This is a genomic window from Tenacibaculum sp. M1.3A (assembly GCF_057732375.1).
Genome location: NZ_JBYJEF010000009.1, coordinates 57,672 through 115,342 on the forward strand (window position 1 = coordinate 57,672; position 57,671 = coordinate 115,342).

The 57,671-nt window shown below is 29.8% G+C and carries 58 protein-coding genes (2 of these 58 cut by a window edge); 28 read left to right on the plus strand and 30 right to left on the minus strand.

Going from position 1 to position 57,671, the window contains the following annotated elements; genetic code table 11:
• A protein-coding gene (locus AC28QF_RS12660) for a DEAD/DEAH box helicase family protein (RefSeq protein WP_488202175.1) crosses the window boundary here: on the minus strand, positions 1-2,157 show its 5' portion. 480 nt of this gene lie to the left of the window's left edge; 2,157 of the gene's 2,637 nt are visible here — the first part of the coding sequence; it begins with the start codon at positions 2,155-2,157; the stop codon falls past the left edge of the window.
• A 308-nt stretch (positions 2,158-2,465) separates the two neighbouring features.
• Between AC28QF_RS12660 and AC28QF_RS12665 the strand changes: the two genes are divergently transcribed.
• Both AC28QF_RS12665 and AC28QF_RS12670 read left to right on the plus strand, forming a co-directional pair.
• A complete protein-coding gene (locus AC28QF_RS12665; RefSeq protein ID WP_488202176.1) occupies positions 2,466-3,764 on the plus strand; it encodes a dihydrolipoamide acetyltransferase family protein in 1,299 nt (432 codons plus the stop codon).
• Between the two features lie 104 nt (positions 3,765-3,868).
• Positions 3,869-4,606, plus strand: coding sequence for a DUF6263 family protein (locus tag AC28QF_RS12670; protein ID WP_488202177.1), 738 nt, complete (start codon positions 3,869-3,871; stop codon positions 4,604-4,606).
• A gap of 48 nt (positions 4,607-4,654) precedes the next feature.
• On the opposite strand, the gene AC28QF_RS12675 is transcribed toward AC28QF_RS12670, so the two are convergent.
• Genes AC28QF_RS12675 through AC28QF_RS12685 form a run of 3 tightly spaced genes read right to left on the minus strand, consistent with a single transcriptional unit; the run spans position 4,655 to position 7,212 of the window.
• Complete coding sequence (locus tag AC28QF_RS12675; protein WP_488202178.1) at positions 4,655-5,332, minus strand: GNAT family N-acetyltransferase; 678 nt, start codon at positions 5,330-5,332, stop codon at positions 4,655-4,657.
• Positions 5,325-6,215 carry a TIGR01777 family oxidoreductase gene (locus AC28QF_RS12680; protein ID WP_488202179.1) on the minus strand — a complete coding sequence of 297 codons (891 nt, stop codon included), beginning with the start codon at positions 6,213-6,215 and terminating at the stop codon, positions 5,325-5,327. Before AC28QF_RS12680 ends, AC28QF_RS12675 begins: the two co-directional genes overlap by 8 nt.
• 1 nt (position 6,216) lies before the next feature.
• Complete coding sequence (locus tag AC28QF_RS12685) at positions 6,217-7,212, minus strand: alpha/beta hydrolase (protein WP_488202180.1); 996 nt, start codon at positions 7,210-7,212, stop codon at positions 6,217-6,219.
• Between the two features lie 208 nt (positions 7,213-7,420).
• Between AC28QF_RS12685 and AC28QF_RS12690 the strand changes: the two genes are divergently transcribed.
• The 4 genes from AC28QF_RS12690 (at position 7,421) to AC28QF_RS12705 (ending at position 12,375) form a co-directional block, all read left to right on the plus strand.
• Positions 7,421-8,071: a DUF4331 family protein gene (locus tag AC28QF_RS12690; RefSeq protein WP_488202181.1), complete on the plus strand. Its 651-nt coding sequence runs from the start codon at positions 7,421-7,423 to the stop codon at positions 8,069-8,071.
• Between the two features lie 101 nt (positions 8,072-8,172).
• Positions 8,173-8,736 carry a DUF4331 family protein gene (locus tag AC28QF_RS12695; protein ID WP_488202428.1) on the plus strand — a complete coding sequence of 188 codons (564 nt, stop codon included), beginning with the start codon at positions 8,173-8,175 and terminating at the stop codon, positions 8,734-8,736.
• Positions 8,737-8,832: 96 nt separating this feature from the next.
• Complete coding sequence (locus AC28QF_RS12700; protein ID WP_488202183.1) at positions 8,833-10,128, plus strand: tetratricopeptide repeat protein; 1,296 nt, start codon at positions 8,833-8,835, stop codon at positions 10,126-10,128.
• A gap of 18 nt (positions 10,129-10,146) precedes the next feature.
• Positions 10,147-12,375: a TonB-dependent receptor gene (locus AC28QF_RS12705; RefSeq protein ID WP_488202184.1), complete on the plus strand. Its 2,229-nt coding sequence runs from the start codon at positions 10,147-10,149 to the stop codon at positions 12,373-12,375.
• A 433-nt stretch (positions 12,376-12,808) separates the two neighbouring features.
• On the opposite strand, the gene AC28QF_RS12710 is transcribed toward AC28QF_RS12705, so the two are convergent.
• From AC28QF_RS12710 to AC28QF_RS12725, 4 genes are all read right to left on the minus strand, one after another.
• Positions 12,809-13,606, minus strand: a complete 798-nt coding sequence (locus AC28QF_RS12710) for an anti-sigma factor (protein ID WP_488202185.1) — start codon at positions 13,604-13,606, stop codon at positions 12,809-12,811.
• Positions 13,606-14,133: an RNA polymerase sigma factor gene (locus AC28QF_RS12715; RefSeq protein WP_488202186.1), complete on the minus strand. Its 528-nt coding sequence runs from the start codon at positions 14,131-14,133 to the stop codon at positions 13,606-13,608. Before AC28QF_RS12715 ends, AC28QF_RS12710 begins: the two co-directional genes overlap by 1 nt.
• Positions 14,134-14,218: 85 nt before the next feature.
• A complete protein-coding gene (locus AC28QF_RS12720; protein ID WP_488202187.1) occupies positions 14,219-15,544 on the minus strand; it encodes a M28 family peptidase in 1,326 nt (441 codons plus the stop codon).
• Between the two features lie 94 nt (positions 15,545-15,638).
• The gene (locus AC28QF_RS12725; RefSeq protein ID WP_488202188.1) at positions 15,639-15,986 is read right to left on the minus strand and encodes a DUF6249 domain-containing protein; all 348 of its coding nucleotides are present in this window, start codon (positions 15,984-15,986) and stop codon (positions 15,639-15,641) included.
• Between the two features lie 137 nt (positions 15,987-16,123).
• Here AC28QF_RS12725 and AC28QF_RS12730 point away from each other — a divergent pair, with 137 nt between their 5' ends.
• Entirely contained in the window at positions 16,124-16,708 is a 585-nt protein-coding gene (locus AC28QF_RS12730; RefSeq protein WP_488202189.1) for an RNA polymerase sigma factor, read from the plus strand.
• A complete protein-coding gene (locus tag AC28QF_RS12735) occupies positions 16,695-17,102 on the plus strand; it encodes a hypothetical protein (RefSeq protein WP_488202190.1) in 408 nt (135 codons plus the stop codon). The genes AC28QF_RS12730 and AC28QF_RS12735 overlap by 14 nt, the downstream gene beginning before the upstream one ends.
• 44 nt (positions 17,103-17,146) lie before the next feature.
• Here AC28QF_RS12735 and AC28QF_RS12740 read toward each other — a convergent pair whose 3' ends face one another.
• On the minus strand, positions 17,147-18,559 hold the full coding sequence (locus AC28QF_RS12740; RefSeq protein WP_488202191.1) for a T9SS type A sorting domain-containing protein: 1,413 nt from the start codon (positions 18,557-18,559) through the stop codon (positions 17,147-17,149).
• 1,284 nt (positions 18,560-19,843) lie between these two features.
• On the opposite strand from AC28QF_RS12740, the gene AC28QF_RS12745 reads away from it, so the two are divergent.
• Both AC28QF_RS12745 and AC28QF_RS12750 read left to right on the plus strand, forming a co-directional pair.
• Positions 19,844-20,224 (plus strand): hypothetical protein, encoded by a 381-nt coding sequence (locus tag AC28QF_RS12745; protein ID WP_488202192.1) that lies wholly within the window; start codon positions 19,844-19,846, stop codon positions 20,222-20,224.
• Positions 20,225-20,812: 588 nt separating this feature from the next.
• Positions 20,813-21,373 carry a hypothetical protein gene (locus AC28QF_RS12750; protein ID WP_488202193.1) on the plus strand — a complete coding sequence of 187 codons (561 nt, stop codon included), beginning with the start codon at positions 20,813-20,815 and terminating at the stop codon, positions 21,371-21,373.
• Between the two features lie 404 nt (positions 21,374-21,777).
• Here the strand turns inward: AC28QF_RS12750 and AC28QF_RS12755 are convergent, their stop codons facing one another.
• A complete protein-coding gene (locus AC28QF_RS12755) occupies positions 21,778-21,903 on the minus strand; it encodes a hypothetical protein (protein ID WP_488202194.1) in 126 nt (41 codons plus the stop codon).
• A 266-nt stretch (positions 21,904-22,169) separates the two neighbouring features.
• Between AC28QF_RS12755 and AC28QF_RS12760 the strand changes: the two genes are divergently transcribed.
• Positions 22,170-22,331 (plus strand): hypothetical protein, encoded by a 162-nt coding sequence (locus AC28QF_RS12760; RefSeq protein WP_488202195.1) that lies wholly within the window; start codon positions 22,170-22,172, stop codon positions 22,329-22,331.
• Positions 22,332-22,592: 261 nt separating this feature from the next.
• Here AC28QF_RS12760 and AC28QF_RS12765 read toward each other — a convergent pair whose 3' ends face one another.
• The 4 genes from AC28QF_RS12765 to htpG all read right to left on the minus strand — a co-directional run bounded on the left by AC28QF_RS12765 (position 22,593) and on the right by htpG (position 26,022).
• Positions 22,593-22,808, minus strand: a complete 216-nt coding sequence (locus AC28QF_RS12765) for a PLDc N-terminal domain-containing protein (RefSeq protein ID WP_488202196.1) — start codon at positions 22,806-22,808, stop codon at positions 22,593-22,595.
• A 200-nt stretch (positions 22,809-23,008) separates the two neighbouring features.
• Positions 23,009-23,419 (minus strand): GNAT family N-acetyltransferase, encoded by a 411-nt coding sequence (locus AC28QF_RS12770; RefSeq protein ID WP_488202197.1) that lies wholly within the window; start codon positions 23,417-23,419, stop codon positions 23,009-23,011.
• A 124-nt stretch (positions 23,420-23,543) separates the two neighbouring features.
• Positions 23,544-23,900: a VF530 family protein gene (locus tag AC28QF_RS12775; protein WP_488202198.1), complete on the minus strand. Its 357-nt coding sequence runs from the start codon at positions 23,898-23,900 to the stop codon at positions 23,544-23,546.
• Between the two features lie 208 nt (positions 23,901-24,108).
• Entirely contained in the window at positions 24,109-26,022 is a 1,914-nt protein-coding gene (gene htpG / locus AC28QF_RS12780) for a molecular chaperone HtpG (RefSeq protein WP_488202199.1), read from the minus strand.
• A gap of 290 nt (positions 26,023-26,312) precedes the next feature.
• Here htpG and AC28QF_RS12785 point away from each other — a divergent pair, with 290 nt between their 5' ends.
• The gene (locus AC28QF_RS12785) at positions 26,313-27,320 is read left to right on the plus strand and encodes a 3-oxoacyl-ACP synthase III family protein (RefSeq protein WP_218773289.1); all 1,008 of its coding nucleotides are present in this window, start codon (positions 26,313-26,315) and stop codon (positions 27,318-27,320) included.
• 375 nt (positions 27,321-27,695) lie between these two features.
• Complete coding sequence (locus AC28QF_RS12790) at positions 27,696-28,058, plus strand: CoA-binding protein (protein WP_488202200.1); 363 nt, start codon at positions 27,696-27,698, stop codon at positions 28,056-28,058.
• Here AC28QF_RS12790 and AC28QF_RS12795 read toward each other — a convergent pair.
• The 5 genes from AC28QF_RS12795 to pyrR are packed head-to-tail and all read right to left on the minus strand — an operon-like array spanning position 28,055 to position 31,196.
• The gene (locus tag AC28QF_RS12795) at positions 28,055-28,996 is read right to left on the minus strand and encodes a ribonuclease Z (RefSeq protein WP_488202201.1); all 942 of its coding nucleotides are present in this window, start codon (positions 28,994-28,996) and stop codon (positions 28,055-28,057) included. The two genes, AC28QF_RS12790 and AC28QF_RS12795, sit on opposite strands and share 4 nt — an antisense overlap.
• Positions 28,997-29,314: a T9SS type A sorting domain-containing protein gene (locus tag AC28QF_RS12800; RefSeq protein ID WP_488202202.1), complete on the minus strand. Its 318-nt coding sequence runs from the start codon at positions 29,312-29,314 to the stop codon at positions 28,997-28,999.
• Between the two features lie 32 nt (positions 29,315-29,346).
• Complete coding sequence (locus tag AC28QF_RS12805; RefSeq protein ID WP_488202203.1) at positions 29,347-29,679, minus strand: hypothetical protein; 333 nt, start codon at positions 29,677-29,679, stop codon at positions 29,347-29,349.
• A gap of 2 nt (positions 29,680-29,681) precedes the next feature.
• Positions 29,682-30,614 (minus strand): aspartate carbamoyltransferase catalytic subunit, encoded by a 933-nt coding sequence (locus tag AC28QF_RS12810; RefSeq protein WP_483706521.1) that lies wholly within the window; start codon positions 30,612-30,614, stop codon positions 29,682-29,684.
• Between the two features lie 24 nt (positions 30,615-30,638).
• Positions 30,639-31,196 carry a bifunctional pyr operon transcriptional regulator/uracil phosphoribosyltransferase PyrR gene (gene pyrR / locus AC28QF_RS12815; RefSeq protein ID WP_488202204.1) on the minus strand — a complete coding sequence of 186 codons (558 nt, stop codon included), beginning with the start codon at positions 31,194-31,196 and terminating at the stop codon, positions 30,639-30,641.
• A gap of 145 nt (positions 31,197-31,341) precedes the next feature.
• On the opposite strand from pyrR, the gene AC28QF_RS12820 reads away from it, so the two are divergent.
• Positions 31,342-33,234 carry a SulP family inorganic anion transporter gene (locus AC28QF_RS12820; protein WP_488202205.1) on the plus strand — a complete coding sequence of 631 codons (1,893 nt, stop codon included), beginning with the start codon at positions 31,342-31,344 and terminating at the stop codon, positions 33,232-33,234.
• Between the two features lie 36 nt (positions 33,235-33,270).
• On the opposite strand, the gene AC28QF_RS12825 is transcribed toward AC28QF_RS12820, so the two are convergent.
• Positions 33,271-34,212: a LysR family transcriptional regulator gene (locus tag AC28QF_RS12825; protein WP_488202206.1), complete on the minus strand. Its 942-nt coding sequence runs from the start codon at positions 34,210-34,212 to the stop codon at positions 33,271-33,273.
• A gap of 115 nt (positions 34,213-34,327) precedes the next feature.
• On the opposite strand from AC28QF_RS12825, the gene AC28QF_RS12830 reads away from it, so the two are divergent.
• From AC28QF_RS12830 to AC28QF_RS12840, 3 genes are all read left to right on the plus strand, one after another.
• A complete protein-coding gene (locus AC28QF_RS12830) occupies positions 34,328-34,798 on the plus strand; it encodes a Dps family protein (RefSeq protein WP_488202207.1) in 471 nt (156 codons plus the stop codon).
• 188 nt (positions 34,799-34,986) lie between these two features.
• Entirely contained in the window at positions 34,987-36,507 is a 1,521-nt protein-coding gene (locus AC28QF_RS12835; RefSeq protein ID WP_488202208.1) for a PhoX family protein, read from the plus strand.
• 3 nt (positions 36,508-36,510) lie between these two features.
• On the plus strand, positions 36,511-38,295 hold the full coding sequence (locus AC28QF_RS12840; protein WP_488202209.1) for a cytochrome-c peroxidase: 1,785 nt from the start codon (positions 36,511-36,513) through the stop codon (positions 38,293-38,295).
• A 4-nt stretch (positions 38,296-38,299) separates the two neighbouring features.
• Here AC28QF_RS12840 and AC28QF_RS12845 read toward each other — a convergent pair whose 3' ends face one another.
• Positions 38,300-39,070 (minus strand): sulfite exporter TauE/SafE family protein, encoded by a 771-nt coding sequence (locus tag AC28QF_RS12845; protein ID WP_488202210.1) that lies wholly within the window; start codon positions 39,068-39,070, stop codon positions 38,300-38,302.
• Between the two features lie 13 nt (positions 39,071-39,083).
• Positions 39,084-40,001 carry an AraC family transcriptional regulator N-terminal domain-containing protein gene (locus tag AC28QF_RS12850; RefSeq protein WP_488202211.1) on the minus strand — a complete coding sequence of 306 codons (918 nt, stop codon included), beginning with the start codon at positions 39,999-40,001 and terminating at the stop codon, positions 39,084-39,086.
• 334 nt (positions 40,002-40,335) lie between these two features.
• Between AC28QF_RS12850 and AC28QF_RS12855 the strand changes: the two genes are divergently transcribed.
• Positions 40,336-40,908: a Crp/Fnr family transcriptional regulator gene (locus AC28QF_RS12855; protein WP_488202235.1), complete on the plus strand. Its 573-nt coding sequence runs from the start codon at positions 40,336-40,338 to the stop codon at positions 40,906-40,908.
• A gap of 59 nt (positions 40,909-40,967) precedes the next feature.
• Entirely contained in the window at positions 40,968-41,693 is a 726-nt protein-coding gene (locus tag AC28QF_RS12860; RefSeq protein ID WP_488202212.1) for an acyl-CoA desaturase, read from the plus strand.
• Positions 41,694-41,701: 8 nt separating this feature from the next.
• Here AC28QF_RS12860 and AC28QF_RS12865 read toward each other — a convergent pair whose 3' ends face one another.
• Complete coding sequence (locus AC28QF_RS12865; RefSeq protein ID WP_488202213.1) at positions 41,702-42,271, minus strand: VTT domain-containing protein; 570 nt, start codon at positions 42,269-42,271, stop codon at positions 41,702-41,704.
• Positions 42,272-42,429: 158 nt separating this feature from the next.
• Here AC28QF_RS12865 and AC28QF_RS12870 point away from each other — a divergent pair, with 158 nt between their 5' ends.
• The 4 genes from AC28QF_RS12870 (at position 42,430) to AC28QF_RS12885 (ending at position 47,315) form a co-directional block, all read left to right on the plus strand.
• Positions 42,430-44,199, plus strand: a complete 1,770-nt coding sequence (locus AC28QF_RS12870; RefSeq protein WP_488202214.1) for an ABC transporter ATP-binding protein — start codon at positions 42,430-42,432, stop codon at positions 44,197-44,199.
• A gap of 135 nt (positions 44,200-44,334) precedes the next feature.
• Positions 44,335-45,087, plus strand: coding sequence for a DUF6503 family protein (locus AC28QF_RS12875; protein ID WP_488202215.1), 753 nt, complete (start codon positions 44,335-44,337; stop codon positions 45,085-45,087).
• Between the two features lie 111 nt (positions 45,088-45,198).
• Positions 45,199-46,854, plus strand: coding sequence for a sodium:solute symporter family protein (locus tag AC28QF_RS12880; protein ID WP_488202216.1), 1,656 nt, complete (start codon positions 45,199-45,201; stop codon positions 46,852-46,854).
• 2 nt (positions 46,855-46,856) lie between these two features.
• Positions 46,857-47,315 (plus strand): GNAT family N-acetyltransferase, encoded by a 459-nt coding sequence (locus AC28QF_RS12885; RefSeq protein ID WP_488202217.1) that lies wholly within the window; start codon positions 46,857-46,859, stop codon positions 47,313-47,315.
• Here AC28QF_RS12885 and AC28QF_RS12890 read toward each other — a convergent pair.
• Together AC28QF_RS12890 and AC28QF_RS12895 are read right to left on the minus strand one after the other, a co-directional pair.
• Positions 47,307-48,509: a BaiN/RdsA family NAD(P)/FAD-dependent oxidoreductase gene (locus tag AC28QF_RS12890; RefSeq protein ID WP_488202218.1), complete on the minus strand. Its 1,203-nt coding sequence runs from the start codon at positions 48,507-48,509 to the stop codon at positions 47,307-47,309. The two genes, AC28QF_RS12885 and AC28QF_RS12890, sit on opposite strands and share 9 nt — an antisense overlap.
• A 114-nt stretch (positions 48,510-48,623) precedes the next feature.
• Positions 48,624-49,463 carry a DUF2911 domain-containing protein gene (locus tag AC28QF_RS12895; RefSeq protein ID WP_488202219.1) on the minus strand — a complete coding sequence of 280 codons (840 nt, stop codon included), beginning with the start codon at positions 49,461-49,463 and terminating at the stop codon, positions 48,624-48,626.
• Positions 49,464-49,570: 107 nt separating this feature from the next.
• On the opposite strand from AC28QF_RS12895, the gene AC28QF_RS12900 reads away from it, so the two are divergent.
• From AC28QF_RS12900 to AC28QF_RS12910, 3 genes are all read left to right on the plus strand, one after another.
• On the plus strand, positions 49,571-50,236 hold the full coding sequence (locus tag AC28QF_RS12900; protein WP_488202220.1) for an MIP/aquaporin family protein: 666 nt from the start codon (positions 49,571-49,573) through the stop codon (positions 50,234-50,236).
• Positions 50,223-50,984, plus strand: coding sequence for a Rossmann-fold NAD(P)-binding domain-containing protein (locus tag AC28QF_RS12905; RefSeq protein ID WP_488202221.1), 762 nt, complete (start codon positions 50,223-50,225; stop codon positions 50,982-50,984). The genes AC28QF_RS12900 and AC28QF_RS12905 overlap by 14 nt, the downstream gene beginning before the upstream one ends.
• Positions 50,985-51,141: 157 nt before the next feature.
• Entirely contained in the window at positions 51,142-51,858 is a 717-nt protein-coding gene (locus AC28QF_RS12910; protein ID WP_488202222.1) for a hypothetical protein, read from the plus strand.
• A gap of 306 nt (positions 51,859-52,164) precedes the next feature.
• Here the strand turns inward: AC28QF_RS12910 and gldG are convergent, their stop codons facing one another.
• The 5 genes from gldG to AC28QF_RS12935 are packed head-to-tail and all read right to left on the minus strand — an operon-like array spanning position 52,165 to position 56,196.
• Positions 52,165-53,805 carry a gliding motility-associated ABC transporter substrate-binding protein GldG gene (gene gldG, locus AC28QF_RS12915; protein WP_488202223.1) on the minus strand — a complete coding sequence of 547 codons (1,641 nt, stop codon included), beginning with the start codon at positions 53,803-53,805 and terminating at the stop codon, positions 52,165-52,167.
• Entirely contained in the window at positions 53,798-54,508 is a 711-nt protein-coding gene (gene gldF / locus AC28QF_RS12920) for a gliding motility-associated ABC transporter permease subunit GldF (RefSeq protein ID WP_488202224.1), read from the minus strand. Before gldF ends, gldG begins: the two co-directional genes overlap by 8 nt.
• Positions 54,508-55,032: a GNAT family N-acetyltransferase gene (locus tag AC28QF_RS12925; protein ID WP_488202225.1), complete on the minus strand. Its 525-nt coding sequence runs from the start codon at positions 55,030-55,032 to the stop codon at positions 54,508-54,510. Before AC28QF_RS12925 ends, gldF begins: the two co-directional genes overlap by 1 nt.
• The gene (locus AC28QF_RS12930; protein ID WP_218773261.1) at positions 55,032-55,328 is read right to left on the minus strand and encodes a putative quinol monooxygenase; all 297 of its coding nucleotides are present in this window, start codon (positions 55,326-55,328) and stop codon (positions 55,032-55,034) included. The genes AC28QF_RS12925 and AC28QF_RS12930 overlap by 1 nt, the downstream gene beginning before the upstream one ends.
• Positions 55,329-55,332: 4 nt before the next feature.
• The gene (locus AC28QF_RS12935; RefSeq protein ID WP_488202226.1) at positions 55,333-56,196 is read right to left on the minus strand and encodes an SAM hydrolase/SAM-dependent halogenase family protein; all 864 of its coding nucleotides are present in this window, start codon (positions 56,194-56,196) and stop codon (positions 55,333-55,335) included.
• 119 nt (positions 56,197-56,315) lie between these two features.
• Between AC28QF_RS12935 and AC28QF_RS12940 the strand changes: the two genes are divergently transcribed.
• Complete coding sequence (locus tag AC28QF_RS12940) at positions 56,316-57,269, plus strand: PhoH family protein (RefSeq protein ID WP_488202227.1); 954 nt, start codon at positions 56,316-56,318, stop codon at positions 57,267-57,269.
• 67 nt (positions 57,270-57,336) lie between these two features.
• Positions 57,337-57,671, plus strand: the 5' end (the start) of a protein-coding gene (locus tag AC28QF_RS12945) for a bifunctional metallophosphatase/5'-nucleotidase (protein WP_488202228.1). Its footprint extends 1,117 nt past the window's final position; 335 of the gene's 1,452 nt are visible here — the first part of the coding sequence; the start codon lies at positions 57,337-57,339; its stop codon lies off the right edge, out of view.

Here is a 57,671-nt window from a genome sequence, read left to right on the forward strand (position 1 = left end):
ATACATTTTAAAGGTTTTATGCAGTTTATAACCAAACGATAAACCTAGGGTAGTTAGTAAAGAATATAAAAAATAGTAAAAACCTTTATACGCTATTAAATTAAAGTTCTTGAAGATAAATTGAGGAAAAAATAATGCGAGACTAATTAAAAGTTCAAGAATTGAATACTTAACAAAATCGTTTAAATAGGTTTTTTTTTGTTTTAAAAAAGATTGATCTTTTTTATGATACAGCTTTATTTCGTGAGCAACTTCTTTTTTAAAACGGACAGTATTTTTCCATTTTTCTGATATTAAAGTCCTGTTTTTAGAAATAGTTTTAGCGTTATCATTTAGTATGTTTATGTTTTCATCAAGAATAACATTGGGTAAACCTAAACGGTCAATTCCGTTAGAAATAATATTTTCATCATTGTTTGAAATACCTATAAAAGCATCAAAACGTTTTTTAAGTACCTCTAAATCTTTTCCGCCATAAATATCAGAAGTATCAATACATGCCAAATGCCATATAATTCCGGTTTTATTAGGTTCGTTATTATCGATTCTGATAGCTCTACCTCGCATTTGATTAGAAGTAACGAAAGAACCTACTACAGAAGCTAAAATTAAACTATTAATAGCGGGTGCATCCCATCCCTCACCTAATAAAGATTTAGTCCCTACTAAAATTTTAATATGACCTAATTGAAATAATTTTGTAATAGTTGCTACTAACGTGTTTTTAGAAGATGATTTTGATTGTATAATTACAAACTCCGTATCAGAACTTAATGGGGTTTGTGTGTAGTTTGTTATCGAATCAATTAAATCTAATTTAGCAATACAACTACAATGAATAATAACCAAACTGCCAGACAATACAGCTAAGTTTTGTTTATTTCTTGTCGTTGTTCTAATATGATGAAAAATTGGTACGACACCTAATTTTTCAATATTTTTTACTTCGGTAGCGGTAACATCAAGATATTCTTTTCTGATATAATCAGATAATACAACACAACGTAGTTGCTCCTTTAAATTGATTTGTTCTTGTTTTACAATAGCAACGATACTATTTAATTTGCTAGGGCTATTGCTAAGTGATTTATATAAAAAAGTATTTCCAATTAAATTAACTTTTTTATTACTGTATAGAGATAGTTTTCTTAGTTTTTTCTCTAAAGAATTAATGTAAGTTTCATGCACAATTAACTCGTTTCTATCGATAACAAGAATATGCTGAAATAGAATTTCAATCCATTTATGTGTAATTTTAGGGAACTCAACAAACTCATTTTTTTCAAAACCTAATATTGATAATTTCTCTCTTGAAATAACGATGCCAGCTTCATTTAAAAAAATAAGTATTGCAGAAAAAAAAGCAGAAAACTTATAAATTTCGTTTATGTTTTCTTCGGTTTTGGTATAAAACCGATGCTGCTTTATAAAGTTGATAAACTCATTGTCTTTTAATAGATCAGTAATAAAATGAGCTGTTTTCAATCTAAAATCAACAATAGTATTAATCTCTTTATTCTCAGGTTTAGAAAAGTAAATAATATCTTGATGTGGACATAAATTATTTTCTCTTACTAAATCTGGCACCAGAATTTCATCATCAATTTCACCACATAAATTAAAATATTTTTGAATTTCAGAAACCTCACTATCGTATGGTGGCGTTGCGGTAAGCGCAATTACTGTTTGTAAATGTTGCTGTTTTAATTCATACAAACATTTCCACCATTCACTTTTTAAATGATGTGCTTCGTCTAACAGTAATACCTCAATGTTATTTTTTGTAAAGAATAAAAAGTAGCCCTCTTTATTGTTAAACGTCTTGTAAAAAGAATACAAACCTTGGTAAGTAGAGAAGGTAATATCAGCAGGTTTTTTTATATCAAAAGAGAATTGTTTAAAATCACAATCTTCCGTAAAAAATTCTTGCAACCTATTTTCCCATTGGTTACGAATAGTTAAAGTTGGTGCTAATACAATGGTTTTTTTACCTATTCTTTTTAAAATTTCAATACCTAAAATAGTTTTTCCAGAACCAGGCGGAGCAACAATATGAAAATGGTTATCTTCTATGTGCTTAGAAAAGTTAGATAATATTTTTTCTTGATAAGGTCGCCAAGTATGTGAAAAGTTAAGTTGTTTAATTAGGGCTGACAAAAGTTAAGTTGTTGTTTATAATTAAATTATTGATGCAAGTAAAAGTAATAAAATAGGTTTTAATCTATTTCTATTCTTTTACCAATTAAATATAAAAGGTTTTATGAATTTAAATAAATCTTTTTTAATTGATAAATTAATAATTTTTAAAGGGACTATCTATTTTAAAAAATGAAATACTTTGTTAAATTGACTTTTTATTGTGAATAGTTTAAAATAACTGTTATTTTTTGTAAATATTTTAATTCTAAAAACTTAAAAAAATGCTAGCTTTTTAGTAACTTCGCAACCGTTAAAAAACTTATACTATGGCTAGATACGAACTGAAGTTACCTAAAATGGGTGAAAGTGTTGCAGAAGCAACTATAACTTCTTGGGTTAAAGAAATTGGAGAGACTATTGAAATTGATGAAACTGTTGTTGAAGTAGCTACAGACAAAGTAGATAGTGAGGTGCCTAGTGAAGTTGAAGGAACCTTAGTAGAAATATTATTTGATAAGGATGATGTTATTCAAGTAGGCCAAACTATAGCCATTATTGAAACAGAAGGTGGTGATACCCCTTCAAACGATACACCTAAAAAAGCTGAAGCAAAAGAAACTGTGGTAGCAGTAGAGAAAACAATAGAAGATGCAAAAGAAGAAGTATCTGGAGCTATTGATACTTCATCTAGTGATCGTTTTTACTCTCCTTTAGTAAAAAATATAGCAAAAACAGAAGGGATTTCTTTCTCTGAATTAGAAACTATAAAAGGAACAGGAAAAGAAGGAAGAGTTACTAAAACAGATATTTTATCTTATTTAGAAAATAGAGGTAATCAACCTAAAGATGTTGTTTCTCCAGCCAAAGCAGAAAAGCCTAAGGCAAAAACGCAAGCAGCACCAGTTACTTTAAGCGGTCAAGACGAGGTTATCGAAATGACACGTATGGGTAAATTAGTAGCCAAACATATGGTAGATTCTGTTCAAACATCTGCACATGTGCAGTCGTTTATAGAAATAGATGTTACCAATATTGTTAATTGGAGAAATAAAGTAAAGAACGCATATCAACAAAGAGAAGGAGAGAAGTTAACCTTTACGCCAATCTTTATGCAAGCCGTTGCGCAAACAATTAAAAAACACCCGATGATTAACATTGCTGTTGATGGCGATAAGATTATTAAAAGAGGGAATGTTAATTTAGGTATGGCAGCAGCTTTACCTGATGGTAATTTAATTGTACCGGTAATTAAAAATGCAGATCAGTTAAGTTTAGTAGGAATGACTAAACAAGTAAATGATTTAGCAGGTCGTGCTCGTGGAAATAAATTAAAGCCAGACGATATTCAAGGAGGTACTTACACTGTTACAAATGTAGGTAGTTTTGGAAGTATTACAGGAACACCAATTATAAACCAACCGCAAGTAGCTATTTTAGCCTTAGGAGCAATTGTAAAGAAACCAGCTGTTATTGAAACTCCTGACGGTGACTTTATAGGAATTCGTCAAAGAATGATTGTTGCGCATTCTTACGATCATAGAGTTGTAAATGGAGCTTTAGGTGGAATGTTTATTAAAACATTAAAAGAAATATTAGAATCTTGGGATGTAAATCAAGATTTTTAAATAACAACATAATATAGTAAACAAAGGCTTAGGAAAATTTTCTAAGCCTTTTTTGTTTTTGTGTATATTCGCTATCAGAATAATGAAAAAATAAAATTTAAAAGATGAAAAATTTATTAGCTGTATTGTTATTAGGTATAACAATGGTAAGTGTAGGTCAAGAGAAAGTATTACTTCGTTTAAACTATGAAAAAGGCGATATTTATGAAATGAAAATGGAAATAGCTCAAAAGATGGGTGCAGGCTTAATGTCTATGAATACAGAAATGACAATGCATCAAGAAATTAAAGCTGTTTCTGATAACACTTACGAAAGTGATATGAAAATTACTAACATGGTAATGAATGTTACACAAGGAGGTCAATTAATGTCATATGACTCTAGTAAAAAAGAGGAAGAATTAAGTCCTACAGATGAGGTTATGAAAGCTCAAATGGAGCCAATGATGAAGGTGTTAATAACAACGAAAGGAGATAACTTAGGTAAAGTTATCGAAACAAAAGTTGAGCCTAATATCCCTAACGCAAATAATTTAACACAACAATCTAGTAATGTAGTTTATCCTGAAAAAGCAGTTTCAGTTGGTGATACTTGGTCTATGAATAAAGATACAAACGGAATGAAATTGAATTTCATTTATAAGGTAAATTCAATTACTACTAAAAATGTGTTGTTAGATATTTCTGGTAATGTTGAAGGTATTGGAACAGGTAATATTACAGGAACCATGAGTATTGATAAAAAAACAGGTATCGCTTTAACATCTAAAATAGAAATGTTAATGAAAGTTCAAGGGCAGGATTTAACAACAAGTATGAACATGAGTATTACGAAAAAGTAAATACTATTTTCTTCTAAAAAAAAGCCCAGACAGTACTGTCTGAGCTTTTTATTTTTTATGAAAAAGCCACCAATTCATTTCGCGAGTTAATTTATAACCTAACTTTTCATATAGGCTTATAGCGGTGTTTCCTTTTGTGGTATGTAAAATAGGATATTTGTTTGTTTTTAATATTTCTTTAGTAACGTGAGTAGTTAGTTGTTTAGCAAAACCTCTGCCAGTGTAATCAGGATGCGTAACTACAGCACTTACTTCAATAAAATCGTTGGTTTGCATTCTTTGCCCGGCTATTGAAACGAGCTTGTTGTCTTTAAAAATACCAAAGTAATTTCCCATTTCAAAAGTTCTTTTTTTAAAATATCCAGGCATCACTAACCATACTAAATCATAAACTTCATTTACATGTTTAGATGTAAGTGGTATAATTTCCTCAGTAATTGTCACCTCAATTAAATCTTGCAACACCATTTGACAACCCGCTATTTTTTTATCAAAAGAAACAATATTGGTATCGTAAACAGGAATTTCATTTTCTGTAACTAAGAAAAAACTATCTGTAAGCTTAGCATATTCATTTATAGCAGCTGTTATTTTTAAGTGATCGGTAAAAGCGCCAAATGGGCAAATTTCAGGATCGTAAAATAGTACATCCTCATATTTAATGGCTATATTTTTATGAGTTTCATTTAAAGAATACCAAACCGGATTTTTTAGTTTATCAGTCATTATGATAAATGTTTTTTAAAGCTGATTTTAAATCAGTAAATATAAAAGAATAAATAGCAGATGTTTTTACAGAAGATACTCTGCTGCCTTTTAATAATATAGAAGACATTTCCCCTAATACCATTTTTAAAACAAATGATGGAGCATTAAGTGGAAATATAGGTTTAGCAATAGTTTTTGATAATTTTTTAGTAAAACTCTTATTCGTTTCATGTTCAGGAGCCGCAGCATTATATATTCCTGTAAAACGAACATCTTCAATTGATTTTACATACATGTTACATAAATCATTAATATGAATCCAAGGCATGTATTGCTTGCCAGTTCCTAAAGCAGCTAAAAACAAAGGCGTATTTATTTTGGGTAAAGCACCGCCTAAGTTTGTAAGTACAATACCAGTTCGTAAAATAGTAACCGCAGTGTTTAGTTGTTTAAATTGATGAGCGGCATTTTCCCATTCGATACAAATTTTAGAAATAAAATCATTCTCAGGAGCATCGTCTTCCGTAAATATTTTGTTAGAAGTAACAGCGCCATAATAGCCAATTCCTGAAGCAGAAATAAAACCTTTTAAATCAATTTTTAAATCTTTTGTTTTTTTAAAAAGTAAGTTGGCAGATTGTACACGGCTACTAATAAGTTCTTTTTTTCGTTTAGTGGTCCATCTTTTATCAGCAATACCAGCTCCTGCTAAATGAATAATATGTGTAACATCTTTAAAAGCATTATCATCAATATATTCCTTAGCAATGTCCCATTTAAATTCATTTTTTAAAGTCGGACTTCGGGTAAGTACAACAACAATATGGTTTTTTTCTTCTAATTTTTTTTGAAGATGTTTGCCAACTAATCCTGTTCCGCCAGTGATAAGAATTTTACTCATTTTATTTTGTTTTTAATTTTAAAACTGTATCAGCAAAATGATATATTTCTTTTTCTACGGTTTTATATTCTTCAGTGAAAAATTTAGAAGCAATAGAATGATTTTTTGCTTCTGGAATTGCCACTTGATATTTATTTTTATCAATAGTAGAGATTTGATTATACATTTCTTTCATACGTTTTACAGAAACGGTTTTGTCTTGCTCTTCTTCATTTTTATAGTAATAAGCCATAAACAAAGGTTGTTTTATTTTTTCAAAAACGTTCTTTTTCATTGTAGCTCCTATCAATAGTTTCAGCTGAATAATAGCTTCAATTCTATATTTTTTATACCAATATTTTTCAGCGCCATTTGGTGGTTGCCATGTTTGATAATTACCGCCCATTACTAATTTTAAAATTTGTTTTCCCCAGGGCTTTGTAACTAAATTAGAGTTGGTGTCGTAAACATCAATATTAGGCGAGGATAATATTAGTGCTGCAATTTCTGGGTTTTCAGAAGCTAAAAATAAACCAGCAGTAGCACCAGTACTTACACATATTAAAATTACTTTTTCACCTAATTGTTTACCAATAGCAATTGCTTTTTTTGCTGATTTTAAGTATCCTTCGGCAGTAAAATTTAATAGAGGCTCTTTGTCTTTTAAGCCGTGTTTAAATAAACGAGGAGCATATAAATTTGCTCTATATCGTTTTGCAAAATTGGTGTAAATAATTTCAGTTTCTACTGGGCTTGCAGAGAATCCGTGAAGATATACTACTGAGTATTCTGTTTTCTTCGGAATACTATCCGCCCAAATTAACCGAGAATGGTTACCTAATCTAATATTCACATTCTTATTCTCTTCGTAAACGGTATTTTGTATTTCTAACAAACTCGTTTTATTAATAGGTAATCGAGTTGTTAAGGTTGGTTTTTCGGCTTTAGGACCAATAGCATACAACATAAGTAATAGTACTAAAAAAACTCCTAAGTATTTGAGTATTTTCTTTATCATTTATTTAAAATCAACCAAAGTTTATACCGTAAAGTACAAAATATATAATAGCTATTTGTTATTCATATTAAAAAAATAAAGTGTGTAATGTGCAGTATTCATAGGGTTTTATATTTTTTTAAAAAATAAAACAGCAATAAATAAAACCGTAAGAGAGATTTTCTCGTAAGTAAGAGTGAATGAATAATTAACTAATAAATTTATAATCATGAAGAAAATTAAACTAATTATCGGAGCAGGAGCTTTTGCTTTAGTAGGATTAATGCTTTTTGCAGCAGACCATATCGAAGCTCCAGATGTAAAAGGAGGCTCAAGTGATATTACAGATTTTTATGCATTTCAGGCAGAAGACACAAATAATTTGGTCTTTGTAGCAAATATTCAAGGTTTATTAAGTCCGGCTGCAACAGGCGAGGCTAAATTTGATGAGAATGTATTAATAGAGTTCAATATAGATACTGATTTAGATAATATAGAAGATTTGGTAATTCAGGCAATTCCTAGAAATGGAAAGATGTATTTCTTTGGTCCTTATGCACCATCTGTAACTGGTTTAAATAGTTCATTGCCACAAGATGGATCTGAATATGGTGTGTCTATTACATCATACGGGTCTAATACTATCATAGGTGCAAAAGGAGCAATGAAATTTTTTGCAGGCCCTAGAGATGACCCTTTCTTTATGGATTTTGCTAAATACGGTGAAATCATTGCAGGTACAGCAAATGGATTTGATAGCCCTGGCTCTGACACTTTTAAAGGAACAAACGTGTTATCTGTTGTTGTAGAAGTGCCTAAATCGATGATTGGAGGATCAGGAAATATTAATACTTGGGTAGAGACTAAGGCTAAGCAATAATCATTAATCAAATTTTAAATTCTACAATTATGAAACTTAAAAATATAAAAAATATAACAATGTCGGCTGTGTCAATTTTCATTTTAACAAAGTCTTCAAAAATAAAGCCTATAAAAATAGTAACAATATTAATGTTATCATTTTTAACACTAACTAGTTGTAGTGACGATGAAGATAATATGGATTATGATACTCCAATTAGCTTTTCAGGAACTTATGCACAGAAAGACCAAATGGGACGACCAGCTATTAACACAGTATTTGTAGATAGTGATAAAAAAGACATGTTTAATGTAACAATACCTTCTAACCAAGGAGCTGCGTTTGCAACAATGTTTGAAACAAATTTAAAAGCTTTAAGTCCTGCTTATTTTAATGAAGGAGATGAAAACGCACTAGGTTTTGATGCAGCAGCATTTGCAGGAGTATTAGCAACAGATGTTTTAACAGTGTCCTTAGATGGTAAAACAACATTTTATGACGGGCCAAATGTATTAACTGGTAGAGCTTTAGCAGACGATGTAATTACGGTAGAACTTATCTTAATTTTTGGAGGTGAAGCAGGCTTAACAATGTCAGAGAACCCAACCTTGTCTGATGATAATGTAAGTGCTAACGATAAAGATTTTTTAACATCTTTCCCTTATTTAGCTAGTCCTTGGTAATAAGATTAAAAATTAACAAATTCCCCTTAAAAAAGATTGGTTGCTGATTAATTGGCAACCAGTTTTTTGAAAATAGACATTTAATCCTTCTTGATTATGAAAACATTAAAAACAATACTTTCGTTAGCTATTTTAAGCATATTAGTAAGTTGTTCAACCTCTAAAGAAACAAACATAGCAAAAGAGTTAGATTATAATAAATTTTTAAATAATACAGTAAACGTATCTGATTTTTTGGCTCAAAAAGAACTTGATTTTTGGCAAAATAAACTAAACAATCAGCCTTCACAATATCCTTATTTAACGAAAATCGCAAGTGCGAACACAATGCTTTTTTCATCAAAAGGTAATATCTCTTACCTAATAGAAGCAGAAAATAAGTTACTTCAAATAAATATAAAAACTAATTTTAGTAACTCATCGAGTTTACGAGCATTAGCAAGAAATTACATATCACAACACAGGTTTAAAGAGTCGTTAGGATTATTAAAAAAAGTAGCAATAAATGGTGATAATTTAAACAGCACTAATAAAATGCTTTTCGATGTTTACTTAGAATTGGGTGATACAGAAAAAGCATCTAAATATTTGTCTGAAATTGAAGATTATTCAGATTTTGATTATTTAATAAGAGTTTCTAAATGGCATGATCATCAGGGAGATTTAACTGCAGCAATTCGTTTTATGGAAAAAGGAATGAAAAAAGCAGAAGAGTCAAATAATACAGCTCTTAAAATATGGAGTTATACCAATTTAGCTGATTTTTATGGTCATAATGGTCAAATACAAGAGTCATACAATTTATATTTAAAGAGTTTAGAGTTAGATAATAATAATGCGTATGCGAAAAAAGGTATTGCTTGGATTGTGTTTTCTCATGATAGAAACCCCAAAGAAGCATTGCGAATTTTAGATATTATAAGTGATGAACATTTTTCGCCAGATTACTTTTTGTTAAAGGCTGAAATAGCTGAATTTGAAAATGACTCTATATCTAAAAATAATAATATAGATATTTATTTATCGGCTATTAAAAATAGTCAATATGGGGTAATGTATAACCAACATTTGGCGAAACTATACCTTGAAGAATTTAATGATTCTGAAAAAGCATTCCCTTATATAGAAAAAGAAATAAACAGTAGGCCAACTCCGCAATCGTACGATTTATTAGCTTGGTATTACTATAAAAATAAAGAGTATAAAAAGGCATTACAAATAGTAAATGATAGCGTATTAGGAAAAACTTTCGAACCATCAGTTCAGTACCATATTGCAGAAATATATAAGGCAAATGGTATAGATAAAAAAGCGAAAAAAATTAAAAAAGAACTTTTGGAAAGTTCTTTTGAATTAGGACCTTTGATGGAGAAGAAAATTTTAAATATCTAATAAAAAAAACTTGTTATTTTGAAAACTAAACTACTATTATTTCTAACTATTTTAAGCTGTTTTAACATATTCTCACAAGAGTTTATTGGTGAAATAATCAATAAAAAAAGAAACCCTTTAGAGAATGTATATGTATATAATGTAACTAGTAATAGCCATACACATACTGAGTTAAATGGACAATTTGCTATTGATAAAGCTAAAGTAGGTGACTTTGTAGAGTTTCGTCTTTTAGGATATGAGAAAAAAATAATACAATTAACCAATAAAGACTTTAACAAAGCAAATGTTATAATTTTATCGATGAAGAATTTTATGTTAGATGAAATGACATTATCGAGTAAGCAAGATCCTTTGCAAACTTTTGTTAAAATAGATTTAGATAAAAAACCGGTAAGCTCATCACAACAAATTTTACAGAAAATACCAGGTCTTTTTATTGGTCAGCATGCTGGAGGAGGAAAGGCAGAGCAAATATTTTTAAGAGGTTTTGATATTGATCATGGTACCGATTTAGCATTATCTGTAGATGGAATGCCGGTAAATATGGTTTCTCATGCGCATGGACAAGGATATAGCGATTTGCATTTTGTAATACCAGAAACTATAGAAAAAATTAACTTTGGTAAAGGACCTTATTATGCCAGTAAAGGTGATTTTAATACTGCTGGTTATGTAGATTTTAAAACAAAGTCGTATTTGGATGAAAGTCAAATTGAAATAGGAATAGGACAGTTTAATGCCTTTAGAACATTAGGTATGTTTAACCTTTTAGATAAAAATAGTACAGATAACGCTTATGTAGCGATAGAATATTTGGCAACTGATGGTTTTGTAGAATCTTCTCAGAATTTTAGCAGAATAAATCTTTTCTCAAAATATAAAACGTTTTTAAAAGATAATAGTAGTTTGTCATTATCAGCATCGCACTTTACAAGTAAATGGGATGCATCGGGTCAAATTCCTGTAAGAGAAGTTGCTAATGGAAATATTACTCGATTTGGAAGCATTGATGATACGGAAGGAGGAACAACCTCTAGAACAAATATTAACTTAGAACATTCTAAAGTTTTAAAAAATGATGTAAAGGTTACTTCTAACGTTTTCTATTCAAACTATAATTTTAACCTGTTTTCTAACTTTACTTTTTTCTTAGATGATCCTATAAACGGCGATCAAATTAAACAAACTGAAAATAGAGATATTTTTGGATTTAACACACAGTTTAAAAAGAAAACAAAGCTTTCTAACACACCTGTAACTTTAACTTTCGGAACGGGTTTAAAGGCAGATATAATTAATAATTTAGAGCTTTCACACACCTTACAAAGAAAAGAAGTTTTAGATGAGATTCAATTAGGAGCAGTACATCAAACAAATTATTATTCTTTTTTAAATAGTGAATTTGAATTAGGTAAGTTTACAATAGCACCTGCTTTGCGTTTAGATTATTTAAATTTTTCATACAATGATTATTTGTTAGATGAATATAAAACGTTTTCAAAATCAAAAGTAATTGTAAACCCTAAAGTAAATATAACGTATACTCCCAATGCTAAAACTCAGTGGTTTTTAAAATCAGGAGTTGGGTTTCACACAAATGATACTAGAGTAGTAGCTAAACAACCCAATAGAAAAACATTACCAAGAGCATACGGTTTAGATATAGGAAATGTATGGAAACCTACATCAAAAGTAGCAATAAACACCGCTTTATGGTTTTTATTATCTGAAGATGAATTGGTGTATGTTGGTGACTCGGGTGTTATAGAGCCTTCAGGAAAAACAGAACGTTTTGGATTAGATGTAGGTTTTAGATATCAAATAAGTGATTGGTTGTATTTAAATAGTGATGCTACATTAACAAATGCAAAAAGCTTAGGAACACCATCTGGTGAAGATAATATACCGTTGGCACCAATTGTAACAGTTACAGGAGGATTATCAGTAAATAATTTTAATAATTTTTCAGGAGGTATCGATTATAGATATTTAGGAGATAGACCTGCAAATGAAGATAATTCGATAGTAGCAGAAGGTTATTTTGTAGCAGATGCAAATATTAGTTATAAGATGAATGATATAACGCTTGGTTTGGCTATCGAAAATTTATTTAATGTAGCCTGGAACGAGACGCAATTTGCAACAGAATCTAGGTTGCAAAACGAACCTAACTCAGTAGAGGAAATTCATTTTACACCAGGTACACCTTTTTCAGTAAAGGCATCAATAAGATATTCATTTTAAAATATATAATTGTTCGGGGGGACAATTATTAGCTGTTATCATTTTTTTTAGAAGGATTAGTGATAACAAAGCATAGCCGCTTTAAGCGGCTATGTTCATTTTATGAAGTATATAACTAGTGTATTGTTTTAACAATTATTAATCTTTTAAGTAGTTAATACACAAATTAAACTCATAGCCAATAATCTTAAATAAAGATTTTAGACTATAATAAAACGATGTTATATCAGAAGAAATCAACAGAATACTAAAAGGAAAGTATAGTCGTTATGTAATTAAATACAATTAAGTGATTGCAAATATGGAGTTATATACATTGCTGTTTCTACAATAAAGCTATATAAGCAAGGTATTGTTTTAATGCATATAAGTTTATTACAAATAAATATAGCCGCTTTTAAGCGGCTATATTTATGATGTATGTAAAGATTAATTATACAGCTCCTAATGTGTATAATTGCTCTAAATTAGGAGATATACTACCACCTTCAGGTTCTAATGTAATACCAAATGCTTGAGATTCATTAGGGTTGTTTATTGTAAATACTTTGTTTTTACTAGCAGTAAAATTATCTATAGTTCCTAAACTAGTAGGAGATAAAGGATCAAGTTTTAAAGACCATACTTGATATACTTTTCCTTTAGGAGGATCTGGTAATCCTTGTACATCTAAGTAAATATTCTTTGTGTTTTTGTTCCAGTAAACCTTTGCATATGCTTCCGGAAGTACTTTTTGTCCTTGTAAAGGCACAGTAACAATATCTTTATCTCTAATTACTTTTAGTAAGCTTTCGTTTTGTGCTAAATACGTATTCGATTTTTCTAATTGAATTTCAAACTGATCTTTTGCTTGATTAATTGTATCTAACTCGGCCTGTAAATTATTATTTTTATTTATTGATAAAAGTAAAGTACTACCAATAATTAAAGTTGCTGCCCAACCAGCATAAGTAAGCCAATTACTTTTCGAAGTATTTAGCGGAATAACTTTGGTTGTGCTCTCTTTTTCTTGTAACATTTTAATTAAAATGTCTTTAAAAGAGTTCTTACTTTCTTTCGGAGCAACATGGGCTGTAAGAGAAGAAATTGATTTTTCTATTTCTCTTACTTCTTTTAAAATTTCTGGGTGCTCCATTATTAATTTATACACTTGCTCATTTTCTTTTTCAGAAAGTGCGCCAGCAATATAAAGTTCTAGTGTACCAGATTCTATGTGTTTTTTTGCTTCCATTATTTAAGCATTATTCTTAATTCATTAATACAATTTCTGTTTCTCGTTTTAACGGTTCCTAAAGGCATGTTTAAGCTCTCTGAAACTTCTTTTTGCGTAAAACCTTTAAAATAAAGTAATTCAATTACTTTAACACAAGTATCTTTTAACTTGCTAACAAAGTTTTTAATACCAATGGTATCGGTTCTTGAGTCTAAACTATCGTAAGTCTCTAATATATCTACGAAAATTTGAGCGTCAAGGTTTTTAGAACTGTTCTTAAAGTTTTTAGATCGTGTTTTATCAATAGCTGCATTACGAGCAATATTGATAATCCATGTAAAGAAACGTCCTTTTTTTTGTGAATAAGAATCTACATTATTCCAAGCTTTAATAAAAACATCTTGCGTTACTTCTTCAGCAATTTCTCTATCCCTTACAATATTAAAAATAACACCCTCTACACTTTTATTATACATTTGATGCAGTTTCTCGAAAGCCTTTACATCCTTTTCTTTAAATTTTATAACAAGTTCTTCTAATTGCATTTTATATTTTTTTTAAGAGATTTCTAAGGTACTTAAATTTAATTATTATCTATAGCTTATTTAATAACGATATTTTTTTTAAATATTATCGCATAATTTTATTAGGGAAAACAACAACACTTTCATGCCCGTTTTCCCCTACAGATGCAACGCCGAAGAAGAAGTTGTCAATGACAATTCCGTCTAAGGTAAATTCAGTAGTCTCTACATATCTAGCATTATCCCAAGTAGGAGATGTGGTATCTCTCCAATAAATTTTATAACCTTTAGCTCCTTCAACTTTAGTCCATTTTAATTTAGCAGAAGCTTCTACAATTCCGCCTATAGCAACTTCCTTCGGGCTAGGTGGAGCCAATGCCAAATTAGCTATTGTAATTGCGTTTACAGTCGTTAGTTTTTTTGCATAACCAAAGTTTACATGTTTAAAAGTATCACCATATTCGATGCCTTTTTCGGTTCTTATATCTTGATGTTGTTGAGTATAATTTTCATGAGCTTCCATAATTCTGATTCCTGCAAAACCTAAATCATTAAAAGGTCTGTGATGACCGCCACGCCCAAAACGATCTAATCTATAAATCATCATCGGATTCATTTCGGGCATATAGGTTTTTGTTGTTTTATGAATATATCTAGCTAATTGACGTGAAATGCCATCAACCTCACCACCATAAAAACGGCGCATTTTTCGTTGTCTTTCGGTTTCATTAGCAGGTACTGGTTCAGAAAAAATTCTAAAACTACGATTGTCAATCACGCCATCAACTCCGGTAATGTTTCCAATCATATCATTATTTAAAACACCAATAATATCCCAACCTTGCTTTTTAGCATACTTTGCCAATCCTGCACCACCAAAAAGGCCTTGTTCTTCACCAGAAAGACCAACATACACAATGCTACTTTCGAATTTATATTTACTTAAAACCCTAGCAGCTTCAATTGTACCGGCCATGCCAGATGCGTTGTCGTTTGCACCAGGAGCATCGGTTGTAAAATCCATGGTATTACTTGCTCGCGAATCAATATCACCACTCATAATGACATATCTGTTAGGGTATTTTGTTCCTTTTTGTATCGCTACAACATTTACAATCCAAGCATCATGCGGAACTCTTCTGTTGCCTTCTTTGGTAACGAAATCTTTCTGATAGGTTGTGTTTATGCAATTGTTACAATCGGTAGATATTTTATCGAATTCAGATTTTATCCAACGTCTTGCAGCACCAATACCACGAGTGTTAGAAATAGTATCAGAAAAAGTATTTCTTGTACCAAACTCTGTAAGTGTTTTTATATCTGCTTTAATTCTATCCGAAGAAATAGTATTTATAATATCGTAAATTTTAGCATCTGTTTGTGCTAGTAATGTTGAGGTAATTATAAAAAATAATAATGTTAGTTTTTTCATTTTGTATAAAAATTTAGGTTCCTAAATTACAAAAACAAAAAAGAGAATGAAACATTGTTTCATTCTCTTAAAAAAAATAAGATATTATATAAGTTTACTCGTTATCTAATTTTTTAGTAATGCTAAAACCAGCAAATAAACCTACACCTGCCATAAGAAAAATCATTGCAGGATAAACAGCGTCTTCATTAATAGATGTGTATGTATCTATTATTAATCCTAAGAAAATACCTAAGCCAATACCCATTAATAATAAGGCTAAGTTTAAAACGATGATTCTACCTGTTAATGTTGATTTTTTTCGTTCTCCTTGCATAAATATTTTAGCATCTACACCTTTTTCTATTAAAGCCAAACGTTCTTTATTACGTGTTGAATAGAATAAATAAAAGATTCCGAATATTATTGCGAATAAGAACATAAATACAACTGCTACTTCCATATTTTTAATTTTAAATGATTATTTTTAATGTGTTTGCAAGTATGACCGTGTTATTAGAAAAAAGGTTACAGAAAAATAAAAAACTTTTTTTAAAAATTTATGTAACCTTTTAAAAGAATATACTGTCAAAGAATAAAATGACTACTAACAACGACCAAACATATATTGATAAAGTATTAAAGGGTGATACCAATGCATTTTCTACCTTAGTAGATAGGTATAAAAATATGGTGTTTACTTTGGCTTTAAAAATGGTAAAGAATAGGGAAGAGGCCGAAGAGATTTCTCAGGATACGTTTATTAAAGCTTATAAAAATTTAAATAAGTTTAAAGGAGATTCAAAATTTTCTACTTGGCTTTATAAAATTGGTTATCGAACCTCTTTAGATAATTTAAAGAAGAATAAAGGTAAATACAATATTGATACAATAGATGAGGTTATTATTAATAAAATAAAATCTACAGAAGGTATTTTAGAGGGAATTGAACGTAAAGAACGGGCAGAAGTAATAAATAACTGTATGTTAAGTTTACCCGAAGATGAAAGAGCCATTTTATGGATGTTTTATTTTGAAGAATTAAGTTTAAAAGAAATTATTGAAGTAACAGATTTCTCTGAGGCAAACGTAAAAGTAAAGCTACACAGAGCAAGAAAAAGTTTATTAAATATAGTAGAAAAGAAAGTAGAACCCGAATTAATTAATCATTATGGGAGAAAATAAAGACATAAAAAAGCTTGATGTTTTTACTAAAAAGTACATCAAAGAAATAGAAATAGAGAGTCCGTCTGTAAACTTTACAGCTAATTTGATGGATATAATATTGCAAAAAGAAAACGTTGAGGTATATAAAGCCACGCCTTTAATTTCAACTAAAACATGGTTAGTACTTGCGGGAGTTTTAACGGCAAGTATTTTATATGTATCAAGAGGAAGTTCATTAAAATCGATTAAAATACCTGAACTTAATTTCGGTTTTTTATCTGAAGTACAAATGCCAAACTTATTTGAAGGTCTTGTAGTTTCTAATACAATATTATATGCTTGTTTCTTTTTTACGATAATGTTTTTTGGTCAGGTTTATATGCTTAAAAATCATTTTACAAAAGAACTGTAAAAAGATAAAACCTCTCTTATTATAGAGAGGTTTTATCTTTTTAATTATTTTTTAATGAACTTTTTATGTGTTATTTCATTTTCAGATGTTATTATTTTTAGATGATAAATACCTTTTTTTAAATAAGATATATTTATTTTTGATGATTTAGCACTTAAAATTTTATTTCCATTAGTGTTATAAACCTCTATTACTTTAATATCTATATTGTTATTATTTTCAACATTTATATAGTCATTACTTGGGTTTGGATAAACATTGATTTTATTTCCATTTATAGGTGTTACAGGGCGTAAAAATTCTTTATCTGGTAAAGCAGCAGTGAGAGGACAAGTGTAAAAACTATAACGAGCAATGGCATCTTTATTCCATGAACTTGTACCTGTAAAACCATTATCAATTTTAATACATTTTAAATTTGGGCTATTAGTAACGTCAAATGTAGTAATGATTGTATTGTGTCCATTTGCAATATCAACCCTTGTTAAATTATTACAGTTCCAACTGCTTAAATTGTTTAATTTAGTATTATTAATTAAAGATAACTTTTTAATTGGATTGTTAGCAGAGTATAAAAATTCAAGATTAATGTTTTGACTAACATTTAAATTAGTTAAATTATTACCAGCACATGCTAACGTAGTTAGGTTTGTAAAAGCTTCAATACCAGTTAGGTCACTAATGTTTTTATAGCCAACGTTTAAATAAGGAGATGCTAAAAGAGCTTCATTTACTTCAATTTCACCGTCATTGTTAGTGTCAATTATAGGAATATTACTTAGTAAAGCATTTTTGAAATTTGTATCTGGAATATATACAATTGCAGAATTTTTAAATTCATAAACAGGTGCAAATTGAACCGAAGGAAACCCTTTATCAGGAAGCTCAGCAATATTTGGGCATGGATAAGTACTGTAACTAGCCATTTGGTCTTTAATCCAAGAGCTTGTAGGTGTAAAATTATTATCTATTTTAATGCATTTTAAGTTTGGATTGTTAATAATGTTAATGCCATTTACATTACTGTTGTTTCCATTCGCAAGGTTTAATTTTTTTAGGTTATTATTCCATGCATTTAAGCTTTTTAAATTAACATTACTAGTTAAATTTAAGTTCTCAATTTGATTATACATACACATTAGAGTCTCTAAATTAGTGTTTTGACTCACATTAAGCTCGGTTAAATTATTGCCCCCACATGCTAATAATGTAATATTAGTAAAAGCTTGAATACCTGTAAGGTCACTAATGTTTTTAGCAGTTACATCAATCGGATTAGTATAAGATATAGCTTCGGTTACTTGAATTTCACCGTCATTATTAGTGTCTATTCCAGAGTTTGGGCCACTTAATAAAGCATTTTTAAAATTTGCATCAGGTATATTTACATTTTGTGAAAACCCAAAGCTTGTTATTAGAAGTGTTGTTAGCGTTAATAGTAATTTTTTCTTTTTCATTTTTATATAGTTTTATTTATTGAAACAAATTAAAGCTTCTCTAAGTTAAAATCTATAAAATTACTTCCGAATGAACTCTTTCATTTTCCGAATTACAAAAAACCTCTATAGAAACATCTAAAGAGGTTTTAATTATAAAATTGTGACGTCCTAAAATAGTATTACAAACTAAGCAAATGATTTCTTGCCACTACTTTTTCTTTTTAACTTTTTTATTTTATATATCGACAATTAATCTATCTAACTTAAATAAATTATAGGAAGTGCTTGTACTTTAAATATACTGATCTAAAAAAAGATTACTTGAGCTATTGCTTTTTTCTGATAGAAATCATCATATCATACATAATGGCTTTTTATCAACTCTAGAAGTTTAATATTCCCCCTATTTTTCTGCTTTTTCTAACAACTGAACTTGTTGTTTTAACTCTAAAACACGTTGCTCTCTTGTATTTTAAATATAACTTGATGAATTGTAAATTGATAATGAAAGTTACCGTAATTTTTAACCAAGTTCGAACTTTAGGTATTAATTGAACAGTATACTTATCCAACGCTCTGGTTTTAGTTCGAAAACATTGTTTAATCTCTTGTTCAATTTGTAGTTTTAAACTTAAACTGTAATTCTTTTTTATGTAAAATTTTTGTAATTTGATTCCCTTTTTATAATGAATCTAACACTATTTTAGGGTAGAACAAACGCTTAATTAAAAAAAGTTAGTAAAATAACATATGTTTATGAGAGTTGTTATAAATAAATTAACTGTAGGTTTTCAGACCTAAAAACTGAAAAGTTCATTGACATAATTGTGGTAAGTAAAAAGAAGTGTTCATTTTGAATATATCAGTATTAAAATTATACTTACATTTATAAATTAAGAGAATAAAAACTTGAAAAAGAAAAGAAATTAAGAATGAAAAGAATTGAAAATTTTATAAAATTATTTCCCCTATTATTATTGATTTTAATTACTATAAGTTACATTAAATTAATATAGATATACTAAAATATACAGATTTATCTGAAATACCTCTTTTCCTTTTTGATGATACAATTATCATTTCTTTGTTAATACTGACTATAGTCTTTTTAATAAAGATATCCATAATTGAATCTGATAAAAAGCTAAAATCTGAAGCTATTAAATTAGATGACTTAATCAAAGAAGAAAATGATCTTAATAAAAAAAAGAAATTTTAGAATAAAGCATTAATATAATAGATAATGAATTAAAAACAAGGAATAAATTTCCTAAAAATTTTGGTTTTATTATTATATTTTTATTGATTTTACTTATAATAAGAAGTGTTATTTTAAAGGATTATTTAGGGATGATTTTTATTTCGAGTGCCTTATTTCTACATGTATTTTATTTTTTGCTTGAAAAATTTATTTTACCTAAATATTTTGAAACGTTAGACCGTGCTCATAACTTGATTATAATATGCAGTATAATACTAATACCTCTTGTTAATTTAGTTAGTATAAATATCGCTATAAATAAAGGTTATGATTTGAAATATAACGGAAAAGAAATAAAAAAAATGTCATTTAAATATAAAGACAAGTTATTTCTGACTGACTCTGTTTCTGTATTTGTAGGGGCAATAAAAAAAGCAACATTTATTTATGATAGAAATAAAAAAGAAGTTTTTATATTTTGAATCTGAAAAAATAAGTAATCTCAGAGTTAAAATAGATTAGAAAAAAAATCTTTATATTATTTTACTTACCACATATCAACACCTAACCAGTGTTGATTTTTTTATGCCAAAATTTAAGTAAACGAATATTAATAAAACTGTAGAATTAAGGATGTAAAAAAAGCGAGCCGAAGCTCGCTCTTGGATTTAGCATTCTTCAAAAAAACCATTGACACAACAATAAGCAACTGAAGTAATGCAATTAACAGGAAGCATACCACGACATTGATCTCCTTTACTAGGACATATGCTCATAATACCACCATTGATAGATAATTGTTCAGTTTTGTTCAATACTGAACCTAAGCTTGAAATGTTCTTTAACATAATTTGAGTTTTTAAATTTCTTAAAATTATATAATTAAATATTAAAGAGGAGAGAAAAAACCATAATATAATTATGGTAAAACCGTAAAATAAAAATTTAATAAACTGTAGGTTTTCAGATCCTAAAAACTGAAAAGTTCTTTGACAAAATTGTGGTAAGTAAAGTGAAGAAGCAGTTACGATGTTTCAAAAATTATTTAATACATTTACAAAAATGATATTATGAATTTATTATTACTTATGCATCACGGAATAACTAAAATAACTGAAGAACTTTCTTTTTTTTCAGCTGACAGGTTATTAGTTGTGATTGCTATATTAGTTAGTTTATTAGGGTTAGTTATATCTGTGAGATACAATAGAGAAACCCTTGAAATAACGAAGTCTCATAATAAAAAAATAACTCTCCCTTCTTTAACTCTTCATCGAGAATTTTTAAATAATACATTTGTTTTTGAGATTTCAAATTCAGGTTTTGGACCAGCAATTCTTACAAAAGTGGAGTTTTATTATGAAGATGAAATATTCAATAGTTTAGAGGTATTATTTATTAAAATAATACCAAATTATGTTAAGTCAACCATATATGAAAAAAGTTTAGTAACAGTATTCGATAATAGAGAAGTATTAGCTGTTGGAGCTAATCAAAACGTTCAAAAAAGCGCATTTAATAATGAGCCCGCTTTTAATAAATTAAAAGAAGTTCTTCTAAAGATAGAAATTAAAATAGATTATGAAAGTGTATATGGGCAAAAATTAAAACTTAAGTCCTTTATAGGTTAAAGTTCTTATTTATATGTGATGTCAATTATTTTATTCAGTTTGAATTTGATAAGTCAGAAACATATAACAAACCATATATAATTAAAATATTACTTACTACAAAACAACACTTACAAGGTGTTGTTTTTTTTATGTCAAAATTTAAGTAAATGAATATTAATAAAACTGTAGTAAAAAAGAACAGAAGCAACCCTTCAAAGTAATGCTTCTGTTCAAATAAGTAATCAAACTATATAAACGAAAAATCAAATCCTAAACTATACAGTAAATATAATTTAAGAAGCTGTTTGAATTTTTAAAAGCTAGATAAATGGTATTTAAGTGTGGATAAAAAAACAAAGAATAAGGATAAACAAACTGTAGGATGAAGGATATAAAAAAGCGAACCGAAGTCCGCTATTTTGTTACGCACAAACTGAATCCATAGGTAATGCACATAATCTACCCCATTCACCACCGCATCTAAGACATTCCTCTTCAGTTGTTGGCCAAAAGCCTCCATTAATAGATTGTTGTTCAGATTTGTTCAAAGTTGAACCTAAGTTTGAAATGTTCTTTAACATAATTTGAGTTTTAAGTTTCTCAAAACTATATAAAAACAAAAGAGAAGAGCTTAAAAAAACCGTAAAAAAAGTAAGGTAAAACCTTACTTAACTAAAATTAACAAAATAACTGTAGGTTTTGGGTATGAAAAAAGCCCCCGAAGGAGCCGTTAAATACAAAGGGGGATTTCAATGTACATGTCTAAGACACAGTAAATTAAACAAGGTCACAAGCAGATTAAAATAACTGTAGTATGATGGATGCAAAATATTTACAAGGTATATCAGATGAAGCAATCGCACATTCTATGCTAAATCAAAGAAGATACCAACCGCAAATAAAAAGAAAATCTCCCAAAATTGGAAGAAACGAACACTGTGGTTGTGGTTCTGGAATTAAAAAAAAAGTGTTGTAACACTAAGTAAATTTAGGTTTCAAGAAGAAAAGTAACTAATCCAAATAATTATAATTATAAGAATTGTAAACCATGAAAATAAATCAAAAAAACGCTGAAAATAATAAAAAATTTCATCCATGTCAGCGAGACTTGTTTTGTATTTTTTATGAAAGTTTTTAATTCTATTTATCATGAATTTAGATCCTTTTCTGATGAAAAAGAACCCGAATAATAGAAATAATGTATCAATAAATATTTCAGACATAAAAACAAAATTAGTTAAACAGCTTTATTCTTTTTTACAATTAACTTTTTTCCTTTTAGTAAATAAAGAATAGGACCAATAAAAGCAATCATGAGAATGAGAATCCAAGTTGATTTTTCACCTTTAAAATCATTTCTTAAAATCTTAATAATTCCAGTAATAGTAATTATCATAGATGAAAATCCTAAAACTAATAGAGTTAATACGTATATCGGGTTTGCTGGTTCCATGACGTAAAAATAGAAAAAACAAAATTAATTAAAAGTGTAGTTATAGGAACAAAAAAGAGTTCATTTCTGAACTCTTCTTCATAAAAGGTTTTAACCCCTATTAAAAACTTTTATAGTGTTATTTAAAACATTTGAAAGTTAAATGATTAATGTTATTAATAAAGGTAAAACCGTAAAATAAATATTAAATAAACAGTAGTTTAAAATTCTAAATACATAATATGATTCGGGTTTGAGTGTGTTGCTGATATTTGAAAATCAGTTTCTCCTATTATTTTAAAGCCTACTTTTTCATAAAACTGAATCGCTTTTTTGTTTTCTACCCAAACGTTTAACCAAATTCCTGCTTGATTATTTTCCTTGCATAAGGCTACATTAAAATCAAATAATTTTTTACCGAGGCCTAAACCATAAAATTCTTCAAGCAAATACAATCTACTCATATAAGTGATGTTTTTAGTAACAACATCTTTACAGGTTTTATTGAAAATTATTTTAGAATAGCCTGCAGTTTTATTTTCATATTCTAACAAATAATATTCATTTTCTGCAGTCTCTAATTCTTTTATAAAATCACTTTCTTTAAAGTTACTAGCTACATAAGCATCCATATCTTTAGGCGGAGCAGAATGGCCATGGGCAGGTAAAAAAGAAGCGACACTAATTTTAGAAAAAAGTTTAGCTTGTGCGGTGTTTGCTTTTGATATTTTAATGATTTCTATTTTTTAAATTATATTATTGCTGTTGTTCTTCTAACATATCTAAATAAACATCTTCAACATGTTCACGAGCCCAGCGAGTTTTTCTTAAAAAACCTAAACTCGACTTCATGGTAGGATCGTGTTTAAAACAACGGATATTTACACGTTCTGCTAAATAATCCCAACCATAATGATCAACTAAACGTTCTAGAATCTGCGCAAGTTTAACACCATGTAACGGATTGTTGAGTTGCTCTTCAGTAGCCTGTTTTCTGTTTTGTCTGTTTGGGTTTTCTTTATTTAATTGTTCGTTAGTTTTTGGCTTAAAATTCGTTTTTGTATGCTCTCCAGATTGTGTCGTGTTATTAATTGGATTGTTTTCTGTATCCATCACTTGTGTTTTGTCTTAATACTTAACTACAAAAATAGAAACTTGTATTAGTAATTAAACTAGTTTAGTAGAAATTTTAAGAAAATTTACAAAAAAACCTCTTTGAGTAAACAAAGAGGTTATAAAGTTCTCGATACATTTTATTTTCAGCAAAAGCTTCAAAATAAAATAATCGAACTGATATTAAGATTATATGTAACTATAAATCTTATTTAATTAACTCGTAAGAACGTTTAATAAAATTAGTTAACTCTTCACCATGTAATAAGTTTTGAGATAATTTAGCTAAATCAAAAGCTTGCGTAATTAATCCTTTTTTCTTGTCTTCATCTGCATTTAAGATCTCAGAAACTAATGGATGATTTGTATTAACCACTAAGTTATACATTTCAGGTAAATTACCCATTCCCATCATTCCGCCTCCACCACCAGAAGCTTGCATTTCTTTCATACGACGCATAAATTCTGGTACGGTAATTAAGAAAGGAGATGAAGAAGAATCCATAGATTCTAATTGAACAGTATATGTTTGAGATGCAATTACACCTTCAATAACTGGTTTTAACGTTTCTTTTTCTTCATCAGTTAATTTAGAAATAACAGCTTCGTCTTTCTTAATTAAATTATCAATAAAATCAGAATCAACACGTGTAAACTGAACTTTAGATTCACCTGAAGTTTCTAGTTTTTGCATTAAGTGAGATACAATTGGAGAATCTAATACAACAACCTCATATCCTTTTGCAGTAGCATCTTGAATATAGCTGTGTTGTGCCTCTTTGTTAGAAGCATATAAAATTACGTGATTTCCATCTTTATCAGTCTGAGCGTCTTTTGTTTTTTCAATTAACTCATCAAAAGTAAAGTATGTATCTGCAACAGTTGGGTATAAAGCGAATTTCTTAGCCTTGTCAAAGAATTTATCTTCCGATAACATTCCATATTCGATAATTACTTTAATATCGTTCCATTTTTGTTCAAAATCAGCACGATCTTTTTTGAATAAAGAAGCTAATTTATCAGCTACTTTTTTAGTAATGTAACCAGAAATTTTCTTTACTGCTCCGTCTGCCTGTAAACCAGAACGAGAAACGTTTAATGGAATATCTGGAGAATCGATAACACCTTTTAACATTTGTAAAAAGTCTGGTACAATTCCTTCAACATTATCAGTTACATATACTTGGTTTTGATACAATTGGATTTTATCCTTTTGCATATCTAAGTTCTGTGTTAACTTAGGGAAGAATAAAATTCCTGTTAAGTTAAACGGATAGTCTACATTTAAGTGAATATGAAATAAAGACTCTTCAAATTGCATTGGATACAATTCTCTATAGAAGTTTGTATAATCTTCATCACTTAAATCAGCAGGAGCTTTTGTCCAAGCAGGATTTGTATTATTGATAATTGCATCAACTTCAATCTGTTTGTGAGGCTCAGTAGTTTCTTTACCTTCAGCATCAGTTGTAGTTTGTGGAGTAAAATCAGGATCGTTAACTTGCTTCGTTCCAAATTTAATTGGCACTTGGTTAAAACGATTGTATTTGTTTAATAAACCACTAATTTTAGCCTCTTCTAAAAACTCTAAAGAATCTTCAGCAACATGTAAAATAATTTCTGTTCCTCTATCAGCTTTATCGTGAGCTTCTAAAGTAAATTCAGGAGAACCATCACATGTCCAATGAGCAGCTGGTTCATCTTTAAATGATTTAGTGATTAACTCAACTTTTTCAGCAACCATAAAAGCCGAATAAAAACCTAAACCAAAGTGTCCAATTACACCAGTTTCGTTTTTATCATCTTTATATTTATCTAAAAATTCCTCAGCTCCAGAAAAAGCAATTTGGTTGATGTATTTTTCAACCTCATCAGCTGTCATACCTAAACCTTGATCTTTAATGGTTATGGTTTTAGCCTCTTTATTAATACTAATTTCAATTTTAGCATCACCTAATTCAGTTTTAGCTTCACCAATAGAAATTAAGTGTTTTAATTTTGTAGTTGCATCTGTTCCGTTAGAGATTAACTCACGTAAAAATATTTCGTGGTCAGAATACAAGAATTTTTTAATCAGTGGGAATATATTCTCTACCGATACATTAATACTTCCTTTACTCATAATTATATATTTTGTTTGATTTGTGTCTCATCGAGCGCAGTCGAGATGTTCTCGATACTTATTTAAATTTCTTTTAATCTGATAAGAAATTAAATGCACTCGAACCAACAGTTCGTTTTGTTTTCTATTGTAGAGTAGTAGTCAAAAAAAATACCAAAAGAAGTTTTATGACAAGATGACATTTTTTTGTGCTAATAATGACTATCTTTTTAGGCAGTTTTATATCAAAGTAAAAATTACTATTTTTACAAGCTACAAATAAACAAACAACAAAAAGAATAACATAGAATATGTATAATTCAAAAATAACAGGATTAGGTTATTATGTGCCAGATAACGTGGTTACTAATAATGACTTAAAAGAGTTTATGGATACTTCAGATGAATGGATCCAAGAGAGAACAGGTATTAAAGAGCGTCGTTGGATAGATCCAAAAACAGGTGATACGACTGCTGTTATGGGAGCAAAAGCTTCTAGAATTGCAATTGAAAGAGCTGGATTAACTAAAGATGACATCGATTTTATCATTTTTGCAACTTTAAGTCCTGATATGTATTTTCCTGGTGGGGGAGTACAAATACAAAATATGTTAGATATGCCAACTATTGGTGCGTTAGATGTACGTAACCAATGTTCTGGTTTTATTTATGCAATGTCTGTTGCCGATCAGTTTATAAAAACAGGAATGTATAAAAATATTCTTGTAATTGGGGCAGAAAATCATTCAGGAGGTTTAGAAAAATCGACAAGAGGTAGAGGAGTTACTGTAATTTTTGGTGATGGAGCCGGAGCAGCAGTAATGTCTAGAAGTGAAGAGGAAGGAAAAGGTATTTTATCTTCTCACTTACATTCTGAGGGTAAGCATGCAGAAGAATTGGCTTTAATGGGACCTTCTACTAGTAGATGGGTACCTGAAATAATGGAAGCAAATGATCCTGAAGATGTTTCTTACTATCCGCACATGAATGGTCAATTTGTATTTAAACATGCTGTAGGTCGTTTTTCTGAAGCTATTATAGAAGGTTTAGAAGCAAACGGATTAAAGAAGGAAGATATTGATATGTTAATTCCGCATCAAGCAAACCTACGTATCGCTCAGTTCATTCAAAAGAAGTTTCAATTGAGTGATGATAAAGTGCATAATAATATTATGAAGTATGGTAATACTACCGCTGCTTCTGTAATTATTGCTTTAACTGAGGCTTGGGAAAAAGGAAAGATTAAAGAAAATGATTTAGTTGTATTGGCTGCCTTTGGTAGTGGATTTACTTGGGGATCGGTAGTGATTCGTTGGTAATATTAACTAAATGTATAATATAAAAAAACCGAAGCTATTAACTTCGGTTTTTTTATGTTAGAATAATGGGTTTACTTTTATGAGCTTCATTTATTTAAAAAAACATTATAATTAATAATGCCGCTAACTAAAATTTTAAAGGAAGAGTTATTATATGAGAATAGTTCGTTTGGTGTAAGGTCGATTATTTTACCCGAAATAACGCTTGGTTTTGGTAAACTATTTTGAAATTAGGTAAATAAATTGTATTATTATGTAATAAAGATAAGTAATCGTAGTTTTTTTGTTTTTCAATCATATAAACGTCTTAATAGATATACTATTTCTTATTTTTTTCCTCGCCTTAAAATTAATTTAAACTAATCTTCAATATTTATGAAACAACATACATTAGTTATAGGAGCATCTTTAAATCCTACGAGATATTCAAATATTGCTATTAAAAGATTGGCTGATAAGGAAATAAAAACATCAGCAATTGGTTTAAAAAAAGGTAGTGTAATCGGCGTTGTTATAGAAACAGAAAAAGTGTCTTTTAAAGAGATAGATACTGTTACATTGTATTTAAATGCTGAGCGACAAAAGGAATATTATGGATATATAATATCTTTAAAACCAAGGAGAGTTATTTTTAACCCAGGCACAGAGAATACCGAATTTTATAAACTTTTAAAAGAAAACAAAATCAAATCGGAAGTAGCCTGTACATTGGTTTTATTATCAACCAATCAGTATTAATTTAAAATTGAAACAGGAGCCGTATTTGTAGAATATAACTTACCAGCTTCTGCTAATTCTACATTTTTAAAAATGATTTGTGCCTCTTCCTTAAAGTCTTCTATGTTTGAATATCGACTAGAATAATGACCAATAATTAACTTAGCTACATTTGCTTGGTTGGCTATAGAGGCAGCTTGCTCTGCAGTAGAATGTTTTGTTCTTTCACATAAATCTTCTCTATTTTTTAAGAATGTAGCTTCGTGATATAGTAAATCAACATTTTTAATAATAGGAACTATGTTTGGTTTGTATACAGTATCACTACAAAAAGCAAAGCTTTTTGATTTTGGAGGATCTACCGTTAATTCTGAATTTGGAATAATTTTACCTGATGATAATACAAAGTCTTTTCCTGCTTTAATATTAAGATAATCGCAAGTGTCTATTTCCTTGCATTCCTCTATTTTACCAATGTGTAGTTTTCTTGGTTTTTCTTTTTCTCTAAACAAAAAGCCGTTAGTATAAACTCTGTGATCTAAAGGTATAGTGTGCACAGAAACTTTATCATCTTCAAAAATTAATTCACTTTCTTTAGATACTAATTCGTGAAAATGAATATGATATTTTGTCCAAGATTTAGATAACTTTAATTGAAGAGTAGTAACTTCTTTAATTCCTTTTGGACCATAAATATGCAGGTCTTTCTCTCTGTTTAAAATACCAAAAGTAGAAATAAGGCCTATGAGACCGAAAAAATGATCACCGTGTAAGTGCGATATAAAAATATGATTGATTTTTGAAAAACCAACTTTATATTTTCGCATTTGTCTTTGCGTACCTTCACCACAATCGATTAAAAAATGACGATTGTTAATTTCTAAATATTGAGAGGTAGGATGTGCATTTACTCTCGGAGTAGCAGAATGGCAACCTAAAATAGTTAAGTTTAAACTCATTTATTTAATTACAAAGCGTTTAGAAATAACTTCTTTGTTGCTTTGAATTGCATATATGTACATGCCTGATTTTAAATCATTACGCTGAAAAGGAATAGAATTACGCCCGTTGCTAACTTTAATTTCTTTGGAATATACAGTTTTACCTAGTACATTTCTAATTGTTAAAATTACAGTCTGATCTATTTTAGAATTAACAAAAATAGTTGTGTTATTAATAAAAGGATTTGGGGAAGCAACCAACTTATCTATAGATTTTTGCTGAGAAAAACTAGATAGTGTTACTAATAAGAATAAAAAGAGTACTTTTTTTACCATATGTATTCATTTAGGGGACAATAAATATAAGGTTAAAAACCTAAATCACGTTGTATATTTTCCATTTCTATAACATCTTCGGCTTCAATTAATGTAGGCACAATGTTAAATGTTTCTGGATAATCATCAATATTTACATCCTTTAGTACTATTACAAAAGATGTACCATTTTTTTGATGTTCATCAGCGAATACCAAAAATAGCAAAATATTTTCTCTAGTAGTGCTAAAATTATCCGAAATTTGAATAATAAGGGTTTTTTTTTCGTATTTAATATGTTCTTTTTCAAACTCAGAGAAGAATTCTAAAAAAGTGTTCTCATCAGAATTAATTAAAGTATAATTAATTTTATCTTCTATTTTCATTCTTATCTTTTTATTTGTTGCGCTAATAAATATATAACGGCCATACGCACAGCAACTCCGTTCTCTACTTGATTTAAGATAATAGATTGGTTACTATCGGCAACATCACTTGTTAACTCTACACCACGGTTTATAGGTCCTGGATGCATAATTACAATTTCTTTATTAAGGCTGTTTAGTATTTCTTTATTGATACCAAAAAGTTGTGTGTATTCTCTTGTCGATGGAAAATATTTAATATCCATTCGTTCATGTTGTACACGTAAAACATTGGCTACATCACACCATTCTAAGGCTTTTTTTAAGTTCGTTTCAACTTCAACACCTAAGCTAGTAATGTATTTAGGGATTAAAGTAGTTGGTCCACAAACTTTAACCTTAGCGCCTTGTAGCTGCAAAGCAAATATGTTAGAAAGTGCTACTCGCGAATGTAAAACATCACCTACAATTACAATTTTTTTACCTTTTAAGTTACTGTTTAAAGCTTCTCGCATAGAAAAACTATCTAACAATGCTTGTGTTGGGTGTTCATGAGTTCCGTCACCAGCATTAATAATTTTAGCATCTACATGCCTCGATAAAAAAATACCAGCACCAACACTTGCGTGACGCATTACAACAATATCAACTTTCATAGCTAATATATTGTTTACGGTATCTATTAAAGTCTCTCCTTTTTTTACAGATGATTGCGCTGCAGAAAAGTTAATTACATCTGCAGATAAACGCTTTTCAGCTAATTCGAAAGATAATTTTGTACGTGTGCTATTTTCAAAAAATAAATTAGCAATTGTAATATCTCTAAGAGAAGGAACTTTTTTAATGGGTCTATTTATAACTTCTTTAAAATGAGAAGCAGTTTCAAAAATAAGCTCTAAATCAGTTTTGTTTAGGTATTTTATACCTAATAAATTTTCAACACTTAACTGCTTCATCTTAGTTTGTTTTTATAATCATAACTAATCATCAAGCTTAGTAGGCTTGGTTTCTAGGTATATTGTATCTTTTTTGTGAGTCTCTTGCCAATTAACAACAACTTTTTCTTCATTAATAGCATCTACTTGTCTACCTCTATAATTAGGTTGAATAGGTAAATGGCGACTAAAACGACGATCAATTAATACTAATAATTCAATATTTGCTGGTCTTCCGTATGATTGAATAGCTGTTAAAGCACTTCGTACACTTCTACCAGAATATAATACATCATCAATAATAACTACTTTTTTATCTTCAATTAAAAAATCAATTTGAGTAGTAGTTGCTTCTAATGGCGCATTTCTTCTACGAAAATCATCACGATAAAAAGTAATATCTAACAAACCAAGTTTAAGGTCTTTAATTTTATACTCTTCGGTTAATAATTTTGTTAATCGTTTTGCTAAAAAAGTACCTCTAGGTTGTAGGCCTATTAAAACGGTATTAGAAAAGTCGTTGTGGTTTTCGATTAACTGACAGGCTAATCGATGCAGAATAATTTCAATTTCTTTTGAAGTAAGTAGTGTTTTCCTGCTCATGTTTTGCTATCAAATTGGTATGATAGTTCATTGTTCAAAAATAAAGTAAAAAAAACTGCGGACAAAATTAAACTTGATGAAACATAAAACTATATGAATAAAATTATCTTTACATTTGCCAACTTTTACAATAGCCGAAAATATTATGATGAAATACCTTAAGAATAAGAAACTTAACATAAAAGACGATACGTTAGCAGGTGTAACAGTTTCTTTAGCAATGATACCAGAAGTGGTCGCTTTTGCTTTTGTAGCCCAAATTAGTCCAATAGTAGCATTGTTTGGAGCGTTTGTAGTAGGTATAATTTCAGCCGTTTTTGGTGGTAGACCGGGTCTTATCTCTGGTGCAGCAGGAGCTGTAGCTGTTATTTTTGTAACGATGATACAAGAAGGGCATGCAAAAGGTCTTTTATTTGATAATCCTGTAGAAAACATGGGATACTTTTATTTGCTAGCAGCAGTTGTTTTAATGGGGGTGATACAAGTATTCGCAGGAGTATTTAAGCTCGGTAAATTTGTGCGTTTAATTCCGCACCCTGTAATGATGGGATTTGTAAACGGATTGGCAATTGTTATTTTTATGGCGCAATTGGGAATGTTTACTGAAAATAAAAAAGATTTTTTCGGGCAAAATATGCGTAAAACGGAATCGAAAGAGTTGGTTTATAATGTAACAGATAATCAAGTTAAAGATTTAAATTCGAATACCGTTTTATTTACTATTGATGGAAATTCAGTGACAAATAATAACACAAACGAAGAAGCTTTTTTCGTTTCAGAAGGTCAGGTTTTTGACGCTAAAACAAAAAAAGTGGTTTTTAATGTATCAGAAGAAGGGTTTTATTCGGTAAAAGATAGCGGAGTTGTAAAATCAACCATGCAAGGAGAAAAGCTTTATACAATGATTGGGCTTGTTTTATTAACGATGCTTATTGTATGGGGGTTACCAAAAATAACTACTAAAATACCTGCAGCATTAACGGCTATTTTAATTGTTACATTAATATCAATATTTAGTGGCTTAAGTTCAATTAATGTTGGTGATTTTATTAGAGATGGTGGTGGCGCTGGTTTAAATGGTATTGATGAAATATCAAAAAAACTAAATTTATTAGAACTTTGGAGTAACTTACCTTTTAATTTAGATACGCTTAAATTTATAGCACCTTATGCCTTTTTAGCGGCTTCTGTTGGTTTGATAGAAACTTTAATGACTATGAATTTAGTAGATGAGTTAACAGATAGTAGAGGTAACGGAAATAAAGAATGTGTTGCACAAGGAGCAGGAAATATTGTAAGTGGTGTATTTGGTGGGACAGGTGGTTGTGGTATGATTGGTCAAACAGTTATTAATATCAACGCTGGTGGTAGAGGAAGATTATCTGGCGTAATGATGTCATTAACCTTATTAACCTTTATTTTATTTGCTGATAAATATATAGAGCAAGTGCCAATTGCAGCTTTAGTAGGAGTAATGTTTATGATGGTTATTGAAACTTTCGCATGGTCTAGCTTTAGAATCATGAAAAAAATTCCGGTTTCAGATGCATTTGTATTGGTAATAGTATCTGCAGTTACGGTATTTTTCGATTTAGCAATTGCTGTTTTTGTAGGGGTAATTATATCAGCTTTATCTTTTGCTTGGACAAGCGCTAAGAAAATTAGAGCTAGAAAAAGAATGAAAGCAGACGGAACAAAAGTGTACGAAATATGGGGACCTTTATTCTTTGGAAGTATTACAGCTTTTAACGGTAAATTTGACATTAAAAATGATCCTGAAAAAATAGAAATTGATTTTGTTGAATCTAGAGTTTCAGATCACTCAGCAATTGAAGCTATTTTTGGTTTGGTAGAAAAATACCAAGCAGCAGGTAAAAAAGTTACTTTAAAACATTTAAGTGAAGATTGTAAGATCTTGCTTTATAAAGCGAGCCCTATTTTTACAGGAGTTATAGAAGAAGATGTAGAGGATCCTCGTTATCATTTAGCGGCGAATCCAGAAGATTTTCCGAAACCTTTATCAGAATATAAATTCTAAATAAAAAAATCCCGCAATTGCGGGATTTTTTATGAGTTATTTTTTATTTATCGGGCTAACAATAGCAACATCACTAAAAGCAATAGCACCTCTTATTACACTATCTATAGTACTTTTTAAAGCTTCTATTAATTGCATTTTAAGTTGTGATTTATGATATATTAAACTTACTTCCCTTGCAGGAGGTGGTGTTTCAAACTCTCTTAAATGTTCTCTGTCTTTATCGTTTAAATCTAGTGTATTTAAATACGGTAATAAAGTCATACCTAAACCATCTTTAGATAGTTTTATAAGTGTATCGAAACTTCCGCTTTCTAACTGAAAATGATGCGCAGCATTTTTCTTATTAGCTCTGCATAAATTTATAATACTATTTTTAAAACAATGACCATCTTCTAGTAATAAAATATCATCAAGCTCTAAATCTTCAACTTTTATCTTTTTTTGATCATACAATCTATGTTCCTTAGGTATTAAACCAACAAAAGGTTCGTAGTATAAAACACGCTCTTTTATAGCTTCATTCTCTAAAGGAGTTGCCGCCAAAGCAGCATCTATATGACCATCAGTAAGTTTTCTAATAATTTCTTCGGTGGTTAACTCTTCAATAATTAATTGAACCTTCGGATAGCTTTTACTAAAGGTTTTTAAAAACATTGGTAATAAAGTAGGCATAACCGTTGGTATAATACCAAGTTTAAACTCGCCACCTACAAATCCTTTTTGTTGATGAACAATATCTACAATACGATTGCTTTCATCAACAATAACCTTGGCTTGTTCAATAATTTTTTTACCAACTTCGGTTAATTCAATAGGTTTTTTAGAACGGTTAAATATTTTAGCATCCAACTCATCTTCTAGCTTTTGTATTTGCATACTTAAGGTAGGTTGCGTAACAAAACAATGTTCGGCAGCTACCGTAAAATTTTTATATTCAGCTACAGCAAGGGTATATTTTAACTGTGTGATTGTCATTGTATCAGATTTTTTGATAAAGATATTAAAACTATCAATAACAGTTATAGTTTTTGTTGTTTATTTATGTTTAATTTTGAGGAATAGAGATAAGAACAATATAAAATATAATAAAATGAACACAACTGTTTTAGGATTAGATAAGAACAAATCGATAACTTTAGTAAAGGAATTAAATACTTTATTAGCTAATTTTCAAATATATTATCAGAATGTAAGAGGATTACATTGGAATATCAAAGGGAAAAACTTCTTTGAACTACATGTTAAGTTCGAGGAGTTTTATACAGATTCTCAACTAAAGGTAGATTTAATTGCTGAAAGAATTTTAACATTGCAAGGAACACCATTACATACTTTTGATGATTATATAAAAGCAGCAAAAGTACCTGTAGGGAAAAATATAAGCAAAGATGTTGATGCAGTAGAATTAGTAGTTGAGTCATTGGCTGAACTATTAAAAATAGAAAGAGAGATTTTAGTATTATCAGACAATGCAGATGATGAAGGAACAAATTCGATGATGAGTGACTTTATTGCTGAGCAAGAAAAAACAATATGGATGTTAAATGCTTGGTTAACATAAGTCTAGTTTATTTAAGAAGTAAAAGGTGTGCTAAATTAGCACACCTTTTTTATTTAGAATTGGTCTATTTATTTAAGTTCTCTTAATAAAATTTACATTTTAATGATGTGATATTAAAATAGCATTGATATAAGTTTTACAAACGCTCCTTTAATTTGATGAATTAAAAAAACTTAAAAATTATTAAAATGAAAAAACTAAAATTAAGCTTGTTAACATTATTAACAGCCTGTATTGGTATAAGTACTTTTACTGCATGTCAAGATGGAATTGACGGAACAAATGGTGTAGATGGTATTGATGGAAGTAATGGAGCAGATGGGAATGATGGTTCTGATGCAACAGCTTATTTAAAAACCTCTAAAACACCTAACTTTTTAAAAGTAAGAAGTGAGTTTATCGGACTAAAAATTACACCAATATTATCATCAGAAGATGTAATACCAAATTCACCTGATTTTGTATACGGTTCTATGGCAGACGGTGCAGGATTGTTACCTGAATCTGACGGTACTTTTACGTTAATTAATAATATAGAAGCAGATTATTCTATTGCAAGAATTAAATTAAATGAAAATTTAAAACCATTATCAGCAGAATACATTTTAAATGCAACAGCAACCGGAGAAACGGCTCAATGTTCTGGTTCAATGATCTCTCCAGAAGAACATGGTTTTGGTCCGTTGTATTTGTCAGGAGGTGAATGGGGTGGCGCATCAAAAGGTGTTTTTGCAACAGATCCTTATAAGTCAGCTACAGATGCAAGTGCAGGTAATATGTTACCAGCATTTGGTCAATGGTCTACAGAGAACGCCGTAGTAATTGGTAAAGATGCTTATTCAGATAAAACAGTCGCTTTTATTGGTGATGATAATGCAGATAATAATGTGCCATCGGGTCAATTAGGGATGTATGTTGGCGATAGAGGAGATTTAAATGGTGGTAAATTATATGGATTAAAAGTAACATCTCCTGGTGTAACTTATGAAGTAGATATGACCGAAGGAACTGAATATGATGTGGAGTTTGTAGAGCTTGAAGAAAAAGAAATTAATGCCTTAGATACAGAATGTAAAACGAAAGGTGTTATGGGATTCTCTAGATTAGAAGATATTGACTGGAGAAGAGGTTCTGCAGCAAATAATAGAGAGATTTATTTTGCCGTAACAGGTCGTAATAAACCAGGTTTAGTAGGTAAAGGTTCTATTTTAGGTCGTGTTTATAAAGTGGTTTTAAATGATACAGATCCAACAGGAACTGCAAAAATTACCTGTGTGTTAGATGGAGATATAGTAGGAGGAAAAGCTGACGGATTTCACTCGCCTGATAATATTTTAGTTACCGAAAACTATGCTTATATTCAAGAAGATCCTAACGGATATGCCTCTGTAAATCCAAATATTATCGGATATTCTAAATTATACCAATACAATTTAACAACCGGTGCTATAAAAACGGTGTTAGAATGTGATCAAGAAAGAGCAGCATCTTTAGGGTACGGAACAACTTCAAGAAATTGGGAAATTACAGGAATGATTGATGTAACTGACATCGTTAATAATGGCAAGAACTCATTTTTAGTAATGACTCAAAACCATGGATGGGAACCAGCAGACGGAACTTCATTTACAGATCCAAAGGCAAACCCTAATTTAGCAAACAGAAAAGAAGGTTCTGTTTTACACTTAATTACAGGTTTAGAAAGATAAAAAATGAAAGACTTTTTCAGTCAAGCTAAGACATACCTTTGTGTATGTCTTTTGCTTGTAATAGTATCGTGTAATCAAAAAACAGAGAAATACAAATCTGTTGCAGTAATTTCTAACGGTGTAAATAAATTATACCTAAATCAACTATCTAATACTATTAACAATTTAGATAGTATGAAAGGTAAATCAATTAAAGAGCAGCAAAAATACTATGTGCTAGCAAGAAAGCATTTTAAATTACTAGAGCCAATTTTAGCTTTTTCTGATAAGGATAATTATAAATCATTAAATGCACCAAATATAATTAATGTTAAAGGAGAAACGAGTAATGATACAAGAGTTATAAAGCCGATAGGTTTTCAGGTGATAGAAGAAACTCTTTATGATGAAAATATTGATAAAGAGGTTTTAAGAAGAGCCGTACGTGTTACAAGTAATCGATTAAAATTAATAAAAAAAAATAGTATTCTTAAATTAAAAGACCATCATATTATATGGCTGTTAAGAGATCAAATTACCCGTGTAGCTGTAACTGGTATCACAGGTTTCGATTCGCCAGTTTTAAACCAATCATTATTAGAAAGCTCATATACTTATGAAACAGTATTAAAAATAATTAAACTTAATAAGGAGAAGTTCAAATCAAAACAATTATTAGTAAATTTTGAAGGAGCGGTTATAAATGCTCAAAAATTTTTAAAACATGATTTTGATAGTTTTGATAGGTTCAGTTTTATAAAAAAACACACGAATCTTCAATTAAAAATATTGGTTGAAATTCAAAAAGATTGGAATGTTAAATTCCCTTTTGAAATGGCATTATCTAATACGATGGAAACCTTATTTTCTGAAGAAACATTAAATGTTAATTATTTTTCAGACCATTTGAGTGATACCACACAATTGATAAAAAAGGTGGTTTTAGGAAAGCAATTGTTTAATGATATATCGCTTTCTAAAGATTATAATATGGCTTGTGCAACTTGCCATGTTAAAGATTTAGCTTTTACAGATGGTAGAAGAGTATTTGATAAAAACCAAACAAGAAATACACCAACAGTAGCTTATTCAGCATATCAAAGAGGCTTTTTTATGGATGCTAGATCAGGTAGTTTAGAAGGTCAGGTTGTTGGAGTTGTAGAGAATCATAATGAGTTTAATATGTCGATGGATTCTGTTGTATATCGTGTACTAAAAAATAAGAACTATAAAAAGGCACTGGCTAATTTATACGATAACAAACGCGTTAATTTTAATATACGACATGCAATAGCATCATACATAAGAACTTTAAATACATTTAATTCAAAGTTTGATAAAAATATTCGTGGAGAAGAAGAAACACTAACAGAAGATGAACAAAAAGGGTTTAATTTGTTTGCAGGGAAAGCAATGTGCGCAACGTGTCATTTTGCACCTGTTTTTAACGGAACCGTTCCGCCAAATTATAACGATACAGAGTTAGAGTTTATTGGTGTTCCCATATCTATAGATACTATTAATGCTGAAATTTCATCAGATTTAGGGCGTTATAATTTATATAAAACACCAGAGCGTAAACATTTTTTTAAAACACCTACTATTAGAAATATCGCAAAAACTGCGCCTTATATGCATAACGGTGTTTATGTAACTTTAAAGAAAGTAATGGATTTTTATAATAAAGGAGGCGGAGCAGGTTTGGGTATTCATAGTGAATATCAAACATTACCTTTTGATAATTTAAGTTTATCAGAAAAAGAAATAGCGCAAGTTCTCGATTTTATGAAAACACTTACCGATGAGTAATTACTTAAAACAAATATTTTATTAAAATACGAATACTAACAAAGGCAATCAAAATAGCGGTTGCCTTTTTTAATTGAATTGGGCTAAGGAATTTATGGCTCATTCTGCTACCAATTTGCCCACCAAGAAACACTGTTACTAATAAAATAGAAGTTAAATTCCAATCGATTATAAAATCAGGGTTTATGTATTGACCAAACAAACCTGCGATGGAGTTTACTAAGATAAAAACACTTGATGTTGCTGCAATTTTTTTAGGAATATCCCAGTTTTTTAAATGTAATAAAGGAGCTAAAAAAATACCGCCACCAATTCCTACCATTCCAGAAATAAAACCAATAAGCCCACCATAAATAGCATTTTTACCTTTATTTATTTTGTTTTTTTGAATACTTAAAGTAATCTTTTTAGAAAACCACATGGTAATTGCAGCAATTAATAGCGTAATACCTAAAAGAATAAAAAAGATAGTTTGGTTTATTTTTAAAAATCCGCCTAAAAAAGCTAGGGGAACACTAAATAGAGTCAATGGAATTATTTTATGCCAGTCAAGTAGTTTTTCTTTATGAAATAATAATACGTTACTAAAAACAACAACAATATTACATATTAATGCTGTAGATCTTATTTGTGTATAAGCAATACCAGTTAAAGCTAATACTGCTAAATAACTAGAGCCACCACCAAAACCAACAGAAGAGTAGAGTATAGCAATAGTAAAGAATAGTAATATTACATGCCAGTTTAAAGCAAAAGTATCAATTAAAAAAGTCAATATTTATATGAAATTAATCTTTCAAAGATATTTTAAATTGTTGAGGTGTTAATAGCTCATTCTTCTTAAAAAGGCGATTAAAATAACTTACGTTGTTAAAGCCTGTTTTGTAGGCAATATCACATATGTTTTCATTAGGATTATTTTTAATTAACTTTTTAGCAAATTTAATTTTTTCAGAATTTATGTAATCTACAGGAGTAACGCCTAGGGTGTTTTTAAATTTCTTAAAAAAATGCGATTTACTCATACAGGCTTTTTCAGATACATCATCTAAAGTCAAATTACCTTTAGTCAAGTTTTCTTTAATATATTTTACAGCATAGCCTATGCGAGTATCATCATATATATCATCAACATTATTTAAAATAAGTTTTCTTGCTTTGCTTTGTAATAAGCGAATAATTAATTCTTGAATCATTAAATCTAATAAAAGATCTTTAGATTTTGTGTTGTTAATAAATGTATTCGTTAATCGACTAACGAGTAGGTTTACCTCTTCATTGTTATTTAAATGAGATGAGTTTTTTTTAAAATCCCAATTATCATTTTCTCTTTCAATAACTGTTTCTTTGTTAAAATTATAAACAACTTCATTTATTTTATTTTGATCAATAATTAAACCTAAGCACGATGTGGGGTTATTTAAAGAAGCATCAGGAAAATCGATATTCATGCTATTGTTTTCAGGTATCACTAAAGATTCACCAGGTATAAAAGAAAACGGTTTGGTTTCATTTAAATGCATTGTTTTTTTACCGGTTAACATACTGGCAATAACAGTAGTATCGAAGTTAAAAAAAACATTTTTAGTGGCTTCATAGGTCTCGAAAATGTTAAGTTCTGCATATGCTGACGCATAAGTTGTTCTATTCTCAATAAGAGTTGTTATCTTTCTTGTATGAAAGTGTTTTTGGATGGGGGGCATCATAGTTTTTTCTTTTTATTTTTCGAAGAGTAATATAGTTCAATTAATTGATAATATAGTTCAATTATTATTAATATTTTAAGAGTAAATTTATAACATTAATAAAAATAATTTAAATCAAAAGGGTTTAAGATATTTAAAAAGCTATGAAATGAATTCCCCCCGCCCTTGTTAATTATAATTGTAATTAAAAAGAGAGAAAAGACTAATACCTTAAAAAGTGTTAGTCTTTTTGATTTAGAAAAGGTAGCTAATATAAAAGAATTACTCATCAAGTAAAATCTAGATTTGTATCTTGCCTAAAATTATAAAAGATATACTATAGCTTACTATGAGTATTGTAAATATTAGAATATACCTAGAAAAATCTCTTACAATTAATGATAGTGATTGGGAGTTTTTTACATCTAAATTAAAGTTAAGAAAAGTAAAAAAACGTATTAAACTTTTAGAATTAGGTACAATAGAAAAGCATATTTCTTTTTTAGACAAAGGAATAGTACGGTTTTATATCCCAAATAAAGATAAAGAAAAAGAAACTACTTTTGGATTTTGTTTTAATAATGAATTTGTAAGTGCATATGATTCTTTTTTAACACAATCGCCTTCATTATACGAATTAGAAACGCTTACAGATGTAGAAATGTGGAGTATGTCTTATGAAGACCTACAAGAGGTTTATAAAAAAACAAGTATTGGAAATACATTAGGTAGATTATCGTCTGAACGTTTATTTTTAATAAAATCTAAAAGAGAACAATCTTTATTAAACGAAACAGCAGAAGAACGTTACCTTAATTTATTTGATGAACGACCTGAATTAATTAAAGAAATTCCATTAAAATATATAGCGTCATACATAGGCGTCACAGCACAGGCTTTAAGCCGAATTAGAAAGCGAATTACTTAACTTGGGTTCATTTTTTTTACCATACTAAAGTCGGTTATTTGTAGGCTAATTTTATAAGAATGACAATAATAATTTTCATAATAATTTTATGGTATTCAGGTTTGTTTTTTCAAACCTTCTTTTTGCACAGATATTCAGCACATCAAACCTTTAAAATGTCGGATTTTGGAGAAAAGGTATGCTTCTTTTTAACTTGGTTAACGCAAGGATCTAATTATTTAAGTGCTTATGGTTATGGTGTTATGCACCGAATGCATCATGCGTATGCAGATACAGAAAAAGATCCGCATTCGCCTAAATACGATAGTAATTTATTTAGTATGATGTGGCGTACTAAAAACATATATCAAGATATAAATAATCAAAGAATAGCAATTGAAGCAAAATTCACCAAAAATGTACCTCAATGGAAAAGCTTTGACAATTTTGCTAGCTCAAAATTTTCTAGATTAATTTGGGGTGCTTTATATGTTTTGTTTTTTGTGCTTTTTGCAACCGCTTGGTGGCAATGGTTATTTTTACCTGTTGCTTTTTTAATGGCGCCAATACACGGTGTAATTATTAACTGGTTTGCACATATTTATGGGTATGTAAACTTTAAAGTGAGTGATACTTCTAAGAACTTGTTACCATTCGATTTTTTAATGATGGGAGAAGGGTATCATAATAATCACCATGCTAATGGTGGCCGTGCAAATTTTGGAGGTGTAAGATGGCACGAAATTGATGTTACTTATTGCATAATGATTGTTTTAGATAAGTTAAGATTGATAAAGCTTAAATAGTATTTTATTTAAAGTGAATTGAAAATCGTTGCCCCAAAATAAACATACAAACTACATAAAATAACTTCACCGATAAAAACACCTAAAAGCACATTCTTTATAGGTGTTTTTAAGATACCTGCAACATAGCAAATAATATCTGTCGGAATAAAAGGAAAAATAGACCAACAGGCAATCAATAAGGTTGATTTTGGTGCGTTTAACTTTTTTTTCAAAACAGAAATTCTTGAAGGAAATTTACTTTCTAAATAATTACTGAAACCTAACAAGTCAGAAAAGTAATATAAAGCAGTAGCAGAAAATAATACGCCTATAATTGAGATGAGTAAAACTAATATTAATTGATTAGGAAATAAAATACCGCCTCCAATAACAAAAGGAGTACTTGGTATTAAGAAAAAACCTCTTATTAATGTTAGCAAAGTATATATAAGCAACATTTCACCTTTAAATTTTTTTATAAAAGCTACCAAGTTATGGGCTGTAATAAGTTCAGGGTTCAATAGGTAGGTAATTAGCAATCCAATTAAGAATGCTATCCAAATAACATAAATTAGTGTTTTTCCTTTTTTTAGCATTAATTTTGAAATCGGTTAGTGTGTTATGTATATGACGATTAAAAACAAATAATGTAACAGTGGTTTAATATTTGTTAATCTGTCATGCTTATTTATAGTGGCATATCATTTGACTTTAAAAGAACTAGTCATATAAGATAGTTATTAAAAAATATACCATGCAACATCTACATACAACAACTAATAAAAATAGTAAAAAGTCCAAAGTAACCATTGTTACTGCTTTTAAAACGATTATTTGGCCAAAACGGAATTTAGTTTTTATCGGTTTACTATTAATTGTGGTAAGCAGGTTGGCAAGTTTGGTGGCTCCATTAAAAATTAAATCATTGTTAGATGATGTAATCCCTAATAAAAATTACAATGCACTTTATAGCTTATTATTTGTTGTTGGAACAGCGATTTTAATACAAGCGGTAACTTCATTTTTATTAACACGTATTTTAAGTGTACAAGCACAATATTTAATTTCAGAATTGCGCGCAAAAGTGCAAAAGAAAGTATTGTCTTTGCCAATTAGTTTTTTTGATAACACAAAATCGGGCGCTTTGGTTTCACGAATTATGAGTGATGTTGAAGGTGTGCGTAATTTAATAGGAACAGGATTAGTGCAATTAGTAGGAGGAACAATAACAGCAGTAATTTCTTTAATCTTATTGATAAACATCAGTTGGTCAATGACGCTTTTTGTGTTGATTCCTGTAGTTGTGTTCGGGCTAGTTGCCTTAAAAGCTTTTAAGTATATCAGGCCTATATTTAGAAATAGAGGCGTAATTAATGCTGAGGTAAAAGGGCGTTTAACAGAAACATTGGCAGGGGTAAGGGTGATAAAAGCATTTAACGCAGAGCAACAAGAAAATGAATCTTTTGAAAAAGGAGTTGATCTTTTGTTTCAAAACGTAAAAAAGAGTTTAACCGCAACGGCAATCATGACAAGTTCGGCAACATTCTTATTAGGAATTGCGTCTACCGGAATAATGGGAATTGGTGGTTATAAAATTATGGTTGGAGAATTAACCGTGGGTGATTTCTTATCGTTTACCTTTTTATTAGGTTTAATGATTGCACCCATTGTGCAAATGAGTAATATCGGAAGTCAATTAACAGAAGCTTTAGCTGGTTTAGATAGAACCGAAGAATTGATGAACATGGAAGCTGAAGAAGATAATGAAGAAAGAGTTATTGAGTTAGATAATGTTGAAGGAACATTAGTTTTTAACGATGTTTCTTTTGCTTATGAAGAAGGAAAGCAAGTGTTGAATAATATAAGTTTTCAGGTGCCTAAAGGAACCGTAACAGCGTTGGTAGGAAGTTCTGGATCTGGTAAATCTACCATTGCAGGTTTGTCGGCGACTTTTTTGAATCCAAAATCAGGAAAAGTAACGATTGATAATCATGACATGTCTAAAGTGCAATTAAATTCTTACCGAAAACATTTGGGAGTTGTTTTACAAGACGAGTTTTTATTTGAAGGAACTATTAGAGAAAATATTTTATTTCCAAGACCTGATGCAACGGAACAAGAATTACAAAATGCAGTAAAAGCAGCATATGTAAATGAATTCACCGATCGTTTTGATGACGGATTAAATACATTAATAGGTGAAAGAGGTGTAAAGCTTTCTGGCGGACAACGTCAGCGTTTGGCAATTGCAAGAGCTATTTTAGCAAATCCTAAAATTATTATTTTAGATGAAGCTACTTCTAGCTTAGATACCGAAAGTGAAGCATTGATTCAGAAAAGTTTATCAGAATTGATAAAAGACAGAACAACGATTGTAATTGCACACAGATTAAGTACGATTAAACAAGCAGATCAAATATTGGTGATTGAAGCCGGTTCGATAGTAGAAAGAGGTACACATGATGAATTGATTACTAAACAAGGTAGATATTTTGAGTTGTATACCTATCAATCAAAAATTTAAAAATTAGTAATAATAAATTTATAAAATAAAAGCATCCGAATTCGGATGCTTTTTTATTTTATAAATTCATAGAAGTTGTGTAAGTTTACTGTTCTAACTCGACTGTAAATTCAGTAATAAAACATCTATAAAAAAATGAGAAAAGTAGTCTTATTAATTGTCATTGCAGTAATTTCTATTGCTTGTAAAAATGAAGCAAAAAAAGAAGTTGTACAGGAAGAAATAACTTCAGAAAAATATCCAAAAGCTTTGGCTGCTGTTTTTGATAAACATGGTGGTATTGATAATTGGCAAAAAATGAATACGTTGTCTTATACTTTAAAAAATGAAGAGCATACAACAGATTTACATTCACGAAAAACAATTATAAACGCTAAAGAGTATTCATTAGGTTTTGATGGTAAAGATGTTTGGGTTTCAGATACTGCAGTTTATAAGAAAGATGCTAAATTTTACTATAACTTATATTTTTATTTTTATGCGATGCCTTTTGTTTTGGCAGATGACGGAATCGTTTATTCAGAAACAAAACCATTAGAGTTTGAAGGAAAAAAATATCCAGGTTTTAAAATTTCATACAATGAAAATGTAGGTTCATCACCAGATGATAATTATTTTATTTATTATGATGAAACTACCAACGAAATGAGTTGGTTGGCTTATACAGTTACCTATCATAGTAAAAAAGTATCAAACAAAAAGAGCATTATTAGATATAACGATTGGCAAAACGTTAATGGGTTTTTATTACCTAAATCTTTAACTTGGTATAAAAAACACGAAAACGGTAACCCTACAGAACCAGCAGGCGAACCTACCAAATTTGTATTACCTTTATTAAGTGAAGCATCATTTGATGGTGACTTTTATGCAAAACCAACAAAATAAATGGATTCACAAAAATATACTTGGAAAAAAGAATACACTTTAGTGTTGATAGCAAATATAGTTTACATCGCATTATTTTATATTATTACAAACTTATATACTAAATAGAATATGCAAATTATAGACTGGGTAGTACTTTCGTTAACATTATCGTTTATTGTTTTTTACGGAGTTTGGAAAACTAGAGGAAGGAAAAACGCTGAAGATTATATTAAAGGAGGAAATGATAGTAAATGGTGGACAATCGGTTTGTCGGTAATGGCAACACAAGCAAGTGCCATCACGTTTTTATCTACACCAGGGCAAGCATTTCATAGCGGAATGGGTTTTGTACAGTTTTACTTCGGATTGCCAATTGCTATGGTAATCATCTGCTTGGTATTTATTCCCATTTATCACCGATTAAAAGTATATACAGCCTACGAGTATTTAGAAGGTCGTTTTGATAAAAAAACAAGAACTTTAACCGCTATTCTATTTTTAATACAAAGAGGATTAGCAGCAGGAATTACCATTTTTGCGCCTGCTATTATTTTGTCAGCCGTATTAGGATGGGATTTAATTACACTAAATATAATCATCGGATTTTTAGTAATTATTTACACAGTTTCTGGCGGAACAAAAGCAGTAAGTGTTACTCAAAAACAACAAATGGCGGTAATTTTTGCAGGAATGTTTATTGCTTTTTACCTAATTTTACAATATTTACCTGACGGAATAACCTTTACAAAAGCATTAGAAATTGCCGGAGCTTCAGATAAAATGCAAGTGTTAGATTTTTCTTGGGATTTAAGCAATAGATATACTGTTTGGACAGGTATTTTGGGAGGAACATTTTTGATGCTTTCTTATTTCGGAACCGACCAGAGTCAAGTACAACGTTACTTATCAGGGAAATCGGTAAGAGAAAGTCAGTTAGGCTTAATTTTTAACGGATTGTTAAAAGTGCCAATGCAGTTTTTTATCTTATTAGTTGGGGTAATGGTTTTTGTATTTTATCAGTTTAATACTTCGCCTTTAAACTTTAATCCTAAGGCTAGTGAAGCTGTTGTAAATTCACAATACGCTTCAGAATACAAGATTTTAGGAGACAAACACATCAATATAGAAAATCAAAAGAAAGCTTTAATTTTTGAAGGTTTAACAGCAGCGAATAAAAAACAATTACAAGCGTTAAACGAGCAAGATAAATTAATAAAAAAGCAAGCTAAAGCAATAATTACAAAAGCAGATGCTTTAGTAGAAACGAATGATAAAGATTATGTTTTTATTCATTTTATTTTACACAATTTACCAAAAGGTTTAATCGGCTTATTGTTAGCGGTAATTTTATCGGCAGCAATGTCGTCTACAGCATCCGAGTTAAACGCGTTGGCATCAACCACTGTTATCGATTTATATAAAAGAAATCAAAAGAAGGACAGGAGTGAAGAACATTATGTTAAAATGACCAAATGGTTTACTTTAGGATGGGGACTTTTAGCAATTTCCGTTGCTTGTGTTGGTAATTTATTTGAAAGTTTAATAGAGTTAGTTAATATTATAGGTTCTATTTTTTATGGAAATGTATTAGGAATATTCTTATTAGCATTCTTCTTTAAATTTGTAAAATCGAATGCAGTTTTTATTGCGGCGATTATAACACAAATACTAATTATTGTTGTTTTTAAAATGGACGTTTTACCTTACTTGTGGTTGAATGCTTTGGGTTGCGGATTGGTAATTTTAATAGCTTCTTTATTACAACCATTTTTAAATAAGAAATAAGAATGATTTCAATTAGAACAGCGACTTTAAAAGATTTACCTATTCTTTTAGAGTTTGAGCAAGCGCTTATTAATTTCGAAAGACCTTTTGACATTACTTTAAAAGACGAAAAAATATCATATTACGATATTAAAGCAATGATTTTGTCTGATGAAGTAGAAGTTATTGTAGCTATAGAGGAAGAAAATATTGTAGGTTCTGGTTATGCCAGAATACAATTGGCAAAACCATATTTAAAACATCAAAACTTGGGGTATTTAGGTTTTATGTATGTTAAAAACTCCCATAGAGGTAAAGGGATTAATAAACTAGTTATTGATGCTTTGCATACTTGGGTAATATCTAAAAACACATTTGAAGTTCGATTGGATGTATATGCTGATAATCCTGGAGCTATTAAAGCGTATGAGAAAGCAGGCTTTAGCAAACATTTAATTAATATGAGAAGAAGTTTAAAGTAATTGGCTTATTCTTTTTCCATTTAAATGTTTCGCAATAGATGTTCCCATACTAAAACAGGCTTGTAATAAATAACCTCCGGTAGGCGCGTTCCAATCTAACATTTCACCGATGCAGTAACTATTTTTGAGTTTCTTGAGCTCGAAATTTTCGGTAACTTCGCTTAAAGGAATTCCGCCAGTAGTTGAAATAGCTTCGTTTAAAGGAGCAGCATTTTCTATAACAAGAGGTAGTGCTTTTATTTTTTCTGCAATACTATTTTTGTTGATGTATTCTTCTTTTGTTAAAACAGTTTTTAAAAGAGCAATTTGAGGTGCACTTAACTTTAATATTTTTTTAAGAATATCGGTTGTTCTTAAATGAGAGTCCTTTATTTTTTTAACAACCTCGTTAAAAGTAAACATCGGTTTTAAATCTAAATAAATAACAGGTTTTATATTAGCAGATAGTTGCGATTGTATTTGCGGACTCAATGCATAAATAGCGTTTCCTTCTAGTCCGAATTTAGTAATAACCAATTCACCTTTTTGTTTTTTATCCAAACAAGAAAGTGCAATATTTTTTAAAGGCTGTCCTTTATTTTTAGATATAAAATCACTTTTCCAATTAATATTATAAGCACAATTAGCAGGTAAAAAAGGAAGTGTATTTATATCTTTTTCCTTAAAATTATTTGTCCAATTACCTTCTGATCCAGTAATTTTCCAACTAGCGCCACCTAATGAAAAAATAGTATAATCAGGGGTGATAATTTTATTTTCATTAAAGATCAATTCACTTTCATCATTCCAACCTTTCCATTCATAATTGTATACAAATTGTATATTTTTATCACTTAAAAATTGTTTGATGTTGGTAAGAACTGTAATAGGTTTAATTCCTTTTTCAGGGTATATCCGATTACTACTTCCTACAAAAGTTGGAATAGCAATAGATAATAACCAGTTACGTAAATCTTCATTCGTAAAGTTTAATAAAGCATTTTTAAGAAATGAACTAGGTGTGTAGCGTGCAATCATTTTATCAATAAATTCTCCGTGGCTAAGGTTAAATCCGCCATCACCAGCAACTAAGAATTTTCGTCCTAACGATTTCTTTTTTTCGTAAATGGTAACATCAAATTTGTTAGTATCTAAAAAAGCTGCAGCAAATAATGCAGAAGGACCTCCGCCAATAATGGCTATTGATTTTTTCATAGCACAAAGTTAGTATTTGTTTTTTAGGATAATAAAAAAAAGGTACAAAACAAATAATGTCTGCAACCGAAGTTGCAGACATTATTTTATATAAACGTTTTTACTTTAAATGGATTACATTTTAGCTAAAAACTCTTTGTTCATTTTAATATAATCAGCATTACCTGCTTTTTCAGCACCAGCTAAAGATGCTTTTGCAGCTTTAACAGCTCCTTTTTTATCTCCTGCTTTCGCTAAGATTAAAGATTGCTGACGTAAATACCAAAAACGAGGCTTATCTTTAGTCATATCTACCGCTTTGTTAATCCAAGTTGCCGCTTTTGTAATGTCTTTACCACTCTGTAAATAATATACAGCAGCAGAGTAAAAATCTCCAGCTTTTGGCCCTTGCATAGTTGCTGCAATACTAGCTTCAACAGCTTTATCAGTAGGCGTATTAAATTTTACACCAACATAAACGTCTTCCCATAACATTCCTAAAACAGCAGAATCGTTTTTAAGATCATCAATGGTAATTGTAAAAGTTTCTATTTTCATAGGCATCATTTCAACTTTAGCAGTTGTAGATAAAGCTACCTTACTAGCATCCCATTTCTGTGGAGTTCCCCAGTTTGTTGCATCCGTATAAAAAATTACTTCCCAAGCATCTTTTCCTGGTTTTGTATATAAAGCGTATGTTCCTTTCTTTAATTCTTTTCCGTCGATAGTAACGTCAGTACTAAAAGTAACTTTCGTGTTTTCGTTAGCTCCAGTTCTCCATACTTTACCAAAAGGAACTAAGTTTCCGAAAATTACTCTATCTCTCATTCCTGGTCTAGAATATTCAATTGTTACATCAGATAACCCAACTGCTTGTTCTAATTTAGAAATAGGACTAGGAGCAGGTGTTTTTATTTGTGCGTTTGTAGTTAATGTTAGTGCAGCTACAAATAGGCTTAAAACTATTTTTTTCATGATAATTGATTGTTTTAAATTTAGATGTTAAAATTACAAGGAATAATTCAGTTAAATGTTAATGAAAACTTAAAATAAACATCATTTTTTTAGTTGATATTTGCAATATGAAAAAATATATTTCAGAAGTAATAGGAACTTTTGCCTTAGTTTTTTGTGGTACAGGTGCCATGACAGTAAGTGAAATTACTGGCGGAACCGATTTAACGCATACAGGTGTTGCTATAACTTGGGGTTTAATTGTAATGGCCATGATTTATGCTTTCGGAGAAATATCTGGAGCACATTTTAACCCTGCTGTAACAATTGCTTTTGCCTTTGCAAAAAAGTTTTCATGGAAAGAAGTTCCGAAATATATTATTGCCCAATTATTAGGTGCAATATTGGCAAGTTGTATTTTGTGGATTTTGTTTCCTGCAAGCGAATATTACGGAGCTACGATTCCGTCTTTCGAACCATGGCGTGCTTTTATTTTGGAGTTGTTGCTCACTTTCTTTTTAATGTTAACGATTATCAATGTTTCATCGGGAAGTAAAGAAGTTGGTGTAATGGCAGGAATTGCAATTGGAGGTGTGGTTTTGTTAGAAGCAATGTTTGCTGGGCCAATGACAAAAGCATCTATGAACCCGGCACGTTCTATTGCACCAGCTTTAGTATCTGGTCATTTAGAGCATTTGTGGTTATATATATTAGCGCCAATTTTAGGGGCTTTGTTAGCAGTAGTTTCTTGTAAATTAGTTAAAGACGATAATTGTTGTGATGATGAATGTTAGTGTTTTAGGTTGCGGTTGGTTAGGAAAGCCTTTGGCTTTATACTTAATAGAAAAAGAGTATTTGATAAAAGGATCAACGACTTCTATAGAGAAATTAACTATTTTTAAAGAAGTAGGAATCGAACCTTTTATAGTTGATATAACTAAAGATGATAATAAGGATGTTCAAGAGTTTTTAACTGCGAATGTTTTAATCGTTGCCATTCCTTCTAAGAATGTTTTAGGTTTTAAAAAGTTGATAAAAGAGATTGAGAAATCGGTTATAAAAAAAGTGATTTTTATAAGTTCAACTTCTGTGTATCCGAGTTTAAATAAAGAAATGAATGAGAATGATACAACTGTAGACTCTCCTTTAGTTGAAATAGAAAATGCTTTTAGAACGAATAGTAACTTCGATACAACGATTATTCGATTCGCTGGATTGTTTGGAGAAAACCGAAACCCAGGGAATTGGTTTAAAAACAAAAAGATACCACAACCAAATGGTTTTGTAAATATGATACATCAACAAGATTGTATCGGAATTATTTATCAGATAATAAAACAAAATGTTTTTGGTGAAGTTTTTAATGCATGTTCTAATCATCATCCATCTCGAAAAGAATATTATATAAACGCGAAGAAAGTATTGGGAACAGCACCACCTGTTTTTGATGATTCTTCTCCTTTAGAATATAAAATTATAAATGCTGATAAAGTACAAAAGCAATTGAATTACACTTTTGTTTATGATAATTTGTTAGCTTAAAATCTAAACCTCTGCAAGCGCGAATAACCTGCTCTTGATAGTATGAGTCAGTATAAGAGTGTGTAGAAAAAAGAGATATGTAAAATAATTTGATTTGTAGAGTTGTAGATAGCACAAGCGTGACGCTTGCGCCAGCGGGCGTTTTGAATATTACAGAATGGTAGAAGGAAGCAAAGAATATTTTGTTAAACTAAAAGACAAGGAAGGGGTACTTGTTATTGTAGATAAAGGAGTAGATATAACAATAGGTGCTATTACTAATATTATAAAGGATGATAGAAGTGATATTTTCAAAGAAAAAAATAACATGAAGAACAGTTTATTAATTATATATACTATTATTTTAATAACTACTACAGTTTTTAATAGCGGTTATTTTCTGGATTTAAAAGATTATTGTGTATTTCGGGAAAGTAATTTATCATCAATGTATATTTTATTAATAGTTTTATTTGGTTTATGTTTTCAAATGGGGAATTTTTTTGAAAAGAAAGGATATAACGGGTTAACGTTAATTTATACTTTACCTGTGGTGTTACTTTTAGTTTCTTCTAGAGTTTACTATTTAAAAAGAGATAAATTATTATTGAATAGTAAGGTTATTATAGATAGAGCTATTATAGTAGAAAAAAGTAATTCAAAATTTTCTTGGCATGCAATCTCTAGATTTAAGATAAATAAAAGTAAGGATAGTATAAGTAAGTACTTTAAAATAAATGGAAGTTTATTAAAGAAAAAGAAAATAGGAGATACAATTTTAATAAAATATGTATTAGAATGCCCTAATATTGCTACAGATTATAATTTCTCACCTACTCAAGAAGAAATTAAATATTATAAAGGAGGAAAAGTTATATATCCTGTTAAAAACTAACTTCCGCTGTCACGAGCACCCGATAGCGCGGCTTTGCAATCCTTGCCGATAATGAGTAAGTAATATGTATTAATTTATAATAAAAACAACAGGTAATTTAGAACAGTAAAGTTATTATAATAATAAATGTCAACAAAATATAAAGCAACAGATATCCGCTAGCTAGCGTGAGTATCTTGCTAGTGGCAGTATGAGTAGCATATTTATGTATATCGTAATAGAATAAAATTTATAGAAAATACAATAAAAGTTCTTGTATTGGCAAAAAACTGAAATACACTTTTTTCATAATAATTTGTTAGCTGATTAAGAATACTTCCGCTTCCTTAAATAATTGAAACCAAACCCAAACAAGGCAAGTAAAATTAACGGAACACCAATGTTTATAAATTGCCAAAAACGTTTTTCGGTAAACGCTTTCTGTTTATCTAATAAATTAATGGTTACTGTTTTATTACGAAGATTTATTAAACCTGAATCATCCAATAAATAATCGATTGTATTGATTAAGAAATCTTTATTTCCGAATTGCTCCCCTGTCCATTTATCTAAAGCTAAATCGTGTGGTTTCCCTTTTAAAATCTGATTTTTGGCAATATCTCCATCAGCAATAACCACCATTTTATTTGCCTTACTTTCTGCTTTAAAAAGCGGTGTTTTAAAAGGTTTCGTTCTGTTTTTATAAGCTGAATTAAAAGTACCTTCTAATAATACTCCTAATAGTTGCGGGCCACTATTAAATTCGTTTTCTACAGGTTGCTTTGCAATACTTTGTAACTCAATAAAATTTGGCGTTCCTATTTTTTTTGTAAGTACAGAAGTTACTAATAAAGGTGTTTTTTTTAAGTTTCCTTTTAAAGTATCTATTTGTGTGGTAAAACGAAAACGAATAGGAGCAAGATTTTTAGTAATCGGATGATTAGGATTTCCGTTTACCAACGGATGATAAAACCAATTTAAATGCTGAAATTGTGCTTGGTTTCCTACATTTCCGGTAGCTAAAGGAATTTTAGCGGAATACAAATCTTGAACTAACTTGTTGTTTACACGAACTTGGTAGCTAAACAGTAAATCGGTTAAGTTTAAATCACGAGGAAAAGCTAACATTTTTCCGTTGTTATATAAACTATCAGTATCTGCGTAATTTTGATCAATCATCCAAAGAGATTTCCCTCCGTTTGTAATAAATTGATCGAGTGTAAATTTTTCTTCTTCTGTAAAACGCTCCGTAGGTTTGGCTATAATTGCCAAATCGTATTTTGCTAAGTCGGTTAGTGTTTTCTGCGGATTAGTTGCTACGTTATTTAAAGTAAACTTCGCTAAACGGTATTTCTTACCGAGTTCGGTTAACAAACTGTATAATTGAATATCTTCTAATTGACCATTACCAGCAATTACAGCTATTTTTGGTTTTGTTGTTTTGGTGATGTTATGAATCGCGTTAGCAAAAGAATATTCTAATTTTTCAATAGCGTTTTGCAATTGATTTTCTTGTGTTTTGGCTAGCGAGTTTGGTAATAAAGAAACCAACTCCGTTTTTTTACCAACACTAATTTCTGCCCAAGGAAAAATAATAGCTTCAGATAAATCACCATCTTCTTCAACAGTTAATTGACTTGGCATCATTCCTCTTTTTATCAAACGTTCACGAATTGTTTTCGGATTGATAAATCGAAAGCGAACATTAGAATTGGTTGCTTTTAACTCTTCTAAAAACTGACGTGTTTCTGTTTGTAAACGCTTAAATTCTGCAGGAAAATCGCCTTCTAAATACACGTTTATCAAAATAATATCGTCTAGTTTGTCGAGCAACTTATAAGTAACTTCAGAAATTGTGTATCGTTTATCTTGTGTTAAATCGAATCGTTTATAAACAGCATTAGAAAGATAGTTTATCAAGATTAATCCGATAAATGCAAAAACAATATGTTGTAGCTTCTTATTCATTTTTTAATTGTTGTTTGGTGATGAATAAAAAGAAAATAGTAACGCTTAAAAAGTAAACAACATCGCGCGTATCAACCACACCGCGACTAATACTTTTAAAGTGTTCGTTAATTCCGAATTGTTGTATCGAATTCCCTAAAGTATCGCTTACAGCATCAAATCCGTAGAATAAAATAAAAGTGATAAATATACTTAAGATAAAAGCGACAATCTGATTTTTAGAGAGTGTAGACGTAAATAAACCAACCGCGGTATAAGTGGCAGCTAAAAAAAGTAATCCTAAATACGAACCAATTGTACTACCAATATCTAAATTACCAATAGGGTTTCCTAGCAAACAAACGGTATATACATACGTTAAAGTAGGTAGCAATGCAATGCATACTAAAAGTAAAGAAGCGGTGAATTTACCAAGTACAATTTGCCAATCGGTTACAGGTTTGGTTTTTAAAATTTCGATGGTTCCGCTATTTAACTCATCAGCAAAACTTTTCATGGTAATTGCCGGAATCAGAAATAAAAACAACCACGGCGCTAAATAAAAGAAAGAACTTAAATCGGCAAAACCAGCATTTAAAATATTGAAATTGTCTTTAAAAACCCATAAAAATAATCCGTTTACGAGTAAAAAAACACCGATAACTAAATAAGCTATTGGTGATGCAAAAAATGAGTTAAATTCTTTTTTTAGTATGGCGTACATTATGCTGGGTTTATATCGAGGCGGAAAATAGTATTGTCGTCAAATAAATCCTCATCATCTAAAATAAACTGATGTTTTTCTAATAACGTTGTTGATGCAGTATTATTTTGATGTGTAAAAGCTTCAATGGTGTTTAGTTCTAAAACCGATTTACCATACTCTAAAACAGTAGCCATAGCTTCACTCATAAAACCTTCATTTTGAAAATCGGGATTTAATTCATAACCAATTTCTGCATAATTATTTTCGGCATTGATATTATGATAAACAATGGTACCAATTATTTGGTTGCTTTCTTGATGCTGAATTGCCCAAAAAATTCGATTTCCTTTTTCAAATTCATCCAAACAAGTTTGAATAAAAGAATCAGCATCATTTAAGTTTTTAGGCGTATCTCTAATAATTAATTTATTGATTTCTTTGTTAGAACGCAGTTTAAAAATAGTTCGTTTATCGTTAAAAGATAATTGACGTAATGTTAATCTTTCAGTAGATAATTCAGGGAAAATAGTAGGGTAGTTCATTATGGTAGGCTTACGGTTTTGTCAACACTCCACGCTAATGGTTTGTCGTTAAATAATACTTTTGTTTGTGCCCAAACTCCTTTAAATAAATCAGAGTTTCGGTAGTTTTCTAAATCTTGTTCGGTTTCCCAATAGCTGTAAGTAAAAAAGATATCAGAATTTGTTTTGTCTCTATACAATTCTAATAAACGGCAACCTGGTGAGTTTCTAATAAACTCTTTTTTGGTGTTAAAATTAGCTAAGAATTCTTCAATTTTCTCTGAATGAAAACTCATCTTTACAATTCGTACAAACATATTTTTAATTTATTGTGGTAAAATCGGGTGTTTCAATTGTTTCAAATTCAATAGTAATAGTATCTCTATATCCTAGACCTAATAAAGACGATGCACCACCAACGGTGTTTAGATTGCTTCTGTAAATTGCAATTTCTAAAAAACCTGCCGAATTAAAAATAGCAAGCTTTTCTCCGTCATAACGTCTTTTATCCTCAGGAACAGTATAGTCTACAATTTCATTATATCGATTGTAAATTTTATTAAAAAAAGATCGTTTTGCTGATATTTTAAACTCTCGGCCTTTCCCTATAGTATTAAATAATTTTTTGTGGATGTTTGTAATTACATTTCCGTAGTTATCTATATAAATAACACCACCAATAATAACAGTTTGCGCTTGATTTACTTTTGGCTGTATCTCAATAATTTTCTTATAAGAAGTTATTTCTTTACCAATAACATTTAAACTACCGCCACGAGCAATATGTGAAGCTACTTGCACAAAAACATCTAAAACAGGAAAACTAGTTTCTATATGATTATGAATATTAATTTCTACAATCTTGGTAGGATTAATTTCTGATGTAATCATTGATATTAAACCGTTATCGGGACAAATAAAATAATGATTATCTAATTCTATAGCAATGTGTTTGTTATCTACACTTAATTCAGAATCTACACCAACAATATGTATTGTTTTGTCAGGAAAACTCTTGTAAGTATTTTTTAAAATATAAGCAGTTTCGGTAATGTTAAACGGTGTAATATGATGTGTGATGTCAACAATTTTAGCCTCAGGTAATTCACTATAAATTGCTCCTTTTACAGCACCAACAAAGTGATCTTTTATTCCGAAATCGGTGGTCAATGTAATTAGAGACATTAATATAAGTACTTGTTAATTAGTGGGTTGAAAAAATAGGCTAAATTTTATCGCAAAACTACATAAATCAATAAAAATAATCATTATTTTTAATGTGAATAAATTAAAACTTTTATCATTTGAACGAACGTATCATTGAAATAACAGAAATCGACCCAAATGAATTTTTTGGAGCTCAAAATAGTACGATAACTGAGTTGAAAAAGTATTTTCCGAAAGTGAAAATTGTAGCCAGAGGAAATAAGCTTAAAGTTTATGGTGAGCCCGAGATTTTAGATGAACTCGAAAAACGGGTTGATATGTTAATGAAATACTTTAATAAGTATAATAAGTTAGATGAAAACAGTATCGAGCGTGTTTTAACATCAACCGGAAAAGAAGAGGAAATTCGAAAAGCAGGAAAAATTGAAGGAGTTTTAGTGCATGGTGTTAATGGTAAATTGATAAAAGCACAAACAACAAATCAGCGTAAAATGGTTGATTTAATGGGTAAAAATGATATGCTATTTGCTGTTGGACCAGCTGGTACAGGAAAAACATATACAGCTGTTGCCTTGGCAGTGAAAGCATTAAAAGAAAAAGAAGTTCGTCGAATAATTTTAACAAGGCCAGCGGTAGAATCTGGTGAAAATTTAGGGTTTCTTCCTGGTGATTTAAAAGATAAGCTAGATCCGTATATGCAACCTTTATACGATGCATTGCGTGATATGATTCCGCATGAAAAACTAGAATCACATTTAGAAAAAGGGATTATACAAATTGCGCCCTTGGCATTTATGCGTGGTCGTACGTTAGACAATGCTTTTGTTATTTTAGATGAAGCGCAAAATACAACGCATAATCAAATGAAAATGTTTTTAACACGAATGGGAATGCATGCAAAATTTATTATAACCGGAGATCCTGGGCAAATAGATTTACCTCGTAAACAAATTTCTGGATTAAAAGAATCGTTATTGGCTTTAAAAGATATTAAAGGAATTGCGATGGTGTATTTAGATGATAAAGATGTAGTGCGTCACCGATTAATTAAAAGCATTATTAAAGCGTATAAAAGTATAGAAACTGAATAATACAGACTAGATTTTAAATATAATAAAGCTAGATCAAATTAATAAAACGATTAAAATCATCAATAAAATGAAAAATAAATTGCCTTTGTATTTTCTAAATATAATCTCTCTTTTAATACTTTTTTCGTGTTCACCAAAGACAGATAATGACAATGTAAATGAAAATACAGAAAAAAATATAACACTTTTCTTTGTAAATGACCAGCATGCACGGTTAGACAATTTTGCTAAAATTAAATATATAATTGATAAGGAAAAAGAAAATAATAGTGTCGTTGTTGCGTGTAGTGGTGATATGTTTTCTGGAAGCCCAGTGGTTGATAATTATACAGACAATCAAGGATACCCGATGATTGATGTTATGAATCGAGTAGGATTTGATATTTCAGTTTTAGGAAATCA

Coding starts and splice junctions, on each gene's coding strand:
- AC28QF_RS12725 (WP_488202188.1), bottom strand. CDS start 15,986: ATGGAAGTAGCAGTTGTATTTATGTTCTTATTCGCAATAATATTCGGA.
- AC28QF_RS12665 (WP_488202176.1), top strand. CDS start 2,466: ATGGCTAGATACGAACTGAAGTTACCTAAAATGGGTGAAAGTGTTGCA.
- AC28QF_RS12865 (WP_488202213.1), bottom strand. CDS start 42,271: ATGCTAAAAAAAGGAAAAACACTAATTTATGTTATTTGGATAGCATTC.
- AC28QF_RS12790 (WP_488202200.1), top strand. CDS start 27,696: ATGAAACAACATACATTAGTTATAGGAGCATCTTTAAATCCTACGAGA.
- AC28QF_RS12810 (WP_483706521.1), bottom strand. CDS start 30,614: ATGAAGCAGTTAAGTGTTGAAAATTTATTAGGTATAAAATACCTAAAC.
- AC28QF_RS12700 (WP_488202183.1), top strand. CDS start 8,833: ATGAAAACATTAAAAACAATACTTTCGTTAGCTATTTTAAGCATATTA.
- AC28QF_RS12710 (WP_488202185.1), bottom strand. CDS start 13,606: ATGGAAGCAAAAAAACACATAGAATCTGGTACACTAGAACTTTATATT.
- AC28QF_RS12675 (WP_488202178.1), bottom strand. CDS start 5,332: ATGACTGATAAACTAAAAAATCCGGTTTGGTATTCTTTAAATGAAACT.
- AC28QF_RS12740 (WP_488202191.1), bottom strand. CDS start 18,559: ATGAAAAAGAAAAAATTACTATTAACGCTAACAACACTTCTAATAACA.
- AC28QF_RS12875 (WP_488202215.1), top strand. CDS start 44,335: ATGAGAAAAGTAGTCTTATTAATTGTCATTGCAGTAATTTCTATTGCT.
- AC28QF_RS12850 (WP_488202211.1), bottom strand. CDS start 40,001: ATGATGCCCCCCATCCAAAAACACTTTCATACAAGAAAGATAACAACT.
- AC28QF_RS12775 (WP_488202198.1), bottom strand. CDS start 23,900: ATGGATACAGAAAACAATCCAATTAATAACACGACACAATCTGGAGAG.
- AC28QF_RS12730 (WP_488202189.1), top strand. CDS start 16,124: ATGACTACTAACAACGACCAAACATATATTGATAAAGTATTAAAGGGT.
- AC28QF_RS12805 (WP_488202203.1), bottom strand. CDS start 29,679: ATGAAAATAGAAGATAAAATTAATTATACTTTAATTAATTCTGATGAG.
- AC28QF_RS12935 (WP_488202226.1), bottom strand. CDS start 56,196: ATGTCTCTAATTACATTGACCACCGATTTCGGAATAAAAGATCACTTT.
- gldG (WP_488202223.1), bottom strand. CDS start 53,805: ATGAATAAGAAGCTACAACATATTGTTTTTGCATTTATCGGATTAATC.
- AC28QF_RS12750 (WP_488202193.1), top strand. CDS start 20,813: ATGAATTTATTATTACTTATGCATCACGGAATAACTAAAATAACTGAA.
- AC28QF_RS12905 (WP_488202221.1), top strand. CDS start 50,223: ATGATGAATGTTAGTGTTTTAGGTTGCGGTTGGTTAGGAAAGCCTTTG.
- gldF (WP_488202224.1), bottom strand. CDS start 54,508: ATGTACGCCATACTAAAAAAAGAATTTAACTCATTTTTTGCATCACCA.
- AC28QF_RS12840 (WP_488202209.1), top strand. CDS start 36,511: ATGAAAGACTTTTTCAGTCAAGCTAAGACATACCTTTGTGTATGTCTT.
- AC28QF_RS12800 (WP_488202202.1), bottom strand. CDS start 29,314: ATGGTAAAAAAAGTACTCTTTTTATTCTTATTAGTAACACTATCTAGT.
- pyrR (WP_488202204.1), bottom strand. CDS start 31,196: ATGAGCAGGAAAACACTACTTACTTCAAAAGAAATTGAAATTATTCTG.
- AC28QF_RS12795 (WP_488202201.1), bottom strand. CDS start 28,996: ATGAGTTTAAACTTAACTATTTTAGGTTGCCATTCTGCTACTCCGAGA.
- AC28QF_RS12870 (WP_488202214.1), top strand. CDS start 42,430: ATGCAACATCTACATACAACAACTAATAAAAATAGTAAAAAGTCCAAA.
- AC28QF_RS12690 (WP_488202181.1), top strand. CDS start 7,421: ATGAAGAAAATTAAACTAATTATCGGAGCAGGAGCTTTTGCTTTAGTA.
- AC28QF_RS12760 (WP_488202195.1), top strand. CDS start 22,170: ATGATGGATGCAAAATATTTACAAGGTATATCAGATGAAGCAATCGCA.
- AC28QF_RS12670 (WP_488202177.1), top strand. CDS start 3,869: ATGAAAAATTTATTAGCTGTATTGTTATTAGGTATAACAATGGTAAGT.
- AC28QF_RS12885 (WP_488202217.1), top strand. CDS start 46,857: ATGATTTCAATTAGAACAGCGACTTTAAAAGATTTACCTATTCTTTTA.
- AC28QF_RS12685 (WP_488202180.1), bottom strand. CDS start 7,212: ATGATAAAGAAAATACTCAAATACTTAGGAGTTTTTTTAGTACTATTA.
- AC28QF_RS12825 (WP_488202206.1), bottom strand. CDS start 34,212: ATGACAATCACACAGTTAAAATATACCCTTGCTGTAGCTGAATATAAA.
- AC28QF_RS12785 (WP_218773289.1), top strand. CDS start 26,313: ATGTATAATTCAAAAATAACAGGATTAGGTTATTATGTGCCAGATAAC.
- AC28QF_RS12830 (WP_488202207.1), top strand. CDS start 34,328: ATGAACACAACTGTTTTAGGATTAGATAAGAACAAATCGATAACTTTA.
- AC28QF_RS12680 (WP_488202179.1), bottom strand. CDS start 6,215: ATGAGTAAAATTCTTATCACTGGCGGAACAGGATTAGTTGGCAAACAT.
- AC28QF_RS12820 (WP_488202205.1), top strand. CDS start 31,342: ATGATGAAATACCTTAAGAATAAGAAACTTAACATAAAAGACGATACG.
- AC28QF_RS12895 (WP_488202219.1), bottom strand. CDS start 49,463: ATGAAAAAAATAGTTTTAAGCCTATTTGTAGCTGCACTAACATTAACT.
- AC28QF_RS12880 (WP_488202216.1), top strand. CDS start 45,199: ATGCAAATTATAGACTGGGTAGTACTTTCGTTAACATTATCGTTTATT.
- AC28QF_RS12835 (WP_488202208.1), top strand. CDS start 34,987: ATGAAAAAACTAAAATTAAGCTTGTTAACATTATTAACAGCCTGTATT.
- AC28QF_RS12890 (WP_488202218.1), bottom strand. CDS start 48,509: ATGAAAAAATCAATAGCCATTATTGGCGGAGGTCCTTCTGCATTATTT.
- AC28QF_RS12770 (WP_488202197.1), bottom strand. CDS start 23,419: ATGGATGCTTATGTAGCTAGTAACTTTAAAGAAAGTGATTTTATAAAA.
- AC28QF_RS12720 (WP_488202187.1), bottom strand. CDS start 15,544: ATGAAAAAACTAACATTATTATTTTTTATAATTACCTCAACATTACTA.
- AC28QF_RS12735 (WP_488202190.1), top strand. CDS start 16,695: ATGGGAGAAAATAAAGACATAAAAAAGCTTGATGTTTTTACTAAAAAG.
- AC28QF_RS12925 (WP_488202225.1), bottom strand. CDS start 55,032: ATGAACTACCCTACTATTTTCCCTGAATTATCTACTGAAAGATTAACA.
- AC28QF_RS12930 (WP_218773261.1), bottom strand. CDS start 55,328: ATGTTTGTACGAATTGTAAAGATGAGTTTTCATTCAGAGAAAATTGAA.
- AC28QF_RS12715 (WP_488202186.1), bottom strand. CDS start 14,133: ATGCAATTAGAAGAACTTGTTATAAAATTTAAAGAAAAGGATGTAAAG.
- htpG (WP_488202199.1), bottom strand. CDS start 26,022: ATGAGTAAAGGAAGTATTAATGTATCGGTAGAGAATATATTCCCACTG.
- AC28QF_RS12765 (WP_488202196.1), bottom strand. CDS start 22,808: ATGGAACCAGCAAACCCGATATACGTATTAACTCTATTAGTTTTAGGA.
- AC28QF_RS12910 (WP_488202222.1), top strand. CDS start 51,142: ATGGTAGAAGGAAGCAAAGAATATTTTGTTAAACTAAAAGACAAGGAA.
- AC28QF_RS12860 (WP_488202212.1), top strand. CDS start 40,968: ATGACAATAATAATTTTCATAATAATTTTATGGTATTCAGGTTTGTTT.
- AC28QF_RS12900 (WP_488202220.1), top strand. CDS start 49,571: ATGAAAAAATATATTTCAGAAGTAATAGGAACTTTTGCCTTAGTTTTT.